Origin of the sequence: Sphingomonas hengshuiensis (assembly GCF_000935025.1) — a bacterium.
GTDB classification, from domain to species: Bacteria; Pseudomonadota; Alphaproteobacteria; order Sphingomonadales; family Sphingomonadaceae; genus Sphingomonas; species Sphingomonas hengshuiensis.
Genome location: NZ_CP010836.1, coordinates 2,050,702 through 2,107,364 on the forward strand (window position 1 = coordinate 2,050,702; position 56,663 = coordinate 2,107,364).

The following is a 56,663-nucleotide window of genomic DNA, read 5'->3' on the forward strand; positions in this document are numbered from 1 at the left end:
AAGATCGGGTTGCCCGAGGTCAAGCTGGGCCTGTTGCCGGGCGCGGGCGGCACCCAGCGGTTGCCGCGCGTCGCGGGTGTCGAGCTTGCGCTGGAAATGGCGGCCAAGGGCGATCCGATCCCGGCGAGCAAGGCGAAGGCCGCAGGGCTGGTCGATCGGCTGGCGAGCGAGGACAGCCTGCTCGCCGACGCGGTGGCCTTTGCCGGCGAGATTGCCGATGCCCGCCCCCTGCCCATCGCCAGCGAGAAGCCGGTCACCGTCGATCCCGCCGTGTTCGACGCCTTCCGCAAGGCCAATGCGAAGCGCTTCCGCGGCTTCGAGGCGCCGGCGGCGATCATCGACCTGATCGAGAAGACCGCAGGCACCCCCTATGCCGAGGGCGTCCAGGCCGAGCGGATGGGCTTTATGAAGCTTATCATGAGCGTCCAGTCGGCGGCACAACGCCACATCTTCTTCGCCGAGCGCAAGGCGTCGAAGATCGACGGCATCGCGGACGACATCGCGCTGCGCGACATCAAGCGCGTCGGCGTGATCGGCGCGGGCACGATGGGCGGCGGGATCAGCATGAACTTCCTGTCGGCGGGCGTTCCCGTGACGATCGTCGAGATGCAGCAGGAAGCGCTGGATCGCGGCACCGCGACGATCCGCAAGAATTACGAAGCGACTGCGGCAAAGGGCCGGATGACCCCCGAGCAGGTCGAACAGGCAATGGGCCTGCTCAGCCCCACGCTCGATTTCGACGCGCTGGGCGAATGCGACCTCATCATCGAGGCGGTGTATGAGAGCATGGACGTCAAGAAGGACGTGTTCGGCCGGCTCGACAAGATCGCCAAGGCCGGCGCGATCCTTGCCTCCAACACCAGCTATCTCAACATCGACGAGATCGCGGCGAGCACTTCGCGCCCGCAGGATGTGGTGGGGCTGCACTTCTTCTCGCCCGCCAACGTCATGAAGCTGCTGGAAATCGTGCGCGGCGCGAAGACCGCCGACGATGTGCTGGCGACCGCGATGGCGGTGTCGAAGAAGATCAAGAAGGTCGCGGTGGTCGCGGGCGTCTGCTACGGCTTTATCGGCAACCGGATGCTGATGCCGCGCCAGATGGAGGCGATGAAGCTGCTGCTCGAGGGCGCGACGCCCGAGCAGATCGACCGCGTCCATGTCGAGTTCGGGATGCCGATGGGGCCGTTCCAGATGTCCGACCTGGCGGGCGTCGACATTGGCTGGCACCGCGACCCGACCCGGATCGAGAACATCCGCGACGCGCTCGCCGCCGAGGGCCGCTGGGGCCAGAAGAAGAGCGCCGGCTTCTATGACTATGACGAGAAGCGGAACCCCTCCCCCAGCCCGCGCGTCGCCGAGATCATCGAAGAGTTCCGCCAGAAGACCGGCACCCCGCAGCACGCGATCACCGACGAGGAGATCGTCGAGCGCACGCTGTACACGATGGTCAACGAAGGCGCGCTGATCCTGGCCGAGGGGATGGCGCAGCGGGCGTCGGACATCGATGTGGTGTGGATCTATGGCTATGGCTGGCCGGTCTATCGCGGCGGGCCGATGTTCTGGGCCGACACCGAGGGCGCGAAGAAGATCGTCGCCGGGCTGGAGAAGCACGGCTTCGACGTCGCCCCACTGCTCCGCGAAAAGGCCGAGAAGGGCGAGCGGTTTAACAAATAACCACTCTCCCTCTCCCCTCAGGGGAGAGGGTCGGGGAGAGGGGAAGTGCGAAACGCCCTCCTCTTGCCCCTCTCCCAACCCTCTCCCCTGAAGGGGAGAGGGCTTTAAGGACAAGAAATGGCAGAGGATCCTGAAACCTTCCGCACCGAAACCCGTAGTTGGCTGGAGGCGAACTGCCCGCCGGCCATGCGCGAGCCGATGCGTAGCGACAAGGACGCCACCTGGGGCGGGCGCAACCCGAGCTTCGCGCATCCGGACCAGAAGGTCTGGATGGACCGAATGGGCGCGCGCGGCTGGACGGTGCCCGACTGGCCGAGGGAGTATGGCGGCGGCGGGCTGAGCGCGGCGGAGACCAAGATCCTGCGCGAGGAAATGGCGCGGCTGCGCTGCCGCAATCCGCTCAACAGCTTCGGCATCTCGATGCTCGGGCCGGCGCTGCTCAAATACGGGACCGAGGCGCAGAAGCTCGAGCACCTCCCCAAAATCGCACGCGGCGAAATCCGCTGGTGCCAGGGCTATTCCGAACCCAATGCCGGATCGGATCTTGCCGGGCTCCAGACCAGCGCCGAAGATATGGGCGACCATTTCCTCGTCAACGGGCAGAAGGTGTGGACCAGCTATGCCGACGAGGCCGACTGGATCTTCTGCCTCGTCCGCACCGACCGGACGACCAAGCAGGGCGGGATCAGCTTCCTGCTGTTCGACATGGCCAGCGAAGGCGTATCGACCAAGCCGATCCTGCTGATCAGCGGCTATTCGCCCTTTTGCGAGACGTTCTTCGACAATGTGAAGGTGCCCAAGGCGAATTTGCTCGGCGACCTCAACAAGGGCTGGGACGTCGCCAAATATCTGCTCGGGCATGAGCGCGAGATGATCTCGGGCATGGGCCTTGGCGGCAGCGGCGGCAATGCGCTGGTCGAGGGAGCGTTGCGGACGATCGGCGCGGACGAGGGCGGGCGGCTGGCAGACCCGCTGCTGCGCGCGCAGATCGCGCTGTTCGAGGTGCGCGCCAGGGCGTTCGCGGCGATGTCCGAACGCTTCATCGACGAGCTGAAGGCCGGTCGCGCCCACCCCGCGCAGCCGAGCATGATGAAATATTATGGCACCGAACTGAACAAGACGCGGCACGAACTGGTGATGGCGGCGGGCGGCAGCGACGCGCTGGAGTGGGAGAGCGAAGCCTCGAACCACGGCGCGACGCCGCGCGCCTGGCTGCGCACCAAGGCCAATTCGATCGAGGGCGGGACGAGCGAGATCCAGCTCAACATCATCGCCAAGCGGATATTGGAATTGCCGTCGTAAAGCCCCGCTCCCTCTCCCGTTGGGAGAGGGAGGGAGCCGCCGCAGGCGGCGGAAGGGTGAGGGCGAGCGCCACGCGCGCCGCTGGCCACCCTCACCCCAACCCTCTCCCAAAGGGAGAGGGAGCTTAGGAAGAGAATGATGCCCCTGTACCTTACCGACGAACAGGCGATGCTGCGCGATACGGCGCGCGATTTCGTCGCCGAGCATGCCCCGGTCAGCCATATGCGGGCGCTGCGCGACGCGGGCGACTCGACCGGGTTCAGCCGCGGCCTGTGGCGGCAGTTCGCCGAGCTGGGGCTGACTGGCATCCTGATCCCCGAGGCACAGGGCGGGCTCGGGCTCGGCCATGTCGAGGCGGGGGTGGTGCTGGAGGAGATCGGGCGCAACCTGTCGCCCTCCCCGTTCCTCGCCACCGCCGTCGGCGCGGTCGAGGCGCTGAAAGGGAGTGCGCACGCCGATCGCTGGTTTCCCGGCATCGTCGCGGGCGAGACCGTCGCGGCGCTGGCGATCGACGAGGGCGCCAAGCACAATGGCCGGATCGCGATGCGCGCCGAGCGTTCGGGCAACGGCTTCCGGTTGAGCGGCACCAAGCAGTTCGTGGCGCATGGCCATGTCGCCGACCTGCTGATCGTCGCGGCGCGGACCGAGGGGGGCACGACGCTGTTCGCGCTGCCCCGCGACACTGCGGGGCTGACGGTGACGCCGGAGCGGCTGGCGGATGCGGGGATCGCGGCGCGGCTGACCTTCGACGGTGTCGAGGTCGATGCCGACGCCGTGATCGGCGAGGTCGACCGGGGCGACGCACCGCTCGCCCGGATGCTCGCCGGGGGGCGCGTCGGCGCTTCGGCGGAGCTGCTGGGCGTCGGTGGCGGGGCGATGGACAGGACGGTCTCCTACCTCAAGGAACGCAAGCAGTTCGGCCAGCCGATCGGCAGCTTCCAGGCACTCCAGCACCGCGCCGCCCACCTTTACAGCGAGATGGAGGTCGCGCGTGCCGCCGTGCTCAAGGCGCAGCAACTGCTCGACGCCGGCGATCCGGGTGCCACCGACGCCGTCTCCGTCGCCAAGGCGATGACCAGCCTCGCCACCACGCTGGCGGTGCAGGAGGGCATCCAGATGCATGGCGGCATCGGGATGACCGACGAATATGACATCGGCTTCTACATGAAGCGCGCCCGGGTCCTGGCCGAGCTGTTCGGCGACGCCAATTTTCATGCCGATGCCCTCGCACGGGCGGCGGGATATTGATGGCCGAGCCGACCCCCGACCAGCTCGTCGCCCAGCTTACCGCGCTGCTCGACATCGAGGAACTCGACACCGACCTGTATCGCGGCCCGCGCCAGCCCGGCGGGGTGGGCCGGGTGTTCGGCGGACAGGTGATCGCCCAGGCGCTCCAGGCGGCGCAGCGATCGACCGATGGGGAGCGGACTGCACATTCGCTCCACGCCTATTTCATGCGGCCGGGCGACGAGAACCACCCGATCCTGTACCGTGTCGTCCGCGATTTCGACGGGCGCAGCTTCGCCAATCGCCGCGTCATCGCGATGCAGAAGGGCCAGCCGATCCTCAACATGACCGCAAGCTTCCAGCGCGCGGCGGAGGGGCTGCACCACCAGGCCGCGATGCCCGACGTGCCGATGCCCGAAGACCTCCGCTCCGAACGCGACCTGCGCGCCGAGATCGAAGACCGGGTGCCCGAGAAATTCCGCCGCTTCTTCCTGCGCGCCCGCCCCATCGAAATCCGCCCCGTATCCCCGCGCAACTGGTTCAACCCCGCGCCGCAGGAGCCCGCCCAGCATAGCTGGTTCCGCGTCGCCGGACCCCTGCCCGACGAACCGGCGCTGCACCGCGCGATGCTGGCCTATGCCAGCGACATGACGCTGCTCAGCACCTGCACGTTGCCGCACGGCGTAAGCTGGCTGACCGGCGGCGTGCAAACCGCCAGCCTGGACCATGCGATCTGGCTGCACGAGCCATTCCGCTTCGACGAATGGCTGCTCTACACCACCGACAGCCCCTGGGCCGGGCATTCGCGCGGCTTCAACCGGGGCCGCATCTATTCCCGCGACGGCCGGCTGGTGGCCAGCGTGGCGCAGGAGGGGCTGATCCGGGAGAAGACCTAATTCTTCGGGCGCACGACCATGTTGTAGGGCACGTACAGGAACACGTCGGTCAGCCCGGCCCGCGACCATTCGACCGGGCGATCCAGCCCCTTGAGTTCGACGCCATAGTCCGGCCCCATCCGCGCGGCGACCGCTTTTGCGTCGGCGGCCAGGATATCGAGTATCTCGCCCCGGAACTTGTCCGGCCCGACGACCGACAGCGTGAGATCGCCGCTCGACCCGCGAATTTCGGCGCGACCCACAGCCGGGACCGCCTTGATAAACCGCGCAATCCGATCGCGCGCCGCAGCCCCGTCCACGCCGGCGCCGAGCTTCACCTTGGCGAGGAACGTCGTGCGATTGGTGTCGGGGCGGCTGTCACTCGTGAAGCCCAGATCGCGATAATTGGCGAGCGTCAGCGCTTCGACCACTTCATCGCCGGTCGCCAGTTGCACCGTGAATTTAGGCGCGATTTCAATGGCGCTCTTCACCATCGCCAATATCTCGCTCCGACGCTTTTCGGCATCGCGCGTGTCGCCTGCGATCGTGACGTACAGGATCGCAAAATCCGCGGCACGCCGCAGCCCGACCACGGGGCGGCTTGCATCGAAACCATCGGTTTCGCGCCGCGCCCCGCTAACGATGATCTCAGCCTCGCTGAAATCCTGTGCCTGCGCGACGACAGGCGCGCCAAGCGTTGCGACGATCAGCGCGACCGGAACCCACCAGGACAATTTTCGCATCGCATCCCCCCATTTTCGTGCAACGTGCAGCAGCACCGCAACCGAGTCCATCAGAACGCCGTCTTCCCGAACATCTGCCGCGTCACCGGGTGGCTCGACGACAGCCCGCCATCGACGGCCCATGCCTGGCCGTTGACATAGCTCGCCTCGTCGCTGGCGAGGAACAGCGCGACGCTGGCGATTTCCTCCGGCACGCCCGCACGGCGCAGCGGGTTGAGCTGGCCGAGCTTGTCCTGCTTGCCGACTTCGCGGGCATAGTCGAACGCGCGCTGGGTCATGCCGGTTTCGATCAGGCCGGGGCAGATCGCGTTGACGCGGACGTTCGACGTGGCGAGTTGCTGGGCGGCGGTCTGCACGAGGTTGATCACTCCCGCCTTGCTCGCCGAATAGGCCGGGCCGCCCGCGCCGGAGCGGAGCCCGGCGACGCTGGCGGTACACAGGATCGCGCCGCCGCCGCGCTCGACGATGCGCGGGGCGGCGTGCTTGATCGCGAGGAACGGGCCGATCAGGTTCACGCGCAGCACTTCGGTCCACAATTCGACCGAGGAATCGAAGATGCCGTCGGCGCCGCCCGAGATTCCGGCATTGGCGTGGAACACGTCGAGCCCGCCGAAATGGTCGCACGCCGCCGCGACCAGCCGCTGGATATCGCCCTCGTCGCCCGCGTCGATGCGCAGCGCAATCGCGTTGTCGAGCCCGGCGACGGTTTCTTCCACGGCGTCGCTCAGATCGGCGGCGACGACCTGCCCGCCCTCCGCCGCAAAGGCGCGCGCGGTGGCGCGGCCGATTCCCGAGCCCGCGCCGGTGACGATGATCGTTTTGCCTGCGAACCGCACCTGCATTCTCCCTTGCTGTCGGACACCCCTTTCGCACCCGCCGCGCGCCGGCGAAGTTTACGAAGTTTAGGGTTCCGCAGGCGTTCGGACCGCCGCGCCGGACCACCCGAAGTTTACGAAGTCTAGGCTTCTCACGCGCGCGCGGCGGCGCTGCCGCACGCTGACGATAAGCGTGTCACGAGTCGAGGTGCAGCGATCTGGCATCAATAGAACAAAAGCAGACCAAATCCTATTTTGCAAGCCCATGCTCAGGCCCCCGCAGCCCGCGCGAAATGCCAGGCCGATGCCACCAACCCCGGCAACCGCTCGACCGTCTGCGCCGCCTGCGTGCTCGACGCATTGCCGTCGATCAGGCGCTTCTTGATACCCTGGACGATGCCCGCCAGGCGGAAGAGGTTGTACGCGAAATACCAGTCGAGATCGGGCACCCCGTCGCGCCCGGTCGCGGCACAATAGCGGGCGACGACCTGCTCCAGCGTCGGGATGCCGGTGTCGGGGCCGGTCAGCCCTTTCACGCCCGACCGACCCTCGGGATCGGTCACCCAGCTCATCAGGAAATAGCTGAAATCGGCCAGCGGATCGCCGAGCGTCGACAGTTCCCAGTCGAGCACTGCGAGGATGCGGGGCGCGGCGGGCGCGAAGATCATGTTGTCGATGCGGAAATCGCCATGGACGATCGCGGTGCGGGTCTGTTCGGGGACGGTGCGCGGGAGCCACTCGATCAGCGCCTCCATTTCGGGCAGGTCGTCGGTCTGGCTCGCGCGATATTGCTTGGTCCAGCGGGCGACCTGGCGCTCGAAATAATTGCCGGGCTTGCCGTAATCGCCCAGCCCCGCCGCCGCATAATCGACGGTGTGGAGCGCGGCGAGCGTGTCGACGATCGCCTCATAATGCGCGGTGCGATCGGCGGGGGGCATGCCGGGGAGCGATCCGTCCCAGAGCGTGCGGCCCTCGACCATCTCCATGACGTAGAAGGGCGCGCCGATCACCGCGCTGTCCTCGCACAGCCCATAGGGCCGCGCGACGGGGAAGCCGGTGGGATGGAGCGCGGCGATCAGGCGATGTTCGCGCTCGACGGCGTGCGCGGAGGGCAGGATCGGGCCGAAGGGCTTGCGGCGCAGGACATAGGATAAGGACGTCGTATCAACACGATAGGTCGGATTGCTCTGACCGCCGGGGAACTTCTCCACGGTGAAGGGCGGCGCGAACCCCGCGACATGGGCGGCGAGCCAGTCGCCGAGGCGGGCGTGGTCGAGGTCGCTCATGCGAAGACGATCACCGAACGGACGCTGTGCCCGTCGCGGAGCTTTTGCAGCGCATCATTGACGTCCTCGAGCGCGATACGCTCGGCGACCATCGTGTCGAGATCGAGCAGCCCGTCGAGATACATTCGCACCAGCCGGGGCATGTCGATCGGGAAGCGCGTGCTGCCGAGCAGCGAGCCCTGGATCTTCTTGCCCGTCAGGAAGGTCGGCCCCGGCAAAGTGACATTGTTGCCGGGGGCGATCATGCCGAGGATCGTCGCAGTGCCGCCGCGGCGCAGGATGTTCCAGGCGAGTTCGGCGGTGTCGGAGCGCCCGACTGCCTCGATCGCATAATGGACACCGCCGCCGGTGCGCTTGAGCACGTCCTTGACGATTGTCGGTGCGGACGGATCGAGCGCGTGGGTGGCGCCCAGCTTCGTCGCGAGGTCGCGCTTTTCGGGCATCGGGTCGATTGCGAGGATCTGCCCGGCGCCGGCGATCTTCGCGGCGTTGATCGCGGACAGGCCGATCCCGCCCGCGCCAATCACCGCGACGCTTTCGCCCGGGCGCACGCGGCTGTCGTTGAACACCGCCCCCGCCCCGGTGATGACCGCGCAGCCGAGCAAGGCGGCGCGATCGAGCGGCATCGCCTTGTCGATCGCGACACAGGCGTTTTCGTGGACCAGCATCTTCTCGGCAAGGGCCGAGAGATTGAGGAAGGGCGCGAGCGGGGCGCCGTCGAGGCTGAGGCGCGGCGGCGCGTCGGGCGGGCGGCGGGTGGACGGATCGATGCACAGCGACGGGCGCCCGCTGACGCACATCTCGCACGATCCGCAGAAGACGGTGAAGAAGGTGATGACATGATCGCCGGGCTTTAGATGCGCGACGTCGCTGCCGACCGCCTCGACGATGCCGGCGGCTTCGTGGCCGGGGACGGTGGGCACCGGGTGCGGGAAGGCGCCGTCGACGAAATGGAGGTCGGAGCGGCAGACCCCGACCGCGGCGGTGCGGATCAGCACTTCGCGCGGGCCGGGGGCGGCGACATCGACATCGCGGATTTCGAGCGGGGTGCCGGGGGCGAAGAGGATTGCGGCTTTCATGCGGGGGTTCCGGGGCGGTTGGTTCGCGACTGCCTTGTTGCCCTTCCGCTTGCGGGAGGGGTTAGGGGAGGGACTGAAACGCTTGCCCGATGCCCAGTGCAAGGCCCTCCCCCGACCCCTCCCGCAAGCGGAAGGGGAGCGCTGACCGCAAGCGCGTTCCGGGGAGGATTGGGTGTCCCACCCCTCACCGGCTCACCCCCAGCTCGCCTGAACTCGGCCGGTCCGCCTTTGCCGCCGCATATTTGCCGAACTCCGCCCGCGCGATGGCGCGGTTGTGGACTTCGTCGGGGCCGTCGGCGAGGCGGAGCGTGCGGATGCCCGCCCAGTCGTGCGCGAGGTGGAAATCGGCGGAGACCCCCGCGCCGCCATGCGCCTGGATCGCGTCGTCGATGATCTGGAGCGCCATCATCGGCGCCTGGACCTTGATCATCGCGATTTCGAGCTGGGCGGCCTTGTTGCCCGCCTTGTCCATCATGTCCGCCGCCTTGAGGCACAGCAGCCGCGTCATCTCGATGTCGATGCGCGCGCGGGCGATGCGCTGTTCCCACACCGAATGAGCGGAGAGGCGCTTGCCGAACGCGACGCGGCTGACGAGCCGCCGGGCCATCGCGGCGATCGCCTCCTCGGCCACGCCGATCGTGCGCATGCAGTGATGGATGCGCCCCGGCCCCAGCCGCCCCTGCGCAATCTCGAACCCCCGCCCCTCGCCGAGCAGGATGTTCGATGCGGGGACGCGGACATTCTCCAGCACCACCTCGCCATGGCCGTGCGGGGCATGGTCATACCCGAATACCGAAAGCATCCGCTCGATACGGACGCCGGGGGCGTCGAGGGGGACGAGGATCATGCTCTGCTGGGCGTGTTTGGCGGCGCCGAAATCGGTCTTGCCCATCAGGATCGCGATTTTGCAGCGCGGATCGCCGGTGCCGGAGGACCACCATTTGCGGCCGTTGATCACATAGTCATCGCCGTCGCGATCGATCCGCGTCTCGATATTGGTCGCGTCGGACGACGCGACCGCGGGCTCGGTCATCAGGAACGCCGAGCGGATTTCGCCGCGCATCAAGGGCGCGAGCCAGGCGTCCTTCTGGTCACGGGTGCCATAGCGATGGAATACTTCCATGTTGCCGGTGTCGGGCGCGCTGCAATTGAAGCATTCGGAGGCCCAGCCGATCCGCCCCATTTCCTCGGCACAGAGCGAATATTCGAGATTACTGAGCTGCGTGCCCTGAAATTCGAAGCTGTCGTCGACATGCGGGCGCCCCGATTGCGGCGGCATGAAGAAATTCCACAGCCCGGCGCCGCGCGCCTTCGCCTTGACCTCTTCGATCACAGGCAGCACTTTCCAGCGATCACCCTCAGCCTCTTGCGCGTGATACTCGGCATCGCGCGGGCGGATTTCGCTGTCGATGAACGCCTTCACCCGATCGCGGAAATGGGTCTCGCGGTCGTTCAGCGTGAAGTCCATGTCGCGTCTCTCCGTTGCTCTACAAAACCGACTTAAAGCGTACCGGATATTCGGTAAAGGGCCTTGGACCGCGATCAAGGCACGAAATCCGCAGCGTATGCCCACCATGCCCGATTCCCGAAAAACTGTTTTGGCTTCGCCACATTTTGGCTAAGCTGGCGCGATGAGTGGCAAGACCGACCCGAGCGACGACGAGATTTCCGGCACCGAGGCTCCCGCGGATCGCAGCACCAAGCGTTTCCAGGCGAAGCGCGACGCGATCCTGGCCGCCGCCGCCGATGCGATCAACGAGCAGAGCGCGAAGGGCATGACCTTTGCCGATGTCGCGCGGCGCGTGGGGCTGAACACCACGTCGGTCACCTATTATTTCAAGCGCAAGGAAGACCTGGCCGCCGCCGCGTTCGAACACACGCTGGGCCGGCTCGACGCGATGCTCGACGCCGCGCTGGAGGAGGCCACGCCCGAGGCGCGGGTGGCGCGCTACCTCAACCTCAACATGGCGCGGCTCGCGCGGATCGGGCGCGGCGAGGAGCGCGACTTCGCGATCCTGTCCGACCTGCGCGCGATGGAGGAGCCAATGAAGAGCCAGCTCATGAGCGGCTGGCGCAACATCTTCCGCAAGACGCGCAGCCTGTGGGGCAAGGACGGCACCCGCGCGCAGACCGACCTGCGCGGGGCGCGCGCGCACGTGCTGCTGGAGAACAGCTTCTGGCTGACGGCGTGGCTGCCGCGCTACGAAGTCGACGAATATCCGCGCGTCGAGGCGCGGCTGATGGACGTGTTCCGCCATGGCATCGCCGCGCCGGGCCAGGGCTGGGCGCCCGACATCTTCGCGCTCGAGCATGACGAGCCCGAGCCGGGGCGCGAGGCGTTCCTGCTGGCGGCGACGCGGCTGATCAACGAGCTGGGCTATCGCGGCGCATCGGTGCAGCGGATCGCGTCCGAGCTGAACGTCACCAAGGGCAGCTTCTACCACCATCTCGACGCCAAGGACGATCTCGTCGCGGCATGCTACCGGCGCAGCTTCGACATTTTGGCGGACGCACAGCGGCTGGCGGAGAGCCATGAAGGCACGCATTGGGACCGGCTGGCGAGCACGATCGCGACGTTGCTCGACGTGCAGTTTTCGGAGCGCGGGCCGTTGCTGCGCACCACCGCGCTGTCGGGGCTGCCGATCCAGGTGCGCACGACGATGATCGACCGGTCGAACCGCATCGCGCGGCGCTTTGCGGGGATGCTGTCGGACGGGATCGCGGAAGGATCGATCCGCCCGATCGACCCGCTGGTCGCCAGCCAGGCGCTGATGTCGATCCAGAACGCCGCGTTCGACATGCGCAAATGGGCCAGCACGATGCCGCGCGAGCGGGCGGTGGCCTTCTATGCCTCGACCCTCGCATTCGGGCTGTTCGACGATCGCCCGCTGGCGGGGTGAGCTTGCGGACCTTAACATAGATCGCTAAACGCAGCCCCAGTTGGGGAGTAGCTTCCGGCGGATGCCGGGGTAGCGTCAACATACTCGCGCTTCGGCGCGTGGCGCACCGGCGGTTCGTCCGCTTTGCAAGACCAGCGCATTCGGGGCCGTGCCGGCCGACCCGAACGCGCTGATTCTTGCCCGGTGGAGTTCGCCCATGACCCCGCTCTCGATCGCCGTCATCGCCTTCAGCATGTCCGCCGACGCCTGTGCCGCCGCGATCGCGCGCGGCGCAGTGCGGCGGCCGACGCTGTCGCAGGCAGTGCGCGCGGGGCTGGTGTTCGGCGCGGTCGAGACGGTGACGCCGCTGATTGGATGGGCGCTGGGGCTGACCGCGGCGTCGTTCGTGACGGCGATCGACCATTGGATTGCGTTCGTCCTGCTCGGCGTGGTCGGCGGCAAGATGCTCTTTGAAGCCGCACGGCGCGATCCCGACGCGGTGGTCGAGGAACCCGCCGGGCGCGGGCTGATGACGCTGATCGCGACTGCGGTGGGAACCAGCATCGACGCGGCGGCGGTGGGCGTCACCCTCGCCTTTCTCGACGCCAATATCGTCGTGATCGCGCTGGCGATCGGGATGGCGACGTTCACGATGGCGACGATCGGGATGCTGATCGGGCGCGCGGTGGGGGTGCGCTTCGGATCGGCAGTCGAATTCGTCGGCGGGCTGGGGCTGATCGCGATCGGGACCAGCATCCTGGCCGAGCATACCGGGTTTCTGGGATAAGTGGACGGCGGGCGGCGGGGCAGATAGCCTGGCGCGATGCTGACCTGCCTCGCCGTTTCCGGCTATCGATCGCTGCGCGACGTCAAGATCGCGCTGGGACCGCTCAACGTGATCGTGGGCGCGAACGGAAGCGGCAAATCGAGCCTGTATCGCGCGCTGCGGCTGCTTTCCGACGTCGCGCAGGACCGCGTCGTCGCATCGCTGGCGGCGGAGGGGGGACTTACGTCTACGCTCTGGGCGGGCCCCGAGACGCTGAGCCGCGAGATGCGCAGCGGCGCGCAGCCGGTGCAGGGCACGGTGCGGTCGGGGCCCGTCAGCCTCAAGCTGGGCTTCGCATCCGGGGATTATGGCTATGCCATCGACCTCGGCCTGCCCATCCCGTCGCGGACTCGGTTTACCCATGACCCCGAGATCAAGGTCGAGGCGGTATGGACCGGCCCGGTGCTGGGCCGCGCCAACCTGTTAGCCGAGCGCCGCGGCGGGCTTGTCCGGCTGCGCGACGAACAGACCGGGGAATGGGCCGACACAGTGCGCGATTTGCCCCCGGTCGACAGCATGATGTCGCGGTGCGCGGATTTGCACGACGGGTTCGAGCTGTTGCGCCTGCGCGAGCGGATGCGCGACTGGCGTTTCTACGACGACCTGCGCACCGACCGCGATGCCCCCGCGCGGCGGGCGCAGGTGGGGACCTTCACGCCCATATTGGCCGGCGACGGATCGGACATAGGCGCGGCGATCCAGACGATCTTCGAGATCGGCGATGCCGGCACGCTGCGCGACACGATCGCCGATGCCTTTGACGGCGCGACGCTATCGGTCGGCGATCGCTTCGAAATCGAGATGCAGCAATATGGGCTGCTCCGCCCCCTCGCGGCGTCCGAATTGTCGGACGGCACGCTGCGTTATGTGCTGCTCGCCGCCGCGCTGCTGTCGCCGCGCCCGCCCGAACTGATGATCCTCAACGAGCCCGAGGCGAGCCTCCACCCCGATTTGCTCGAGCCGCTTGCGCGCCTGCTGATCAAGGCGTCCGAACAGTGCCAGATCATCGTCGTGTCGCACGCGACCCGGCTGGTCGAGGCGCTGGACGAACAGGGGGGCAGCACGCTGATCACGCTGCGCAAGGAACTGGGCGAAACGCATGTCGCCAATCCCGGCGCAAGCCGCTTTGACGGGGTGGACTGGAAATGGCCTTCGCGCTGAAGCCTTCACAAAAAAAGGCTCGCGGGGGTGTTCCCCTCGCGAGCCTCGGTGCGTCCTCTCCTGCGACGACGACGTCAGAAGCGTGACCGGAGCGTCACGCCATAAGTGCGGGGTTCGGCCAGATAGGAGGAGAAGATCTGGCGACCGCCGGGATATTGCGCGTCGGTGAAGGGCGCGCCGGTGGCCCCCTCCTGGAACGGCGAGTTGAACGCGACCTGCTGGTAATCCTGGTTGAGCAAATTCTGTGCCCAGACTTCGATCGCCCATTTCTGCTCGGGCCCGCGAATGCCGATGCGGCCGTTGACGAGCGCAAAGCTCTCCTGCCCCTTTTGCGCGAACAGGTCGGAGCCGGTGTTGAATTTGTCGGTCAGGCGGGTGTCGAAATAGACGAGCCCGCTCAGCCCCGAACTGCCAAGGTCCGGGGTCCACGACGCCGAGGCAGTCGCGACGAATTGCGGGGCGTTCGACAGTTCGTCGCCCGGCAGCTTGCGCAGCGCCTGGTCGAGCGGCGCGCCACTGGCATTGCCGACCAGATTTTCGCGATATTTGGTGTCCGAATAGGTCAGCCCCAGCCCGACGCGGAAATCGCGCGCCGGAACCAGCGATGCCTCGATCTCGACACCCTGCGCCAGCACGCCATAGGTCACGTCGCCCGATGCGCAGCGACCGGTGGTCGACGCCGCGGCGTTATAGTTGGACGCCGTGGTGAACTTGCTCTGGTCACGGTCGCCGCCCGACAGGCCGGTGCTGCACCCGTTGATGTTCTGAACCAGGAAAACGGTGCCGTTGAAGGTGTTGAGCTGGAAATTCTTGAACTGCTGGCGGAACGCCGCGACGTTGAGGCTGAACCGGCCTGTCGAATATTTGGCGCCGATTTCGAAGGCGTCGACTTCCTCGGGGTCGAACTGGAGCCCGCTTGCCAGCGCCTGCGCGCCGCCGACCGAGGCGAAGGTGGCGATCGGCGCCTTGAGCGCCGAGCGATCGAGGTTGAACCCGCCCGCCTTATAGCCGCGCGAATAGCTGCCATAGAGGAGCAGATCGTCGACCGGCTTCCACGACAGGACGCCGGTGCCGGTGAATTTATGCTCGCTGCGGCGGTCGTTGATCGAGACGCCGTTCAGCTCGGCGGTCGAGTTGCCCTGGCACGACAGCCCGACGATCGCATCGACGATTCCGGTGAGCGCCGCAGTCGAGCGGAGCGGCAGCAGCGATGCCTGGTTGGCGGTGCAGCCGGTATTGTCGTTGCCGAAGGTCGCGTTGAACTTCTTGCGCTCGTTGGTGTAGCGCACGCCGAGCGTCAGATCGACGCGGTTGGTGACGTGGAAGATGTTGTGCGTGAACAGCGCCCAGTTGCGGCTGTTCTGGAAATAGCGGTCGCGCGTCGTGCCCTTGTCGTTGATCGCATCGAGCCGGTCGAACGCCGCATAGATCAGCGGCGAGGCCGCCCCGAACGCCGCCGGGCGCGCCGCGAGGCACCCCGCCGAAGTCGGCGAATAGAGCGCCGCCAGCGCACTGCCCGAGATGATGCGGCAGGTGGCGAAGCGGCCATATTGGCTGCCGAAGCGCAGATTGTCGGTGACGGTCAGGTCTTCATCGGCGAAATAGCCGCCGACCAGCCAGTCGAGCTTATCGCCGAACGCCGTGCCCTGGAGCCGCAATTCCTGGCTGAAGGTCTTGAACTCGCGGGCATTGTTGCCGTCCGCCGCGCGATAGAGGATGTCGACATAGCTATAGTCGGTGTCGGAGCCCTGATCGCTGCGATAGTTGCGATAGCCGGTGATCGAGGTCAGCTTCGCGCCGCCCAGATCCCAGTCGACCTGCATCGACCCGCCCCAATCCTCGGTCTTGCCGCCATAGCTGCGGCCCGGCGAGACATAGATGTCGCGGTTATAGCCGTTGGTGAACGCAGCGGCCGGCTGGCCCAGCGCCTGGAGCACGCGGACGATATTGTTCTGCGCCGGATCGTTGAGCGCGCCGATCGTCGGGTTCATCTCGCGGCTGACATAGGTCGCCGCGCAGCATTCCTCGTCGCGTTTGGTATAGTCGCCGATGATGCGCACCGACAGGTCGCTCGACGGCTCGTAGAGAAGCTGGCCGCGGACGAAGCCGCGCTTGCGGTTATTGATGTCGCGGCCGCTGGTCAGGTCGGTGTAGAAGCCGTCGCGCTGGTTGTAGACGCCGTCGATGCGCGCCGCGAGCGTGTCACCGAGCGGCGCGTTGACGAAGCCGGAGAGGCGGACGTTGTTGTAATTGCCATAGGTCGCCTCGGCGCCCGCGCTGAACACGGGGGCCGGGGCCTTGCTGACGATGTTGATCAGGCCCGCCGAGGCATTGCGCCCGAACAACGTGCCCTGCGGCCCGCGCAGCACTTCGATCCGCTCGATCTCGCCCAGTTCGTTGAGCCCGATGCCCGAGCGCGAGCGATAGACGCCGTCGATGAACACCGCGACCGAGCTTTCGAGCCCGGGATTGTCGCCGACCGTGCCGATGCCGCGGATGCGCGCCGAGCCATTGGCCTCGCTGCCGGTCGACGAGACGAGCAGCGACGGCGCGATCTGGTTGAGCTGGCGGATGTCGTTGGTGCCGCTCTGCTGCAACGCCTCCGCGCTGATCGCCGACACCGCCAGCGGCACGTCCGCGAGCACCTGTGCGCGGCCCTGCGCCGTCACGACGATGTCGTTGGTGTCATAGGCATCGGGGGTCTGGTTATCCTGCGGGGCCGCAGCCCCGGTCGATGCGTCCTGCGCGTACGCAGGTGCCGCGAGCGCCATGATCAATGCCGGAACCGCAGTCGCCGACAAAAGGCGTAGCCGCATATCATTCTCCTCTCACCACGGGCTGGAACACTCGATGGGTTCCATACCCTACCCTCGAATTACACGCGGTTCTCTGAGAGGCGTCAAGCATAACAAAGGTTGCAAAGCGGGACTGGAGTGCGAGTGTTGCAGAAATGACACGCCCGTCTCCGGGAAATTACGAGGGTCGGCGCCCGGACAATGCCATCAATAGCCGGCAAGCCGCGCAAAACGTTCGCGATGCCACGCGGCATTGCCCCACATCGCCTCCAGCACGCGCGCCCGCTTGAGGTAAAATCCGGCGTCATGTTCGTCGGTCATCCCGATCCCGCCATGGAGCTGGACCATTTCGCGGCTGACGAGGTTGAGCGTTTCGCCCGCGAGCGCCTTGGCGAGGCTGACTTCCTGGCGGACGTCGGGCTTGCCGCTGTCGACTGCCTCCAGCGCCGCCTCGACCACCGATCGCATCAGTTCGAGTTCGGTGAACATCTTCGCCATGCGGTGCTGGAGCGCCTGGAACGAGGCGAGGACCTGGCCGAACTGGACGCGGGTCTTGAGGAAGGCGTTGGTCTGTTCGAACGCGCTTTCGGCCATGCCGAGCATTTCGGCGCACAAGGCGGCGGCGGCGCGATCGGTGACGCGGGTGAGGAGATCGGGGCCACCGCCCGCGAGGCGCTCGGCGGGCGCGCCGACGAAGCGGATTTCGGCATGGCTGCGCGAATCGACGAGGCTGCGGGGGGCACGCGCCACGCCCGCGCCGTCGGCGACGAGATAGAGGCCATCGACGGCGGCGACGACGAAGAGCTGGGCGCTGTCGCCCTCGGCAACGAACGCCTTGGTGCCGGTGAGCGCGCCGTCCTCGACCGTCGTCGCGATGCGATCGGGGGCGAAGCGCGGCCCCTCGTCCACCGCCAGCGTCGCGATGACGTCGCCCGCGGCGATGCGCGGCAGCCATGCCGCCTGCTGCGCCTCCGAGCCGCCGAGGAGCAGCGCGCTGGTGGCGGCCGCGGTGGCGGCGAGAGGGGTGGCGGCGAGATTGCGCCCGAGCTGTTCGAGCACCAGCCCGAGCGAGCCATAGCCCATGCCTGCGCCTCCCTGTGCCTCTGGCACGATGATCCCTGCCCAGCCCATCTCGGCCTGGGCACGCCACGCATCGGCATCGAAGCGCGCGGGCGGCGCGGCGGCACGCATCCGGCGGAATGCGGTGACGGGCGATTCATTGTCGGCCCAGTCGCGCGCCATATCGCGCAGCATCGTCTGTTCTTCGGTCAGCACGGCCATCGGGGGGTTCCTTCTGTTCCCTGCTCGCTGCGGAGGAGGGTGTCGGCTATTTCTTAGTTCCCCTTCCGCTTGCGGGGGGATGCATATGAAACGGGCAATGCTTTTTTGCTTCTCGTCACCCTGAACTCGTTTCAGGGTCCAAGGCGCCACGGGCGAAACCAGTGCTTGGGGCGCGTTGGACCCTGAAACGAGTTCAGGGTGACGAAGGAAAAATAAGGCGAGCGCTCAGCCTCCAAGGCCGGGAAGGCACTCACTGGTGATCCAGCATCCCGAGGATGCGCTTGGCGATCACGTTGTTCTGGATCTCGCTCGATCCGCCATAGATCGACACCGCCTTGCCGAAGAGCCAGGCGCGGACGTCGCGCAGTTCCTCCTCGCCAAAGCCCTCGCCTTCCCAGCCGAGCCCGGCCAGCCCGCGAATTTCGATCAGCAGCTCGGAGCGTTCCTGCATGATCCGCGCGCCGACATTCTTCATGATCGAGGTCGCGGCGGACGGCCCCTGGCTGGCCTTTGCCTCGGCGGCGGCGCGGCGGAGCGTGAGGAGAAAGGCGCGCATGTCCATGTCGTGCCGGATGATCCGCCCGCGCAGATCGGCATCGGCGATGCGGCCCTCGGCATCGACGCCGACCGCCTGCTTCGCAAGGTGCGACAACGGCGTGCCCGCGAACATCCGCCCCGCCGATCCGCCGCCGCCCGACAGGCTGCTGCGTTCGTGCTGGAGCAGACGCTTGCCGATCGTCCAGCCCTGCCCCTCTTCGCCGACGCGATTGGCCTTGGGCACCTTCACGTCGGTGAAGAAGGTCTCGCAGAACGGCGACGCGCCCGAGATCAGCCGGATCGGGCGCACCTCGATCCCCGGCGTGTCCATGTCGACGAGCAGGAAGGTAATGCCTTCATGCTTCTTCGTCTTGTCGGTGCGGACGAGCATGAAGCATTTGTCCGCCCATTGGCCGCCGCTGGTCCAGGTTTTCTGGCCGTTGACGACGTAATGGTCGCCATGATCCTCGGCAAAGGTCTGGAGCGAGGCGAGGTCGGAGCCGGCGCCGGGTTCGGAATAGCCCTGGCACCAGCGCACCGTGCCGCGCGCGATGGCGGGGATATGCTCGCGCTTCTGCGCCTCGCTGCCATATTCGAGCAGCGTCGGGCCGAACATCATCACGCCCATCCCGCCGATCGGGTTCCACGCCCCGATCCGCGCCATTTCCTCCTGAAGCACGCGCGCCTCGGCCCGGTCGAGCCCGCCGCCGCCATAGTCGCGCGGCCAGGTGGGGACGCCCCAGCCCTTCTCGCCCATCGCCGCCTGCCACGCCGCCTCGTCTGGCGAGGGCTCGTGCGGGCCCTCCAGCGCGGAGATCAGATTGTCCTTGCCCTTGAGCGACGGCGGGAAATGCGCCACCAGCCATTCGCGCGCCTCCGCGCGAAAGGCTGCGATAGAATCGGCGGGCGCGTCGCTTTCCAATAGTGTAGCCATTGCGTGTCTCCGGAACCCGGTTCGTCGTGGTTTCGAAATTGCGGTATGCCGGGCTCGGCGTCAAGCCGTGTAACCGCTCGTCCCGTCTGGCCCGACCGGCTTTGAAACTCGCGTATGGCACTGGGCGGCGATTTGGCATAGCGAGGCGCGATGACGCCGATTGCCGATCTTCTCGCCGCCGCACTGCGCACCGACCATGGTTTCACCGCGACGATCCCCCCCGACTGGATGCAGGGCCGCACGGCGTTTGGCGGGCTGTCGGCGGCGCTCGCGCTGGATGCCGCGCTGGCGCTGGAGCCCGACCTGCCGCCGCTGCGTTCGGCGCAGATCGCGTTCATCGGGCCGCTCGCGGGCGAGGTCGCCGTCACCGCCACCCGGCTGCGGCGCGGGCGCAACGCGGCGTATCTCCAGAGCGACGTGGCCTCCGATGCCGGGCTGGGGATGCGCGCGACCTTCGTGTTCATGGCGGCATTGCCCTCGGCGGTGCGGCATGACGAGAGCGTGCGGTCGCCGCATGCGCCGCCTGCAAAGGATGCGAGCCTGTATGTCGGGCCGGAGACTTTCTTCACCGGCAATTTCGAGTTCCTCGATGCGGACACAGCCACCGGCCCCGCCGACTGGCTGCGCTGGGCACGGCTGCGCGTGCGCGCGGGGCTGCACCCGATGGTCGAGCTGATGGCGATCGGCGATGCGTTGCCCCCCGCGGCGCTCAAGCTGGCGCCCAGCATGCTGACGCCGGTCAGTTCGCTCAACTGGCAGATCAATTTCGTCGATCCCGCACCCGTCACCAGCGACGGCTGGTGGCTGCTCGGCGCGCATGCCGATACCGCGTGGGATGGCTTTAGCAGCCAGCGGATGACGATCTGGAACGCCGACGGCGCGGTGGTCGCGGAGGCGATGCAGGGAGTGGCGCTGTTCGGGTGACGCTGTCGCCGCCGGTGAGACAAATTGCGACACTTTGCCGGGCGCGTGACAAACTGGCGCGACATGCCGGCTCCAGAAGGGCCATCCACCGCGAAGCGTATCGCGGGGAGCAGAGGAGTTTCGCTCGATGAACAAGATGATTGCCGCCCTGCTGCTGGGCACGACCTTGCTGGCGGGTAGCGCCAGCGCGGCGCAGCAGACCCCCGCCGCATCCGGCCCGAAGCAGGACCGGCCTGCGCCGCCCGATCCGATGCTGCTCGCCGACGCCAACAAGGACGGCGTGGTCACGCGCGACGAAGTGGCCGCGCGGCTGACCGCCGCCTTTGCCCGCGTCGATGCGAACAAGGACGGCAAGATCAGCCCCGAGGAGCGCGAGGCGGTGCTCGAAGTCGTGGGCGGGCCCGGTGGCCCTGGCCGTCCCGGCGGCCCGGGTGGTCCTGGTGGCCCCGGCGGTCCTGGTGGTCCCGAAGCCAAGGGGCCGCGCGGCGACCGGATGATGGCGCGGATGGACAAGGACGGCGACGGCATGGCCTCGCTCGAGGAGCAGAAGGCGCGCGCGCTGGCCCGTTTCGACCGAGTCGACACCAACAAGGACGGCAAGATCGACCAGAAAGAGCGCGATGCGATGCACGAGCGGATGATGGCGATGCGCGGTCGCGGCGGCCCGCGCGGCGGTGGCGACATGCCGCCCCCGCCCCCACCCCCTCCGGCCGACGCTCAGGATAGCTGAGCCGGCCGGGACTGCCGGGCGGATTCGCCTCCTCGGTCCGCCCGGCACTTCCTTCTTGCCCGTGAGTTGGTAACGTCAGCGTATGTCAGACATCCCGCACATCCTGCTCGTCGACGACGAGCGCTCGATCCGCGAGCCGCTTGCGCAATATTTGACCAAGCAGGGCTTTCGCGTGACGCAGGCCGGCGATGCCGAGGGTGCGCGGGCGCGGATGACTGCCTATGCCATCGACCTGGTGATCCTCGACATCATGATGCCGGGCGAAGACGGGTTGAGCCTGTGCCGCCATATCCGCGCGACCAGCGAGACCCCGGTGATCCTGCTGACCGCGCGCAGCGAAGAGACCGACCGGATCGTCGGGCTGGAAATGGGCGCCGACGATTATGTCGTGAAGCCCTTTTCCCCGCGCGAGCTGGCCGCGCGGATCAAGGTGGTGCTCCGCCGCATCCAGGCGGGGGGCGCCAAGCAGCATGCGCCGGAGAGCGGCAGCTTCGCCTTTTCGGGATGGGTGCTCAAGACCGGCGAACGCGCGCTGGTCGATCGCGAAGGCGTATCGGTGCCGCTGTCGACCGGCGAATATAATCTCCTCCACGCACTGGTCACCCGCCCGCGCCAGGTGCTGACGCGCGACCAGCTGCTCGACCTGACCCAGGGGCGCGAGGCCGCCGCGTTCGATCGCGCGATCGACAACCAGGTCAGCCGGCTGCGCAAGAAGCTGGAGCCCGACGCCCGGAACCCATCGATCATCAAGACGGTGTGGGGCGGCGGATACACGCTGGCCGCCGAGGTCACCCGGTTGTGAGCGCGGGCTGGCGCACGCGCCTTGCCCGCGGGAACCGCGCGATCCGTCGCTTCCTTCCGACCAGCCTGGCGGGGCAGATCGCACTGCTCGTCGCGATCGCGCTGTTCGTCGCGCAGGCGATCAATTTCGGGATGCTGCTGCGCGAACGGCACGGGATGCGCTTTGCCCAGTTCATCGTGCCCACGGTCACGCGGCTTGCCGACGCGTCCGAGCGGATGACTTCGGTCGACGAAGCGGGCAGGCCGCCGCTGCGCGCGGCGCGCGACGGCGGGCGCAGCTTCCGATCCGATCCGCGCACCCGCATCGAGATTCACGAGGCCAACCCGATCGCCGCCGATGCGCGGTCGCGCCCGGACATCGAAGAGGATGTACGCCGCGGGCTGAAGGAATCGGGGATCGATTTCGGGCGTGTCATCGCATCGGTCCAGCCGATCGAGCCCGACGCCCCGCAATTGCGCCGGATGAGCCCGATGCGCGCCGAACGGCTGCGCCGGCTGGGGGCGGAGTTGCAGATCGCGGTCGAGATTCCGGGCAAGGGCTGGCTCGCGACCAACTCGCCCTGGCCGCGCGTCGAGGGATCGCTGATGTGGCAGCTGCTGGCGCAGACGCTGATCCTCTATGTCTGCGTGCTGATTCCGGTGCTGCTCGCCGGGCGCCGCATCGCGGCCCCGCTGCGTGCGCTGGCAACGGCGGCGCGCGGCTTTCGCCCCGGCGACGGCGCGCCCCCGCTGGAGGAGCGCGGCCCCGGCGACGTGCGCGCGGTGATCGGCGCGTACAACGCGCTGGGCCTGCGCGTGAATGCGATGATCGACGAGAAGGACCGGATGCTCGGCGCGATCGGGCACGACCTGCGCACCCCGCTGGCGGCGCTGCGCGTCCGCATCGAATCGGTCGAGGACGATGACGATCGCAACCGCATGGCCGACACGATCGACGAGATGAACCGGACGCTCGACGACATCTTGTCGCTGGCCCGGCTGGGCCGCCCGAGCGAGCCCGCGACCGATGTCGACATGGCCGCGCTGATCGACGCCGTGGTCGAGGATTTCCGCGACATCGGCAACGACGTCAGCTTCGAGGAATCGCCCCGGCTGAAGATGCGGATGCGCCCGTCGCTGATGCGGCGCGCGGTGCGCAACTTGATCGAGAATGCGGTGAAATATGCGGGCGCCGCCGAGGTGCGGCTGTTGCCGGGCGAAACGACGGTCGCGATCGAAGTCGCCGATCGCGGGCCGGGCATCCCGGCGGACAAGCTGACTGCAGTGTTCGACCCGTTCACGCGGCTGGAGACGTCGCGCAACCGCGATACCGGCGGGATCGGGCTGGGGCTGGCGCTGGCGCGTGCGATCGTTTCGGATGCCGGGGGGCAGATTACATTGGCGAACCGCGCGGGGGGCGGGTTGCTGGCTACGATTACGTTGCCGCGGGGGTGATGGGGGGAAGTGGGTTTGTGCGCTTCGGAGGCTGTTTCGGGGCCTATGGAGGACTGGTTTTGGTGGAGAGCGGACATTGCCCGCTCACCTGCTAGTCCTCGTCCTCGATTAAGCCGAGCGCCTCAAGGCTTCGAAACTTAAACAAACCCAAGGCGTCGAACTCATCACCATCGCTGGTTTGCACACCGAGATCTCGTAGGGCGCTGTTGATCGGGCTGCTTGCGCTTATCGGCGCGCGATCGACAGGTGTCGACCGTTCGTAGACGGTCTGACCGTCTCTTAAAAGTGCGGCACCTTGTGAACCCGTACCGCCGAAATAGTCGGTCTCGATGTAAGCGAGGCTCGCATCACCGATGAGGGATAATATGCCGTTCTTCAGTCCGTCAGATAGATGAACAAAGCCGTCTACGTGCCGTCCCGGCTCAAGTTTGGTAAGTGCATCTATCTGATCGTGACCCAGCGGAGCGATTGCAAACCCTTGCGGCAAGGCCGTCGCGTTGGGACATCCCGCTCCACGCACAATGGCCTGCACTGCTTCGGGAAACCCGATCACGGCTCTGATATCGTGTCCCATTCACCACTCTCCCCCCGGCCGCTGAAGAGCATGCGTCAGACCTCGAATGTCCGCAACTAGGCGGTATTTGTCGTTACGTCATCCTCCCCCGCCAGGGCAGGGCTATTGCACATGAGTGATTAGGCGCAGGAGTTCTTGATCGTTCCATCGGGCCATGAGTCGTTTGTGGTTGAGGGGGATTTTTTGTGGTTCGGCGCGCAGCACATTGAGGGCGAGGCGGCGAAGAATGGCAAGAATGGCAGGGCCGTTTTGCTTTCGGTTTCGGGCCATATCCTCTGCGAGGAGGACGTCGAGTTGCCAATGGAGGTGGTTTTCGATGGACCAATGGCGGCGGACTGTTTTGAGCAGTTCTTCGGCGGGCATTTTGCGCGACAGCGCATAGCAACGGACCTGATGGGTGGTCTTGTCGCCGATGGTGCGCCATCGCTCGACGCGAGCGACCGCGACCAGATCGACGAGCGCGTTCTTGCTCGGCGTCTGGAAGAAGGGGATGACAAAGGCACGACGCACCTCGTGTCTGCCATGGGCTTGGTCTTCGGTTTGATGGAAGCGGGTCGACCTGTGCGCCGCTGCAGCATCAAGGGCGGCGTTGGCCTCGGCCACGAGCTTGGATTGATTGCCCTTGATGGAGATCACATAATCGCCGCCGCCGTCACGGACGGCCTTGGTCATGCGGCGATGACAGTGCAGCGCATCGGCGGTCACGGTACATCCCTTGAGCGAGAGCAGCTCGAGCGCCGCGATCGCGGCATCGGCTTCGTTGCCCTTGTCCGCCATCGTCTGGGCCAGGCTCATAAAGGTATCGCACGCAAAGACGCTGACCATCATCGGCGGAATATGGGCGCAGCCCTTTTCGTAAGCGCGCTTCAAGCTCTTGCCGTCGACCGCCACCTGGCCGCAGGGCTGATCGAGCCGTGCCTGCTCGCCGAACGCCGCCATGAAGCGCATGAAGGCGGCATTGAATGCATGCGGGTCGAGTGTCCGCAGGACCCGGCTGAAGGTGTCGTGGCTGGGGACGCCGCGCTCCAGCGGAATGAACTGCCGCAGCAGATCGACCCGCGCCTTGGCAAACAACACCATTTCCGTACAGTTGCCCGCGCCGCACAGCACCGCAGCGAGCGCGATGAACAAAATCTCGGTCAACGGATACTGCGACGTGAAGTCCCGCGGATCCGGAATCTCCGCAAATACCTCCACAAAATCCATCCTGGCCTCCCGCAAAAGGGGAGACCTTCAGAATCATTTTTGCGCAACCACGCAAGAGCCCCGCTTCACTCATGTGCGATTCCCCTGCCCGCCAGGGGGAGGTGGCAGGCGCAGCCTGACGGTGGGGGAGGACGCACATCGCTCGGTGCGTGCGTCCTCCCCCACCGTCGCCTTCGGCGCCACCTCCCCCTGGCGGGGGAGAATTTGAAAGCCGCGTTTGGGTCGCAATGCCGACAAGCAGAATTGCGACCAACCGCAAATCTTCGCACTGGCCCCGCAGCCCAACCCACCAGGCGCAAAAAAGGGCCAGCACTCACGCACTGGCCCCGTTTCCCGTTCAGGCGTCAGCCCGAATCAGCCGACGATTTCTTCCGGCTTGAAGAAGAACGCGATTTCGATCGCGGCGTTTTCTTCGCTGTCCGAACCATGGACCGAGTTCGCCTCGATCGATTCGGCCAGTTCCTTGCGGATCGTGCCGGGCTCGGCGTTTGCCGGGTTGGTTGCGCCCATGATGTCGCGGTTCGCCTGGACGGCGTTCTCGCCTTCGAGGACCTGCACCACGACCGGGCCGGAGATCATGAAGGTCACCAGGTCGTTGAAGAAGGGGCGTTCGCGATGCACGCCATAAAAGCCCTCGGCCTGTTCGCGGGTCATCTGGATGCGCTTGGACGCGACGACGCGGAGGCCGGCTTCCTCGAGCATCTTGGTGACCGCACCGGTGAGGTTGCGGCGGGTGGCGTCGGGCTTGATGATCGAAAAGGTCCGGGTCGCGGCCATGGCCGTGCGGCTCCTGTATCTTGAGGGTGTGGAAAGTCGCGGCTCCCTAATCCGCAAGGCCGTCCGATGCAAGCCGAAGCACTCCGCCAGGTTCAGGCGACCTGTTCCCAGCGGCCCGCTTCGTTCTGCTTCCAATAGCGGCGTTCGACGCCGTCATGCGCGGCCAGCGCCCGCCAGGCGGCGCGCGCCTCGACGATGCGGTCCTCGTCGAAGAAGTGGAACGCGCGGTCGAACTCCAGTGCTTCGTCGCGCCACAGCCCGTCCGCCAGCGCGACGTTGCGGGCGCCATTGGCCGCCACGGCATCCTCCGCGATGAGTACCGGCTGGTCCGCGTCCTGGTCGCCGCCCGCCTGGGCGTGCGGCAGGAAGCTGTCGGGGGCATAGGTCCATAGCCGCTGGTCGATCGCCGCGCGCGCCTCCGCCGCCGCTGCGACGACGAGCAGCCGCCCGCCATCGGCGAGCACGCGTTCGGCGATCCGCGGCAGGACCCGGTCCAGCGGGTGGAGCGTCAGATGGTAGAAATCGACCTTCATCGGCATGCGTCTAGCGCGTCCCGCCGTTCGGGCCAACGCACGTGGCGTTGCGGCGGAGCAAACGCTGCGATAGGGCGGGAGCCGCCGCGTGCCCGGGAGTAGATAAAAAGGTGGGAATGGTCGTTTCGCGCAAGACGCTGATGGTGTCGGCCGCGCTGGGAATGTGCCTATCGGCGCAGGCCCGGGCGCAGGTGACGGGCGACCTGCGCGAATCGCCCGCGGCACAGGATGCCGCGCCGCAAGCCGAACCGGTCCCCGCCGCCAATCTCCAGGACCGCAATGTCGAGCCGCCGCCGCCCTCGCCCACCGCGCTGCCCGACAATCCCGACGAGATCCAGTTCAACGCCGACGCGATCGAATATGGCTTCGACGCCGATATCGTGACCGCCAGCGGCGACGTGCGGCTGTACCGGCGCAGCGACCGGCTGCGCGCCGATCGCGTGGTGTGGGACCGCAAGACCGGCAAGGTCGTCGCCGAGGGCAATATCGTCATCCTCAACCCGGAGGGCGACGCCGCCTATGGCGACCGGATCGAGCTGACCGACACGCTGAAGGACGGCGTGGTCGAGAACATGCTGCTCGTGCTCGACGCGGGCGGGCGCGTCGCCGCCGAGCGCGGGCATCGCGACAACGGCATCGTGACGGTCGAGAACGCCGCCTATACGCCGTGCGAAGTCACGAGCACCGCCGGCTGCCCCAAGGAGCCGTCGTGGAAGATCACCGCGCACCGCGTGGTCTATAATCCGGACAAGGGCCGTATCCGCTATACCGGCGCGCGCATCTCGATCTTCAATTTCGCGACGATCCCCCTGCCCGCCTTTTCGCATCCGGTGGGCGGCAGGAGCGCCGACGGCTTCCTGACTCCCGATGCGCGGTACAGCCGCACCAACGGCTTCCAGATCGCGCTGCCCTATTTCTTCAGCCTGGCGCCCAATCGCGACCTGACCGTGACGCCGCGCGTGTTCACCGGCGCGCTGCCGATGCTCCAGGCCGACTATCGCGCGCTGACCGGATCGGGGGCGTATCGCGTCAACGCCTATGGCACGTACAGCCGCCGCGCCGACGACCTGAGCGTGCCGATCACCGATGAGACGTCGCGCAACGATTTCCGCGGCTATCTCGACGCCGTCAGCCGTTTCCAGCTCGACGAGAACTGGAGCGCGAGCGCGTCGTTTCGGCTGACCACCGACCGCACCTTCCTGCGCCGCTACGACATTTCGCGCGACGACCGGCTGCGCAACAATGTCCGAGTCGAGCGGATCGACCAGGACAGCTATTTCTCGATCAACGCCTGGGCGGTGCAGACGCTGCGCGTCGGCGACCGGCAGGGGCTCCAGCCGGTGGCGCTGCCCGAGATCGACTATCGCCGCCGCCTCGATGACGGGCTGGTCGGCGGTCGCGTCGAGCTTCAGCTCAACACGCTCGCGATCACGCGCAGCGCAGGGCAGGATTCGCAGCGCGCCTTTGCCAGCGCGCGCTGGGATCTGCGCCGGCTGACGCCATGGGGACAGGAAGTCACGCTGACCGCTTATGGTCGCGGCGACGTGTATAATAGCGACGATACGCTGAGCACCGACGTCGCCAGCTATCGCGGGCTGGAGGGGTTCCAGTTCCGCGGCAGCGCCGCGGTGGCGATGGACGTCAAATGGCCGCTGATCGGCGAATTCCTGGGCGGGACGCAGCGGCTGACGCCGCGGGTACAGTTCGTCGCTTCGCCCAAGACCAATAATTTCGACGTGCCGAACGAGGATGCGCGCGCCGTCGACCTTGAGGATTCGAACCTTTTCTCGCTCAATCGCTTCCCCGGATATGACCGAGTCGAGGATTCGACGCGGGTCACCTGGGGCGTCGATTATGGGCTGAACCTGCCGGGGTTCAGCATCGAGGCGAATATCGGGCAGAGCTATCGCCTGTCATCGCAGGAAACGGCATTCCCCGACGGCACCGGGCTGTCGGGCAAGATCTCCGATTTCGTCGGGCGCACGGTGGTGCGCTTCCACGACTTCATTGCGGTCACGCATCGCTATCGCATCGACAAGGACGGGCTGGCGGTGCGCCGCAACGAGATCGACACAACGATCGGATCGCGCGACACCTATTTCCAGGTCGGTTATCTGCGGCTCAACCGCAATATCACCGACGAACTGGAGGATTTGCAGGACCGCGAGGAAGCGCGCGTCGGGGCGCGGGTCCAGCTTGCCCGATTCTGGTCGGTGTCGGGGTCGATCCTGGTCGACCTGACCGATCGGCAGGAGGATATCCTGTCGCTTTCGGACGGGTTCGAGCCGGTGCGGCACCGGCTGGGCGTCAATTACGAGGACGACTGTCTGCGGCTCGGGGTGACCTGGAAGCGGGACTATGCGACGACCGGCGATGCGCAGCGCGGCAACAGCTTCCTTTTGTCGCTGGCGTTCAAGAACCTGGGCCGCTAGTTTCGCGGACGCAAGCGGACCGCTGCTCAGCCTTGGTTCAGGCACAATTGGCCAGTAAGCGGCTCGGTCTCCGGATGGATGAGGGTACGGGCTCACGTGAACATTGGTGTTGCAAAGGCGGCCCGCTTCGGCCGCAAAGCCGTTCTGGCACTTGGAATCGCGGCAATCGCGTCGATCGGCACTGCGCAGACGGTACAGGATCAGCAGCAGACCCCCAATGGCGGGCTCGACCTTCCGGCGAACCTCCAGATTTTCGGCAAGGCCGATCCGAACATCCGCAAGCCCACCGCGATCGTCAACAACATGGTGCTGACCGGCACCGATGTCGACCAGCGCGTGGCGTTGATCGTCGGGCTCAACAAGCTCAACGTGAAGCCCGAGGAGCGTGACCAGCTGCGGCTGACCGTGCTGCGCCAGCTCATCGACGAGACGCTCCAGATCCAGGAGGCCAAGGCCAACGAGATCACGGTCGATCCCAAGGAGATCGATTCGAGCTTCACCCGCGTCGCGAAGAATTTCAACTTCACCCCCGACCAGTTCCGCGCGGAATTGAAGAAGCTGGGCTCGTCCGAACGCTCGGTGCGGCGCCAGATCGAAGGCGATCTCGCCTGGAACCGCCTGCTCCGCCGCCGCGTGAACATCAATGTCAGCGAGCTCGAAGTGAAGGCGATGCTCGATCGCATGCTCGCGCAGAAGGGCAGCGAAGAGTTCCACGTCTACGAAATCTACATGAACGCCACCCCCGATCGCGAACAGGAAGTCGCGACGGGGATGCAGAAGCTGATCCAGCAGATGCGCGACGGCGCGCCGTTCGACTATCTGGCGCGGACCTATTCCGAAGCGACGACGCGCTCGGTCGGCGGCGATCTGGGCTGGGTGCGGCCCGGGATGCTGCCCGACGCGCTGGCCGCCGCCGCGCAGGAGATGCAGGCGGGCCAGGTCGCGGGGCCGATCAAGCTGCCCACCGGCTTTTCGATCCTGTATCTTGCCGAAAAGCGCAAGGTGCTGATGCCCGACGCGCGCGACGCCAAGCTGAGCCTTCGCCAGCTCACCGTGACCTTCCCCAAGGGGACGACCGAGGCGCAGGCGAGCATCCGTGCCGGCAAGTTCGCCGAGGCGACCAAGGCGATCAGGGGCTGTGGCGACGTCGGCAAGGTTGCAGCCGCCGAGGGCGCCGAAGTCGTCGACCGCGACGGCGTGGTGATCCGCGACCTGCCGCCCGCGCTCCAGCAGCTGATGATGCCGCTACAGGTCGGCCAGTCGACCCAGCCCTTCGGATCGGTCGAGGACGGCGTGCGCGTGCTCGTGATCTGCGGCCGCGACGATCCGAAGGACGTCAACCTGCCGTCGGTCGAGGCGATTCAGTCGCAGATCGAGGACGAGCGCGTCAATCTGCGCGCCCAGCGCATGCTGCGCGACCTGCGCCGCGACGCGCTGGTCGAATATCGCTGAGGCCGTGCGCGAGCGGGGCAGAATTCGACCGCTCGCGATCGCGATGGGCGATTCCGCCGGGATCGGCCCGGAGATAACCGCCAAGGCGTGGAAGGCGCGCGACCTCCATTCGCTCGCCTGTTTCTTCGCGGTCGGCGATCCGCGCGCGGTGCGGCAGGTATGGGACGGGCCGGTGGTGCCGATCCGATCCCCCGACGAAGCCGAAGCGGCGTTCGACGAAGGACTTCCCGTACTCTCGGTCGGCGCCGGCGGTGCGGTGACGCCCGGCACCCCCGATGTCGAGGGTGCCCGCGCGGCGCTCGAATCGCTCGAACTGGCGACCGGGCTGACGCGGTCGGGCGCGGCGAGCGGGCTGGTGACCGGGCCGGTGTCCAAGGCGCAGCTCTATGCGATCGGCTTCACCCATCCCGGCCAGACCGAATTCGTCGCCGAACGCTGCGGCGTATCGGGCGACAATGCCGTGATGATGCTCGCCGGGCCGACGCTGCGCGTGGTGCCGATCACGATCCACGTCCCGCTGGCCGAGGTGCCGGGCCTCCTCTCGCAGGAACTGATCCTCGCCAAGGCGCGCGTCACGGCGCGCGGGCTGCTGCGCAATTTCGGGATCGAGCGACCGCGGCTGGCCTTTGCCGGGCTCAACCCGCATGCCGGCGAAGGCGGCGCGCTGGGCCGCGAGGAGATCGAGATACTGGCGCCCGCCATCGCCCAGCTTCGCGCCGAGGGGATCGACGCGGTGGGGCCGTTCGCCGCCGACACGATGTTCCACGCCCGCGCCCGCGCCGGCTATGACGTGGCGCTGTGCCCCTATCACGATCAGGCGCTGGTGCCGATCAAGACACTCCATTTCGACGACGGCGTGAACACCACTTTGGGCTTGCCGATCGTCCGCACCTCGCCCGACCATGGCACCGCGTTCGGCATTGCCGGGCGTGACGAGGCCAATCCGGGGGCGATGATCGCCGCGATCCGCATGGCCGCGCAACAGGCCGCGCGCCGCGCCGACAACGCTGCCGCAGGAGCCGCGTGACCGAGCTTCCCCCGCTGCGCGATGTGATCCGCCGCTATGGTCTCAGCGCGAGCAAGGCGCTGGGGCAGAATTTCCTGTTCGACCACCAGTTGCTCGCCCGCATTGCCAAGGTGCCGGGATCGCTGGACGGCGCCGAAGTGTTCGAAGTCGGCCCCGGCCCCGGCGGGCTGACCCGCGCGCTGCTGGAGGCGGGCGCCAGCGTCGTCGCCGTCGAGCGCGACCGGCGCTGCATCCCCGCGCTGGAGGAACTGGGCGGCTTTTTCCCCGGCAAGCTGCGCGTGATCGAAGGCGACGCGCTGGAAGTCGACGCGCCGAGCCTGTTCACGGGCAAGCCGCATGTCGTCGCCAATTTGCCCTACAATGTCGGCACCGCGCTGCTCGTCGGATGGCTGTCCGCCGGATGGGCGCCCTGGTGGGCCAGCCTGACGCTGATGTTCCAGAAGGAAGTCGCCGAACGCATCGTCGCCGAGGCCGGAAGCGACGCCTATGGCCGGCTGGCGGTGCTCGCCCAGTGGCGCTCGACTCCGCGGATCGCGATGACCGTCCACCGCTCCGCCTTCACCCCGCCGCCCAAGGTGATGTCGGCAGTGGTCCATATCGCCCCCGCCGACGCGCCCGAGGGCGTGCGCCTGCCGGTGCTGGAGGGGCTGACCGGCGCCGCATTCGGCCAGCGCCGGAAAATGCTGCGCCAGAGCCTGAAGGGCGTGTCCGGCGCGCTGGCGGCGATGGAGACGCTGGGGATGGACACCAGCCGCAGGGCGGAGACGGTGTCGGTGGCGGAGTTTGTCGCGCTGGCGCGGGTGTTGGGTTAGAGGGTGGGGTTGTGGGAGGCGCCTGCTAAACCGCCCCATTTTGGCCGTTCCTTAACACCTTGACGTTCCAAAGCTGGTCGCCCGCACTGTGCCTTCTCCGACGGCATCACCAATTATGGTCTTTTGGTGAGATTTTGGCCGCGTCGAAGGCGGACATTGATCGGCACGATGCGATGTTGCTAATTTTCTCCCTCCGTCAAACCTATAATTCTGCGCAAGACCGCATTTATTTTTCTTGTAGAATATTGTAGCGGTACGGATGACTAGGAGGGCCGCAAGATGCGCGCTGCACTTACTTTTTGGCGCATAGCCACCTTAGGGGTGTCTTTCCTCGTACTTTCAGCCTTAGTCTATATGTTTGTCGGAGATTTTGGTGGCAAGAAAGCAGATGCCCGGCTTGAGGCACTAAAAGCGGTGCTTCAATTCGGTCTGGTCACCTCGGGTGGCGGCCTTTTGCTAGCATACTTAAACAAGCGCCGAGACAACGAGCTAAGACTGGCGGCGGAACGCCAGCGGCAGGTCGAGCAGGATACGGCAAACCGGCTCGCCGACCAGCAGCGTGATAATGCGCGGCGCGCTGATCTTCGGGAACTGATAATCGAATTGGGCGACGCACACCGGCGACTAAAAATTGTGAAGCGGCAGATGCGTGCGCAGCTTTTACGCACAGATTCAACAAGCGAGCGCGACTTGGCCCCTCCATTCAATGTCAGAGTTGACGCATTCGAACGGGCTATGGAGGCCCTGCTAAACGCCCAAATCGCTGCGGAGGAGGTGCGGGACCGGATCAGCGTGCGAGACGATCTTATCAAGCCTGAGCAGATACATCGGGTTCGGCGAGCTCTCAGGTACGGCGCAAGATATTTTCACGATGTATATCAGGATTATGAGCGCTGCTTGGTTATACGACGCGACGACACATACTCAATCGGCCCCTCATGCGGCAACTTGATCAACTTTCTCACCGCGAAAGGAACGCCGACAGATTTGGAAGATACTGTCGCGCTTGAACTCGAGCAGCAGTTCTTTGTTTTGAAGAACGACGATCGGGATTTGGTGCAGCGACACAATGCACTTGCAAGAATCGAGGAACTAAGAGGCAAGGATCCAGAGCGACGACGCTATAGAGTGGTGGCGACTGAATGCTTTGCCCTCGCCGCGGACGAGTTGAGATCTGCGACGAGGCAAGCTCTCGTAGCTAACTCTTAGCGTGCGTTAGCTAGCCATGCTCCTGCCTTTCCAGGAGAGCATTTAGCGCACTCAGTTCGGCTTCTGCGTCGCCGGCGCGCCTGCTGTCGGCGCGGGCTCGGCCTGTGCCGCCGTTACCGGTGGCCCCTTCGCGATGCTCGCGGCCAGCGCCGTCGCTTCCGCGCACCCCGTCTTGCACAGCGTCTGGAGGCGGGTGAGGTTTTCCTTGGCCTTCACGATCGCGCCCTTGGCGACCATCGCCTCGCCCTGCCCGCGCAGCGCGGACAGGTCGTTGGGGTCGAGCGCCAGCGCCTCATGGTAGAGCCGGATCGCCTTGCCCGGCAGGCCGCGGCCGCGCGAAATCTCTGCGAGCACGACGAACGCCGCGCGGTTGCGTGGATCGACTGCGAGCGCTGACTCCAGCGCATCCTCGGCGCCGTCAATATTGCCCGCCGCCTGCGCGGCGCGGCCCTGTGCCAACAGCGCGAGCGACTTGGGGTCGATCTGGTCGTCGGGGCGCTGCGCCATCAGCGAGGTAGACATTGAAAGCGCCAGCAGCGCGATGGCCGCCGAAACCGCAGTGAAGCGCATCATCTTCTCCGAAACCGAGGCCGACCGGGCTATCATGGCCGGACCATCTTCGCGACAAAAAAGCCGTCGGTCGAGTCCTGCCGCGGGGTCAGCCGCACGCCGACGCCGCGCGGGCTGCCAGCACCAGGGGGCACCGCCGCGACGGTCCAGCCGGGGTGGCGATCGAGGAACGCCTGCGCCTGCCCCGCCCCTTCCTCGTCGAGCAGCGAGCAAACGATATGGACGAGCGTGCCGCCGGGCCGCACCAGCTCCGCCGCCACGTCGAGCAAAGCCGCCTGCACGCCCGCGACGCGCGCCAGCCGATCGGGGCTCAGCCGCCAGCGCGCCTCCGGGTTGCGGCGCCAGGTGCCGGTGCCCGAACAGGGGGCATCGACCAGCACCAGATCGGCGCGGCCCGCGTGCGGCGCCAGCATCTCCGCCTCGCGCCCCGGATTGAGCAGCAGCGTCTCGGCGATCGTCACCCCGGCGCGCTCGGCGCGGGGCATCAGCCGCTGGAGCCGGCCCCGATCGATGTCGCACGCCAGGATGCTCCCCCGGTTCGCCATCGCCGCCGCGAGCGCCAGCGTCTTGCCGCCGCCGCCTGCGCACAGGTCCACGACCTGCATCCCCGGCGCGACGCCGGCGGCGAGCGCGACCCATTGGCTGCCCGCGTCCTGCACTTCGATCCGCCCTTCGGAAAAGGCGGGAAGGCGTTCGGCGGGGGTGTCGGCGGCGAGGCGGAGGCCGTCGGGGAGGAAGGCGATCGGCTCGGCGCCGGGCAGGTCGGCGGCGAGCGCGTCGCGATCGGCCTTCAGCCGGTTGACGCGGATGTCGAGCGGGGCGCGGTCGAGCAACGCGGCCTGTTCTGCGGCGTCGAGGCCCGAGCGGGCGAAGGCCTTGGCCAGCCAGCCGGGGAGCGGCCCGGCGGTGGCCACGGGCTCGGCGGAGTCGATCGCGGCGGGGCCATAGGGCGAACCGTCGAACGCCGCCGCCAGATCGGGCCGGGCGCGAACCAGCGCGAGCATCGCGGCGCGGCCCGTGGCGGGGCGCTCGCCGCACAGCCGGATCGCATCATAGACCAGTTCGCGGATCGCGCGGCGGTCCTTCGATCCGGCATAGCGGCGTTCGGCAAAGCCGCGCGCGATCAGCGTGTCCGCCGCTGCGCCCTGATCGCGGGCGGCGGCGATGATGCGATCGAGCAGTTCGATCGCGGTCTGCATCCGGGCGCCGGGGGTCATGCGGCGGTCCTTGCGGCGCGGGGGGCGATCGCGGAGGGGTGCGCGCGCGTTCCTTTTGCGCCGTCATGCTGAACTTGTTTCAGCATCCAACGTGCCACCGGCGAGGGCTTCGCGTGTTGCACGTTGGACCCTGAAACAAGTTCAGGGTGACGGTTTGGGTGAGGCGTAGAGCGCATCGCTACAACTACCGCCCGCCAGCCCCTACGTGGCTGCATCCCAAGCGCGAAAACCGGTTCATCGTGTGGGATAATTGGGTGCCTCGCGGGTGATCGTCACGTCGTGGACATGGCTTTCTTGCAGCCCCGCATTGGTGATGCGGACGAAGCGCGCCTTTTTCTGGAATTCGGGGATGGTGCCCGCGCCGACATAGCCCATTGCGGCCTTCACGCCGCCGACCATCTGGTGGATGACGTCGCGTGCAGGCCCCTTGAACGGCACCTGCCCCTCGATCCCCTCGGGGACGAGCTTCAACTGGTCCTTGATGTCCTGCTGGAAATAGCGGTCCGCCGATCCCTTGGCCATCGCGCCGACCGATCCCATGCCGCGATACGACTTGTACGCGCGGCCCTGATACAGGAACGTCTCGCCCGGCGCTTCCTCGGTGCCCGCGAGCAGCGATCCGACCATCACTGCCGATGCGCCCGCCGCAATCGCCTTGGCGATGTCGCCCGAGGTGCGGATGCCGCCATCGGCGATCACCGGCACGCCCGCCTTCGCCGCTTCGCTCGCGGCATCGAGCACCGCAGTAAGCTGGGGCACGCCGACGCCCGCGACGACGCGGGTGGTGCAGATCGATCCGGGGCCGATGCCGACCTTCACGCCATCCGACCCCGCGCCGATCAGCGCCTTGGCCGCCTCGGCAGTGGCGATGTTGCCCGCGAGGACCTGGACCTGGTTGGAGAGCCGCTTCACCCGCTCGACCGCGCGGCTGACTTCCTTGTTATGGCCGTGCGCGGTGTCGATCACGATCAGGTCGACTCCAGCGGCGACCAGCGCCTCGGTCCGGGCAAAGCCCTTGTCGCCCACGGTCGACGCGGCGGCGACGCACAGGCGCCCGGCGGCGTCCTTGGTCGCGTTGGGCGAGGTCACGGCCTTTTCGATGTCCTTGACGGTGATCAGCCCGACGCAGCGATACTCGGCATCGACCACGAGCAGCTTCTCGATCCGCCGCTGGTGGAGCAGCCGCCGCGCATCCTCCTTGCCGACATCGACCGAGACCGTCGCGAGGTTTTCATGCGTCATCAGCTCGGACACCGGCTGGTTCGGGTTCTCGGCGAAGCGCACGTCGCGGTTGGTGAGGATGCCGACCAGCTTGCCGCCCGCCGCGATGATCGGAATGCCGCTGATCCGGTGCTGCGCCATCAGCGCCTGCGCCTCGGCCAGCGTGCCGTCGGGGCTCATCGTGATCGGGTTGACGACCATGCCGCTTTCGAAGCGCTTGACCTGTCGGATCGCCTCGACCTGCTGATCGATCTCCAGATTGCGGTGGATCACCCCGATCCCGCCGAGCTGGGCCATGACGATCGCCATATGCGCCTCGGTCACGGTATCCATCGCCGAGGAGAGCATCGGGATGTTGAGCGCGAGGCCGCGCGTCACCTGGGTCCGGGTATCGGCCATGCTCGGCACGATTTCCGACTCGCCCGGATAAAGAAGGACGTCGTCGAAGGTGAGGCCGAGGGGAATTTCCATGGGAGCGCCAGCATGTCCTGAGTCGGAGGTTGGCGGCCCATGTAACCGCAGGGGGCGGAATGCGCTAGGGGGGCGTAGTCGTCCGGGCACGCGCGTCCCAGCAGCGGCCTTTGCCGATATGGCGTTCGAGTTTCGTTTTTCACACAAAGCCACGAAGCCACGAAGAGAAGCTATTTTGCAGCAACTGCTCGACCAATTGCCCACAGGCTGCTCTTTTCGTGCCTTTGTGGCTTTGTGTGCCGAGCATTCTTCTGGGGCGTGCGCCGGCTCATAGAAGAAGGTAGAGGTTCGCGCAGAGGCGCAGAGAAGGTTTTCTGCACGCGAAGGCGCGAAGGCGCGAAGCGCGATAAGGGCGGCTTCGCCGCCAAATTATAACGATGGCCGGTGGGTCTAAATCTTAGCGCCTTCGCGCCTTCGCGTGAAATCCCCTCCTTCTTCTCTGCTCTGCGCCTCTGCGCGAACCCCTACCCTCTTCTGTCCAAAGCCTCGCTCACAGCCGAGCCAGCAGCGCCCGTGCCTGGTCGACATGCATCGTCTCGATCATGCGATCCCGATAGCGTTCCGCACCACCGGTAGCCGCCGCGATCAGCGCTTCGGCGTCGGCGATTTCCTGCGGCGTGGGGCCGAACGCCGCCGCCGCCACGGCGATCTGGTTCGGGTGGATCAGCGTCTTGCCGTCGAAGCCCAGCGCGCGGCCCTCGCGGCATTCGGCGGCGAGGCCTTGCGCGTCGTCGAGCGCATTGAACACCCCGTCGAGCGCCCAGACCTCGGCGGCGCGCGCGGCCAGCACGATCGTCTGGAGCGCCAGCGCCATCGCCCCGCGCCCGCTCGACGGCGGCAGGCGCAGCGTTGCCGCGAGATCGTTGGTGCCGGTGAGCAGCCCGCCCACTCCCGGCGCGGCGGCGATGGCGGCGGCGGCGAGCACGCCCAGCGGCGTCTCGATCATCGCCAGCAACGGTCGCCCGCACGCCTCGGCCACCGCCGCCGCCTCGACCGCGCTCTCGACCTTGGGCAGCACTACGAAATCGGCGACCGAACCCGCGACGGCGTCGAGGTCCGCGCCATGCTCCGCCGATCCGATGCCGTTGATCCGGATCGCGGCAAGGCGCGGGCCGAACCCTTCGGCCACGGCAGCCACGGCGGCGGCGCGCGCCTCCGCCTTGGCATCGTCGCGCACCGAATCCTCCAGGTCGAGGATCACCATGTCGGCATCGAGCCCGCGCGCCTTGGCAATCGCGCGGGGATTGGACGCGGGCAGGAAAAGCGCAGTGCGCGGCGCAAGGCGGGCTGTGGTCATGGCGCTTCTCTATGCTAGCAAGGACGGCAATTCGAGAGGGAGTCGAGCGCCGTGGACATGCTGAACATCTTTCTGGCCATATTGGTCGCGGTGGTGCTGCTCTACCTCTTCTCCAGTGTGAAGATCGTCACCCAGGGCTATCAATACACGATCGAATATTTCGGGCGCTTCACCGCGGTCGCCGCGCCGGGGCTCAATTTCTACCCCGCCTTCTTCTACCGTGTCGGCCGCAAGGTGAACATGATGGAGCAGGTGATCGACATTCCGGGTCAGGAAATCATCACCAAGGACAATGCAATGATCTCCACCGACGGGGTGGTGTTCTTCCAGGTGCTCGACGCGGCCAAGGCGGCGTATGAAGTGTCGGACCTCTATCTCGCGCTACTCCAGCTCACCACGACCAATTTGCGCACCGTGATGGGGTCGATGGACCTCGACGAGACGCTGTCGAAGCGCGACGAGATCAATGCGCGGCTGCTCAACGTCGTCGATCACGCGACCACGCCCTGGGGCGTCAAGATCACCCGCGTCGAGATCAAGGATATCCGCCCGCCCGCCGACATCGTCAACGCGATGGGCCGCCAGATGAAGGCCGAGCGTGAGAAGCGCGCCAACATCCTCGAGGCAGAGGGCACCCGCGCCTCCGAAATCCTGCGCGCCGAGGGGCAGAAACAGTCGAAGATCCTCGAGGCGGAGGGCCGCCGCGAGGCCGCGTTCCGTGACGCCGAGGCGCGCGAGCGTTCGGCGGAGGCCGAGGCGACCGCGACGCGGATGGTGTCCGACGCGATCCAGGGCGGGAATACCCAGGCGATCAATTACTTCATCGCGCAGAAATATGTCGAGGCGATCGGCAAGTTCGCGACTTCGCCCAATGCGAAGACGATCCTGTTCCCGGTCGAGGCGACGCAGTTGATGGGCACGCTGGGCGGGATCGGCGAGCTGGCGCGCGACGCGATCGGCGGCGGCTGGCCCGGGGCTCCAAGCCCCCCGCCCCGCCGGCGCCGTCGCGCCCGCGCCCCAGCCCCTTCGGCCCGCAGGACGATTGAACCATGCAGAGCATCCTCGCCATGCCGGGGCTCGCCTGGCTGATCCTCGCCGCCGGGCTGGCGCTGACCGAGCTGATGGTGCCGGGGGTGTTCCTCGTGTTCATCGCGGCGGGCGCGGCGGTGACCGGGGTGGTGACGCTGATCATCCCCGGCTTCGCGCTGGCGTTTCAGGTCGCGGTGTTCATCCTCGCATCGTCGGCGGCGGTCGCGCTGGGGCGGCGCTGGTATGCACAGAACCCGGTGGCGAGCAGCGACCCGTTGCTCAACGATCGCGTCGCGCGGCTGATCGGCGAAGTCGTGACCGTAGTCGTCCCGATCGAAGCGGGCAGCGGTCGGGTGCGCGTCGGCGACGGCGAATGGCCGGCATCGGGGCCGGATACCCCGGCGGGCGCACATGTCCGCATCGTCGGCGCGCATGGCACGTCGCTGACGGTCGAGCCGATGCCGCATTGAGAATTTGGGAATGACGATGGAAACGACACGCCGCCAGCTGTTGCTGGGTACCGCTGCCACGCTCGCCGCGGGGGCGCTGCCATCGCGCGCCTGGGCCGCGACGGCATCCGATGCCGCTGCCGAGGCGCTGCTGACGCGCACTGCGGAGGGGCTGCTGGCGATCTATCCCGAGGGCGCGACGACGCTGGGGATCGACAAGGATGCGCGGGCGCGGCTCAAGCACCGGCTGGCGGATCGCTCGGTCGAGGGCCAGCGCAAGGTCGCGGCGATGCTGCGCAGGACGCTGGCCGAGATTGCCGCGCTCGACCTGAACGGCCTCAGCCCGGCGATGCGGACGCATATCGATGTGGTGCAGGCGTCGTTCGCCAATGCGCTGGACGGCTTCGGCTTCGGCTATGGCGACGTCGCGGTCGGCGGGTGGCGCAATTCGCCCTATGTCGTGGCGCAGAATGTCGGCGCATTCCTCGACGTGCCGCGGATGCTCGACAGCGATCACCGGATCGCGGGGCCGGAGGATGGCGAGGCGTATCTCGACCGGCTCGAATCCTATGGCGACCAGCTGAACGGCGAGACCGAGCGGCTCAAGATCGCGGGCGCCAAGGGCGTGATCGCGCCCGATTTCCTGCTCGACAAGGCGCTGAAGCAGATGCGGCTCGCGCGCAGCGGCAACACTGCGGGATGGGACCTCGTCACCTCGGTCGCGAACCGCACTGCGGGCATGGACGGCGATTTCGGCGAGCGCGCCTGGATGCTGTGCAACGACCGGATCGCCCCCGCGCTGGACCGCCAGATCGCCGAGCTCGAGCGCCACCGCAGGCGCGCGACGTCGGACGCGGGCGTGTGGAAATTCCCCGATGGCGACGCCTATTATGCCTGGGCGCTGCGCGCGGGCACGACGACGACGATGACCCCCGACGAGGTCCACGCCATGGGGCTGGACCAGCTCGCGCAGCTTCAGGCCGAGATGGACGTGATCCTGAAGGCGCAGGGCTATAGCCAGGGCAGCGTCGGCGCGCGGATGACGGCGCTGGGCAAGGACCCGCGCTTCGCCTTTCCCGAAACCGATGCGGGCCGGGCGGAGATCGTCGCGATCCTCCAGAACCGCATCGACGACATCCGCGCGCGGATGCCGCAGGCGTTCAACACGCTGGTAAAGGGCAATGTCGAGGTCAAGCGCCTGCCGCTGGCCGAGGAGCCGGGCGCGCCGGGTGCCTATGGCGGGCCGGGGACGATCGACGGCAGCGTGCCCGGGCGGCTATGGATCAACCTGCGCAGCACGGGCATCTGGACACGCTACAGCCTGCCCGACCTCGCCTATCACGAATCGATCCCCGGCCATGCGTGGCAGGGCGAATATACCTTCACGATGCCGCTGATCCGCTCGCTGCTCCAGTTCAACGCCTATTCCGAAGGCTGGGCGCTCTACGCCGAGCAGATCGCCGACGAGCTGGGCGTCTATGCGGCCAACCCGGTCGAGCGGCTGGGCTATCTCCAGTCGCTGGCGTTTCGTGCGTGCCGGCTGGTGGTGGATACCGGCCTCCACGCCAAGCGCTGGACGCGCGCGCAGGCGATCCAGTGGTTCGTCGAGGCGAACGGATCGAGCGAGGACGAAGTCCAGGGCGAAGTCGACCGCTATTGCTCGTGGCCGGGCCAGGCGTGCGGCTACAAGGTCGGGCATAGCGAGATTGTCCGGCTGCGCACGCGGGCGAAGGCGGCGCTGGGCGAGCGCTATGATTTCAAGGCGTTCAACGATGCGGTGGTGCTGGGCGGCAATGTGCCGATGACGGTGCTCGGGCACATCGTCGACCGGCATGTCGCGGGGCGCAGGGCGTAGCGGGGCGCGCGATCAGGGGACGGTTTCGCCCGGCTCCAGCCCCCAGATGTGCGACTGCTCGACATAGCCGCCGCGCCCGCGGACATCGAGCCAGCACCACCCTGCCGCGCAATGGCTGATCCGGCCGACCACGCCGGGTGCCGCGCGCCAGTTGATCCCGGCGTTGAAGCGCGGCGCGGCGCGCATCTCCAGCACGGTGCCGGTGACGATCGCGGTGCGCGTGTCGGAGAGGAGACCGCGGACCATCCATCCCTGGGTACCGTCGGGGTCCTCGACCTTGCGCCATTCGCGATACTCGCCGATCACGCGAACGGGCAGGTCGCGGCGGCGATACATCCAGCTTGCCGGATAGTTACGCCCCGGCCCGGTCCGCATCCGCGCCGCATCGGCGTTGATCGACGCGAAATAGGGCGGCTTGCGCTGCGCCCATGCGGGCACGCCCAGCCCGAGCGCCACTGCGCCCAGCAAGAGCCAACCCGAAACGCGCATGATACCCCCTTGTGAATGCCTTGTCACAATAGCCCGAGGGGGGTGGTCTCTTCAACCCGTTGACTGGCGGCGCGGCTGGGGCCAATCCGGCCCGGATGGCACAAGCGACCCGCCCCTCCCGTCCCCGCGTGTTCGTGACGCGGGCGCTCCCCGATCCGGTCGAGGCGCGGATGGCCGAATTGTTCGACGTCGTGACCAACGCCGACGACAGCGCGATGGACCGCGATGCGCTGGCGGCGGCGATGGCCGATTGCGACGTGCTGGTGCCGACCGTGACCGACCGGATCGACGGCGACCTGATCCGCGGCGCGCCCGAGCGGCTGCGGCTGATCGCCAATTACGGCGCCGGGTTCGGCCATATCGACCTGAAGGCCGCACGCGCACGCCGCATCGTCGTCACCAACACCCCCGGCGTGCTGACCGAGGACACCGCCGACATGGCGATGGCGCTGATCCTCGCGGTGCCGCGCCGGCTGGTCGAGGGCGACAAGCTGGTACGGTCGGGCAACTGGACCGGATGGTGCCCGACGAGCATGCGCGGCCACCGCATCGGCGGGCGCAAGCTGGGGATATTGGGGATGGGCCGGATCGGGCAGGCAGTGGCGATGCGCGCCCGCGCCTTCGGCCTGCAGATCCACTATCACAGCCGCCACCGCGTCCCCGAAGTGCTCGAGGCGCAGCTGGGTGCGACCTATCACGCCGATCTCGACGCGATGCTGGCGGCGGTGGACATCCTCACCATCCACACCCCGCATACCGAGGCGACGGCGGGGCTGATCGACGCGCGGCGGCTCGCGCTGCTCGGGCCGGGAAGCTGGCTGATCAACACCGCGCGCGGCGAGATCGTCGAGCCCGAGGCGCTGGTCGTGGCGCTGGAGCATGGGCGGCTCGCGGGTGCGGGGCTCGACGTCTATGTCGACGAGCCTGCGGTCGATCCCCGGCTGATCGGGCTGTCCAACGTCGTCCTGCTCCCCCACCTCGCCTCGGCGACCTTCGAGGCGCGCGAGGCTACGGGGATGAAGGTCATCGCCAACATCCGCACCTGGTCCGATGGGCACCGCCCGCTCGATCAGGTGCTGGAGGGATGGATTTAGCGGGCTTTTCGTTCCGTCAAGGATTTGGTTCCCCTGCGAAAGCAGGGGCCCAGAGCCCGGAGTGCGACGCCCGTAATCCTGGGCTCCTGCTTTCGCAGGAAAACGGGATTGGAGCGCGTCCAAAACACCGTCGCTTCCCTTAATCCTCCCCCGCCAGGGCAGGGCAATCGCATTTGGCAAAAACCGAGTCATCCTGACGAAAGTCAGGATCCATTCGGTGCTCGGTGGCGGCTTTTGGGTCGAGCGGAGTGGCTGAATGGATCCCCCGGACTCACGGAACAAGTGCACCACCTGCTAAGGTGATTGCGCGATGGGACGACATTACAGGCAACTCAGCCTCGACGAGCGGATCGAGATATACCGCCTTCATGAAGGCGGTATATCTTGCCGACAGATTGCCACCGCGATCGGGCGTGATCACACGACGGTCGGTCGGGAACTCAGGCGCAATAGCAAGCCGACCAAGGTCTGGCCCGGCGGCTATGCGCCCGGGCGTGCCCATAGGCTCGCGATCAGACGACGACGATGGGACTGCCGTTTCAAGCTGGCGCGCCAGCCGGACCTGCGAGATATCGTGAAGAACGGCCTTGCGATGGGATGCTCTCCCGAACAGATCGCCGGCCGACTGGCGCTTGAGCACGGTCGCACCATGGTCAGCCACGAGTCAATCTATCGATACGTCTATCATCGCTCGGCCCAGAAGGACTACTGGCACCGCCTTCTGCCCCGCTGCAAGGCAAGGCGCGGCCGCTATGGCCGCCAGGGCGGAAGCCCGGCCAGCTTCATCAAACAGCGCAGGCCGATCGGCGAACGCCCCCTCGAAGCCCGGGATCGCGCACAGCCGGGCCATTGGGAAGCCGACTATATGCTGTTCGCCCGATATGGGCACAATGTCCTCGTCCTGCACGAGCGCCACACACGCTACACCATCCTCGACAAGCCACCCCACCGCAGAGCCGAGCTGACCGCACGCCGGATCACCCGCAGACTGCGCCATATCCCCCAGGATCTGCGCAGGACCATCAGCTTCGACAACGGCACCGAGTTCGCCGAACATCACCGCCTTCACGACAGCCTCGGCATCCAGACCTTCTTCTGCGATGTCCGAGCCCCATGGCAAAAGGGCGGTGTCGAAAACACCATCGGCCGACTGCGCCGAAGCCTGCCTCGCAAAACCGACCTCGACACCGTCAGCCACAGACAACTCCGTGCCTGTGCCGACCGGCTCAACAACATCCCCAGAAAATGCCTTGGCTTCCTCACACCCGCCGAGGCATTCTCCAAAATCTCAACCGGTGCACTTCAACCGTGAGTCCACATCCCAGCCTTCGCTGGGATGACGGCGTTTATGCTTGCCCGACGCCATATGCGATAGCCCTGCCCTGGCGGGGGGAGGATTGAAGGCGGTACGCCGCCGCCCCCGCTCAATCGCCGGTCAAAATCCGGTCCACCAGCTGCTTCACCGTCGGCACGAAGCCGTTGGAATAAAACGGGTCGCGCTTGAAATTATACGCGCCGTGGCCCGCGAACATCAAATTCTGGTCCACCGGGCCGCCATGGGCGATGTCCTGCAACGTCTTCTGGATGCAGAAGCTGCGCGGGTCGGCCAGCCGCCCGGTCGAGTTGGTCTCGGTATCCGCCCAGGACGAGAATTGGCACTGGCTGAGGCAGCCCATGCAGTCAGCCTGGTCCTTGCGGATCACCTGCTGGTCCTCGGGCGTGACGAACACCAACGTATTGTCCGGGGTCTTCAGCGCCGAGGTGAAGCCCAGCCCGTGCCATTCGCGCGCGCGGAGCAGGTCGTTGCGCGTGACCCAGAAATTCTTGCCCTTCACCCCGACGTCGAGCTGGAACGTGTGGTCCCCCGCTTCCTCGGTCGAATAGGGGATCTGGCGTTCGCTGCGCGCCTCCAGATGGCGGAGGAACGGATTGCGCACCGCCGACGAGTAGAAGCCGGTCGGCGAGAAGCGGTGGAGCAGGATGTCGCCCTCCTCCAGCTTCATCAGCTCGTTCTTCCAGCCCTCGGGGATCGGGCTTTCCCTGGTCAGCAGCGGGCGCGTGCCGAACTGGAACGCGATCTTGCCCAGTTCGGGATTATCGATCCAGTCGTTCCAGTCGCGCAGATGCCACACGCCGCCCGCCATCACGATCGGCACATCGTCCGAAATCCCGCCCTCGCGCATCGTCGCGCGCAGGTCGCGGACGCGGGGGTACGGGTCCTGCGGGACCAAGGGGTCCTCGGCATTGGACAGGCCGTTATGCCCGCCCGCGAGCCAGGGGTCCTCATAGACCACCGCCGACAGCCATTCCGAAGCCTTGGAATAAGCGCGCTTCCACAGCGCGCGGAAGGCCCGGCCCGAGCTGACGATGGGCAGGTAGCTGACTTCGTAGGACGCTGCGATCTCGCTCAGCTTGTACGGCATGCCCGCGCCGCAGGTGACCCCCGCCACCATGCCGCGCGTGCGCTCCAGCACGCCGTGGAGCACGCGCTGCGCACCGCCCATTTCCCACAGCACGTTGATGTTGATCGCGCCCTTGCCGCCGGCAATCTCGAACGCCTTCTTCACTTGCTGGACGGCGCCTTCGATCGCGTATTCGACCAGTTCCTCATGCCGCTCGCGGCGCGTGAGCGCGCGATAGATCTGGGGGATGATCTTGCCCTCGGCATCATAGCTGTCGGCATTGACCGCAGACACCGTACCGATGCCGCCCGCCGCCGCCCAGGCGCCCGCGCTGGCGTGATTGGTCGCCGCCACGCCCTTGCCACCCTCGACCAGCGGCCAAACCTCGCGACCGTTATAGTTGATGGGCGAAAGACCCTTGAACAACATAGCCTCCAGACAAAAAATCCGCGCCGACCTAGCCCGATCCGGCGCAACAAGCGAGTAGCAATCGTTATTGCAGCGCGTCAGGACGCCCCATGGCGGCACCATAAAGCCGGGCATAGGCCGCAACCATCGCCGCCTCGTCGAACAACGCAGCAGCGCGGATCCGGTTCTGCGCGCCGAGATAATGGCGCGAGTCCGGGTGGCGGGCGAGCGCGTCGATCCGGTCGCGCAGGTCGACTTCGTTGTGGCGCGGAGCCAGGAACGGCACGTTTTCGGGGCATACCATCGCCGCAATGTCGCCGACCCGCGTCGACACCACGGGGAGCCCCGCCGCCATTGCCTCGATCACCGAAATCGGCGCCTGCTCACTCTTCGACGACAGCGCGAAAATGTCGAACAGCCCCATATAGCGATGCGGCTCGGGCAGGAATCCGGGGAGGATCAGCTGGTCCTCGATCGCCATCGCCTCGGCGGCGTCGAGGATGTTCTGGCGCTCGGGCCCCTCGCCCAGAATGACCAGCTTGAACCGCGCATTGACCCCCGCGCACGCGCGCACCAGCATCGGCAGGTCCTTGACCGGGCGCAGCCCCGCGACGCAGCCGATGAACACTTCGCCCTCGCGCCGCTTCGCGAGTTGCGGGATCAGCCGCGCGTCGGGCTTTTGCGCATAAAGCGCCGTCGGCACGCCGTTGGCGATGCGGTGGACGCGCTCCGCCGGCTGGCGCCAATGCTTGAGCGCGATCCGCTCGAGCACGCTGCTGGGCACCACCAGCGCATTGGCGGCGGGCAGCGCGATGCGGCGATACATGTTGCGCACGGGGTTCAGCCGCTCGGCCTCGTCGGCGTTGAACCCGTCCTCGTGATGGACGATCGGCGGCAGCCCCTTGCCGAACACCCGCGCCGCCATCACCCCGTCGATCGCGCCCCAATTATAGGTCAGCACGAGGTCGAAGCGGCGCATGAACCGCGCGATTTCCTCATAGCGCCTGGCGGAGGGCCTGCCGGAGAGCGGCGGTGGGTTCTGCGCGATCTCGTACTTGATGCCCTTGGCGATCGAATCGCGGGCGGAAAGCTGGTCGGGCATCGCCGAGACGATCGTGTGCCGCGCCCGATCGCCGAACGCATTCATCAACCGGACGGCACGCGCCTCCTTGCCGCCCAGGTTGAAGGTCGAATGGAGGTGGAGGATGTGGACGGGCATGGGTCGCGGTGTTTAGCGGGGGTTGGGCGTGCCGTCACCCCCGGGCGCGGGGCGCGTCCGGGGGAAGGAAGAAGGGTTTTCTCACACGAAGGCGCAAAGGCACGAAGGAGAAGCACGCAGAAGCGGGTTCCGTGCACTGGCACAAACACCTGCCTTCTTCGTGTCTTCGTGGCTTTGTGTGAGAAAACACCCCCAAGCCCAACGGCCTGCGGGTCAAACCCCAGCCAGCAACCGATCGATCCCCGCCACCGCCTCAGGCTCGTCGAGCGTAGGCGCGTGCCCCACGCCCGCCACCGTCACCTGCTCCGCCCCGCCGTGCCGCGCCACCATCCGATCGGCTACTTCGGCACGCAATATGTCCGATCGCTCGCCGCGCACCACCAGCAGCGGTCGCCCGCGAAGCGCGTCGATCGTCGGCCACATGTCCGGCCCCGCCTCATTTCCCGGCACGCGGAACGGTTCGGCGATCTTCATGTCGTAATCGAGCACGATCCGGCCCGAGCTGTTCACCCGGTACAGCCGCTTCGCCATGCGCAGCCAGTCCTCGATGCGATAGTCGGGATAGACGTCGCCATTGGCCTCCGCGATCGCGCGCGCGGCGTGCATCCAGGTGGGGTGGTACACCGCCTTGCCGACATAGGTGCGGATGCGCGCCAGCCCGACCGGGTCCAGCTCGGGCCCGACATCGTTGAGCACCGCCCCCGCCAGCCGCTCCGGCCCCGTCGCGGCGAGCAGCATCGTCACGATACCGCCCAGCGAGGTGCCCACCGCGACGAACCGCCCGATCCCCTGGTCGGCGAGCAGCGCGTCGACATCCTGGAGATAGGTGAGCGGGACATAGCTCATCGGGTCCTTGGCATAGGCGCTTTCGCCGCGCCCGCGAAACTCGACGCACAGCACGCGGCGCGGGCCGGCCAGGCGAGTCGCCAGCGTTTCGTAATCGCGGGCGTTGCGCGTCAGCCCCGGCAGGCAGAGCAAAGGCGGCTGGTCCGCGGCGCCCGGATAGTCGCGAAAATGGAGCCGCAGCCCGTCATTGGACCACCAATATCCATCGGTGTAGTTGCGCCGCTCAGCCATCGCCCCCCATATCGCCGCATGGCCTTCACTCCGCAACAGGCGATCCTCGAACTCGGCGACGGGTTCAGCGATCCGGTCCACCCCGCCCGCTTCCCGCAAACGATCTTGCGTTTCCGCAACGATCTCGCCGCGGCGCAGGTCGGGCTCGACGGCCTGAGCGACGCCGAGTGGATCGCGCATTTCGGGCGGTTCGAGCCGCTGCCGGGCAGCCTGCCCCAGCCGCTCGCGCTGCGCTATCACGGCCACCAGTTCCGCGTGTACAATCCCGAGATCGGCGACGGGCGCGGCTTTTTGTTCGCGCAGATGACCGACGATCGCGGGCGGCTGATGGACCTCGGCACCAAGGGATCGGGCCAGACGCCGTATAGCCGTTTCGGCGACGGGCGGCTGACGCTGAAAGGGGGCGTGCGCGAGATATTGGCGACCGAGATGCTCGAGGCGCTGGGGGTCGAGACGTCGCGGACCTTCTCGCTGATCGAGACCGGCGAGGAACTGCATCGCGGCGACGAGCCCTCGCCCACCCGATCGGCGGTGATGGTGCGGCTCAACCACGGCCATATCCGCATCGGCACGTTCCAGCGGCTGGCGCATTTCCAGGACACCGAACGGCTGGCGGTGCTGACCGACTATGTCCTGCGGCACTATTATGGCGAGACGCCCGGCGAGGATGCGCCCGCGCGACTGCTCTCGCTGGTCGCCGGGCGCACCGCGCGGCTGGCCGGGCAATTCATGGCGGCGGGGTTCGTCCATGGCGTGCTCAACAGCGACAATATCAACGTCAGCGGCGAGAGCTTCGATTACGGCCCCTGGCGGTTCGCCCCGACCTGGGACCCGCGCTTCACCGCCGCCTATTTCGACCAGAGCGGGCTCTATGCCTTCGGGCGCCAGCCCGAGGCGATTTACTGGGACGTGATGCAGTTCGCCAGCTCGCTGCGGCTGATCGCCGAGGAGGAGCCGCTGGTCGCGGCGCTTGGCGGATTTGCCGACGCCTTTCGTGCCGAGATGGCGTCGGCGATGCTGTGGCGGCTGGGGCTGGTGCCGTTTGGCGACGCGCGCGACGCCGCGCTGGTGCAGGCGGTGGAGCAGGTGCTGGCGACGACGGGGGCGCCGCTCGACCGTTTCTATTTCGATGCGTTCGGCGGCGCGCTGCCCGCGCGCTATGGCGAGCCCTTTGCCGCGCTGCGCGACCAGCTCGCCAGCTTCGCCCCGCGCAAGCCCCGCGACCATCCCTATTGGTCCGACGCCGAGCCGTGCGCGATGCTGATCGACGAAGTCGAGGCGATCTGGGCGCCGATCGCCGCCGAGGACGATTGGAGCCTGCTGGAGCGCAAGGTCGCCGCGATCCGCCGCATGGGCGCCGCGCTCGCCTGAGGGGTTGGCAAGCCTTCCCCATATCGTGCAAGAGCACACCAGTCTTCCGAGGACCCGAACACCCTAATGCCCGGACAGGAAATCATCTCCACCGAGCCCGCGACCGGCGCCATCCTGTGGCGCCAGATGTCGGGCGATGCCGATACCGAAGTCGCGATCGCCCGCGCGAGCTGGGCCGAATGGGCCGCGCGCCCGCTGTCCGAGCGGATCGAGGCGCTGCGCCGCTTCGCCAATGTCGTGCGGCAAAAGGCCGATGCCTTTACCGACCTGCTCGCGCGCGAGACCGGCAAGCCGCTTTGGGAAGCGCGGACCGAAGTCGAGACGGTGATCGGCAAGGTCGACATCTCGGTCAGCAGCTATTCGGAGCGCACCGGCCAGCGCCGGATCGACGCGCCGATGAACACCCGGCTGGCGCTGCGGCACAAGCCGCATGGCGTGCTGGCGGTGCTGGGGCCGTATAATTTCCCGGTCCATCTGCCCAACGGCCATATCGTCCCCGCGCTGCTCGCGGGCAATGCCGTGGTGTTCAAGCCGTCGGAAAAGACCCCCGCATCGGGCGCGTTCCTCGTCGATTGCTATCGCGCGGCGGGGATTCCCGAGGGGTGCATCCGGCTGCTGATCGGCGGCGCCGACGAGGGCAAGGCGCTGGCCGCGCATCCCGATATCGACGGGCTGTTGTTCACCGGATCGGCGAACACCGGCATCGCGCTCAACCGCCAGTTCGCGACCCGGCCCGAGAAGATCCTCGCGCTGGAAATGGGCGGCAACAACCCGATCGTCGTGTGGTCGAGCCCCGACCTCTATTCGGCGGCAGTGCTCGTGGTGCAGTCGGCCTTCACCACCGCGGGGCAGCGTTGCACCGCGGCGCGGCGGCTGATCGTCGACAACAAGCTGTTCGAGCCGCTGATGGTCGAGATCAACAAGCTCGTCGCGCGCCTCATCATCGGCGAGCCGCACGCCGACCCCGCCCCGTTCATGGGTCCGGTGATCGACAATGACGCCGCCGACATGCTGACCGAGAGCTTCCTCACGCTGATGACGCTCGGCGGGCGCCCGCTGCGCCATATGGAGCGCCTGATCGAGGGCCGCCCGTTCCTGAGCCCCGGCATCCTCGACATGACCGACGCGACCGAGCGCCCCGATGTCGAGCTGTTCGGCCCGATCCTCCAGGTGATCCGCTGCGACACGTTCGAACAGGCGATCGCCCACGCGAACGACACGCGGTACGGCCTCTCCGCCAGCCTGGTGAGCCAGGACCCGCGGCTGTACGACCAGTTCTGGGCCAATATCCGCGCGGGCATCGTCAACTGGAACAAGCCGACCAACGGCGCCTCCTCCTCCGCCCCCTTCGGCGGCGTCGGCTGGTCGGGCAACCATCGCCCCAGCGCCTTTTACGCGGCGGATTACTGCGCCTATCCGGTGGTCAGTTCCGAGGCGGAACAGGCGCGCGCGTCGATCGGGCTGGGGCTGCGCGACGCCTGAGCCGGCGATATTTCACCCCCCACATCCCCTCCCCTTGAACCCCGAACCACCCCGCGCTAAATAAGCACTGCGGGACCGGGCCCCTCTGGCGGCGCTTCTCAAAGCGCCGTGATGTCGGACCGCATCGAGCTAGCTCGGTGCAGGTACGGCGGCTATCCGCCAAAACTCCCACCGAAACAGCTCGATCGATGCAATATCGATTTGGAGCGCCGCATGAACCCCATCGTCCACCGGCTGATCGCCGCCCATCGCACCCTCAACCGCGAGATCCGCAGCGAGCTTTCGCGCCGCGCGCCGGACTTCTACCTGCTGAAGCGGCTGAAGAAGGAGCGGCTGGCGATCAAGGACCGGCTGTTCCGCCACATCCCCGACGCCGCAGAGATGCGCCGCGTCGCCCGCAGCGTGCTCCGCCACGCGCGCACCGTTTAACAGGAGACCCATTTCCATGGATTCGCTTTCGCAGTTCAACCGCGTCGCCGGCGCAGGCGTCCAGGCCCGTTTCGACGAGGGGCTGCGCCGCCACATGCTCGGCATCTATCGCAACATGGGGATCGGGCTGGCGCTGACCGGGCTGGTCGCGCTGGCGGTCGCCAACACCCCGGCGCTGGCCGCGCTGATCTTTGGCACGCCGCTCAAATGGGTGGCGATGCTGGCGCCGCTGGCGTTCGTGATGTTCTTCACCTTCCGCATCGAGCGGATGACGACGGCGGGCGCACGCACGGCGTTCTTCGCCTTTGCCGCCGTAATGGGCGTATCGATGGCCAGCATCTTCCTGGTCTTCACCGGCACCAGCATCGCAATGGCGTTCTTCACCGCCGCAGCGATGTTCGCGGGGCTCAGCCTGTGGGGCTATACGACGCGCAAGGACCTGACCGGCCTCGGCAGCTTCATGATGATCGGCCTGATCGCAGTGATCGTCGCGAGCCTGGTCAATCTGTTCCTCGGCTCCAGCCTGCTCCAGATGGGGCTGTCGGTGATCGGCGTGATCGTGTTCGCGGGGCTGACCGCATGGGATACGCAGCGGCTGAAGAGCGAATATATCGCCTATGCCGGCACCCAGGCCGCCGAAAAGCTGGCGATCATGGGCGCGCTGTCGCTGTACCTGAACCTGATCAACATGTTCCAGCTCCTGCTGGGGCTGATGGGCGAGCGGGAGTAAGCGGATGACCCAAGGGACCTTCACTTGCCCGGTCGACGGCGCCAAGCTGGCGCCGATGGAGCGGCAGGGGATCGAGATCGACTATTGCCCGAGCTGCCGCGGCGTGTGGCTGGACCGGGGAGAGTTGGACAAGATCATCGAGCGCAGCGCGGCACCCGTTGCCGTCGCGGCGCCCGCCCCGGCGCCTCCGTCCGGCCTCGACCCCTATCGCCAGGCGCCGCCGCAGCGCTATGACGACCCCTATCGCCCGCACGGCCACAAGAGCCACCCGCACAAGCGGCGCAAATCCTTTCTCGAGGAACTGTTCGACTAGCCCCCTCCCTCGCCATCGAACGGCACCTTGAGCGCCCGCCGCCGGTCTTGCCACTGGCGGCGGGCTCCCGTTTTTCCGGGGGCTGCTGCATTGGGTTGTTGGAAGTCGCCGGTTAAGTTCTCCCCTCCCTGCAAGGGAGGGGATCAAGGGGTGGGTTTGGCTCCGGTCGGGGCTCGATGCCCCGACCGGAGCCTTCAACTGCGCGGACAGAATCTCGGGCTGCGCCCTCGCACCCACCCCCAGCCCCTCCCTGCAAGCAGGGAGGGGAGCGCTAAATCCACATCCGACTCCCCTCCCCTTCCCCCAACCAAGGCGTCCGCTATGCTCGCGGCAACGATGCCGGGGGAGGACAAGATGGTTACGCGCAGGACGATGCTCGCAGGGACGCTCGCGACATCCGCGACGCTCGCGCTCCCCGACACGGCCAATGCCGCCCCCGCCGACCCCTTCGTTCGGCGCAAGGGCACGCAACTGACGCTGGCGGGCCGCCCCTATCGCTTTGCCGGCGCGAACCTCTGGTACGGTGCCTATCTCGGCGCAGCGAACGCGATCGGCAATCGCGATCGCCTGCACCGCGAACTCGACGCGCTCGCGCAAACCGGCGTCACCAATCTGCGCCTCCTCGCTTCCTCCGAAGCCTCCCCGCTCAAGAACGCCGTCAGCCCCAGCTTTCGCGGGCCGGGGTCGGACTGGAACCCGGCGCTGCTCACCGGGCTCGACCATTGCCTCATGGAGATGGGCAAGCGCGGGATGAAGGCCGTGCTCTACCTCACCAATTTCTGGGAATGGTCGGGAGGGATGATGACCTATCTCTCCTATGTGAACGGCGGTCGCTATATCGACATGGGCGATCCCGCGCATCCCTGGCCCGAATTTCCCGACGCGACCTCGGCCTTTTACGAGACCCCGGCGGCGGTGGCGCTGTACCGCGACTGGGTGCGCGCGCTGGTCGGGCGGACCAACGCGGCGACGGGGGTGCGCTATGCCGAGGATCCGACGATCATGGCGTGGCAACTCGCCAATGAGCCGCGCCCCGGCGGCAGCGATGCCGTCGCGGTGCCGCGCCTGCCGGCTTATTATGCGTGGATCCGTGACACGGCAAAGCTGATCAAGACGATCGATCGCAACCATCTGGTCTCGACCGGAAACGAGGGGCTGAAGGGGTCGATCATGCGCGAGGACGTGTATCGCGACGCGCATGCGGCGCCCGAGATCGATTACCTCACCGCGCATATCTGGCCGCTCAACTGGAGCTGGCTCGACGCCGCCGACATTCCCGGCACGCACGATAGCGCAATGGCGCAGGCGGGCGAATATATCGACCTCCACACCGGCTATGCCGAGGGCTATGGCAAGCCGCTGGTGATCGAGGAGTTCGGCTATCCGCGCGACGGCGGCGGCTATGACCCGGAGGCGAGCACGCACTTCCGCGATGCCTATTACGGGCTGATCCACGACGCCGTCGAAAAGAGCGCGCGCTTCGGCGGGCCGATCGTCGGATCGAATTTCTGGGCATGGAATGGCGAGGGTCGCGCGGCGCATGGCGACCATCGTTTCCGCAGCGGCGACACCGCATGGCTGGGCGATCCGCCGCACGAGCCACAGGGATGGTACGGCGTGTATGACAGCGACGCGAGCACGCGCGCGATCGTCCGCGATCACGCCGCCGCGCTGGCCGCGATCGGCGTGCAATAGTTTCGCTAAGCCTTGGCAAAGCAAGCGTCGGTTGAAGCCGCGGCGCTGCGGGCGCATCTCGGGGATCATGGCAAGCCTTCTCGATCCCAACGCGCGTGGCCGCGTGATCCTTGTCGGTGCCGGCCCGGGCGATCCGGGGCTGCTCACCGTTCGCGCCGTCGAGGCGCTGAAACAGGCCGATGTCCTCGTCCATGACGGGCTGGTCGATCCGCGCGTGCTCGACATGGCGCCCCAGGCGCACCGCATCTCGGTCGCGAAGCAACGCTCGAAGCACACGCTGCCGCAAGAGGCGATCAACGCGCTGATCATCGCGCATGTGAAGACTGGCGCGATCGTCGTGCGGCTGAAGGGCGGCGATCCGTTCATCTTCGGGCGCGGCGGCGAAGAGGTGGAGGCAGTACGCGCCGCCGGGCTGCCGGTCGAAGTCATCCCCGGCATCTCCGCCGCGCTGGGCGCCGCTGCCGAGGCGATGCTGCCGCTGACGCATCGCGACTGGTCGAGCGCGGTCAGCTTCGTCGCGGGCCAGTGCAAGGGGCTGAGCGAACAGGACTGGTCGGGCCTCGCGGGCAAGGGTCGGACGCTGGTCATCTATATGGGGGTCGCGACCTGCCCCCAGATTTCGGAAAAGCTGATGGCCGACGGCGTCGCGCCCGACATGCCCGTTGCGGTGCTCGAGCGCGGCACGCTGGACGGCCACCGCGCGCTGCGCACGCTGCTCGCCGACCTCGGCCCGATGGTCGAGCGCGAGCGCGTGCAGAGCCCGGCGGTGATCGTGGTCGGCGAGGTCGTGCAACTCGCCGATGCCGAGGATAAGCTTGCCCGCTGGGCACAGGCTGCGGAGACGCTTTCGTGAAATTGCTGACGGGTAACGACCTCGCCTCGGGCGATGTGACATGGTGGACGGGCGCGGGCTGGTCGCGTCATGTCGAGGATGCCGTCGATGTCGGCGAGCATGGCGAAGCGACCGCGCGCGAGGAAGAAGCCGCGCGCCGCGTCAACGGCCCCTATGTGATCGACGCGACCGACACGCCCGAAGGCCCCCGCCCCGCGCACATCAAGGACCGCATCCGCGCGCTGGGGCCGACAGTGCGCCCCGACCTGACGCTGAAGCCGGCGGATCCGAATGCCGGGAGTTGGGTGATATGATTTTTCCCACGCGAAGGCGCGAAGGCGCGAAGAAGGTTTTTGCGCGCAGAGGCGCAGAGGCCACAGAGAAGAAGAGTCGCGCGACAGCGCGCCTGCTCTTGTCATCGCCCTCGGCTGAAGGGCCGCTGTCGCGGCGGGGGAAAACCCCTCTGCGGCCTCTGCGCCTCTGCGCGAACCCATTCTTCTTCTTCGCGCCCTCGCGCCTTCGCGTGAACCAACTTCAGGCGGCCTGCTGATGTACAAATACGACCAATATGACCAGTCGATCGTCGACGCCCGCGTCGAGGAGTTCCGCGACCAGGTCCAGCGCCGCCTCGCGGGCCAGATCACCGAGGACCAGTTCAAGCCGCTGCGGCTGATGAACGGGCTCTATCTCCAGCTTCACGCCTATATGCTGCGCGTCGCGGTGCCCTATGGCACGCTCGACAGCCGCCAGATGCGGATGCTGGGGCATATCGCGCGCAAATATGATCGCGGTTACGGCCATTTCACCACGCGGCAGAACCTCCAGTATAACTGGATCAAGCTCGCCGACGCGCCCGACATCCTCGCCGATCTGGCGACGGTCGAGATGCACGCGATCCAGACCAGCGGCAATTGCATCCGCAACATCAGCTCGGACCAGTTCGCCGGCGCCGCCGCCGACGAAGTCACCGATCCGCGGGTGTGGGCCGAGCTGTTGCGCCAGTGGAGCACCTTCCACCCTGAATTCAGTTACTTGCCGCGCAAGTTCAAGATCGCGGTGATCGCATCGGACGAGGATCGCGCGGCGATGCGGCTGCACGACATCGGTATCCAGCTTGTGGAGCGCGACGGCGTGCTGGGCGGGCGCATCTTCGTCGGCGGCGGCATGGGCCGCACGCCGATGATTGCGCCTGAAATCAAGGACTTCGTAACCGCCGACGACCTGCTGAGCTATATCGAGGCGTGCCTGCGCGTCTATAATCGCTACGGTCGCCGCGACAATATCTACAAGGCGCGGATCAAGATCCTCATCCACGAAATCGGTACCGACGACTATCGCCGCCAGGTCGAGGAGGAGTTCGTAAAGGTCAAGGCGCTCGGCATCGATCCGCCCCAGGCCGAATTCGACCGCATCGCCGCCTATTTCGCGCCGCCGCCGTTCGACACCTCGGCGACCAGCGCGATCGACCGCAGCGACCCCGATTTCGCGGTCTGGCTCGACCAGAATGTCTCGGCGCACAAGCAGGATGGTTACGCGATCGTAACGATCAGCCTGAAGCCGCAGGGGGGCATCCCCGGCGACGCCAGCGCCGACCAAATCGACCTCATGGCCGACCTGGCGGAACGCTATAGCTTCGACGAACTGCGCGTGACCCACGCCCAGAACATCGTTCTCCCGCATGTCCGTGT

50 protein-coding genes (2 of these 50 only partly in view) are annotated in these 56,663 nt (G+C 67.1%); 30 read left to right on the plus strand and 20 right to left on the minus strand.

Features of this window, described 5'->3' with window-relative positions; translation table 11 throughout:
• From TS85_RS09015 to TS85_RS09030, 4 genes are all read left to right on the plus strand, one after another.
• A protein-coding gene (locus TS85_RS09015; RefSeq protein WP_044331727.1) for a 3-hydroxyacyl-CoA dehydrogenase NAD-binding domain-containing protein crosses the window boundary here: on the plus strand, positions 1–1,674 show its 3' portion. It extends 354 nt beyond the left edge of the window; the window shows 1,674 of its 2,028 coding nt (coding positions 355–2,028); the start codon falls outside the window, past its left edge; it ends in the stop codon at positions 1,672–1,674.
• Positions 1,675–1,791: 117 nt separating this feature from the next.
• Complete coding sequence (locus tag TS85_RS09020; RefSeq protein ID WP_044331728.1) at positions 1,792–2,976, plus strand: acyl-CoA dehydrogenase family protein; 1,185 nt, start codon at positions 1,792–1,794, stop codon at positions 2,974–2,976.
• A 138-nt stretch (positions 2,977–3,114) separates the two neighbouring features.
• Complete coding sequence (locus TS85_RS09025) at positions 3,115–4,224, plus strand: acyl-CoA dehydrogenase family protein (protein WP_044336089.1); 1,110 nt, start codon at positions 3,115–3,117, stop codon at positions 4,222–4,224.
• Positions 4,224–5,099 carry an acyl-CoA thioesterase gene (locus TS85_RS09030; RefSeq protein WP_044331730.1) on the plus strand — a complete coding sequence of 292 codons (876 nt, stop codon included), beginning with the start codon at positions 4,224–4,226 and terminating at the stop codon, positions 5,097–5,099. Before TS85_RS09025 ends, TS85_RS09030 begins: the two co-directional genes overlap by 1 nt.
• On the opposite strand, the gene TS85_RS09035 is transcribed toward TS85_RS09030, so the two are convergent.
• From TS85_RS09035 to TS85_RS09055, 5 genes are all read right to left on the minus strand, one after another.
• Complete coding sequence (locus tag TS85_RS09035; RefSeq protein ID WP_044336090.1) at positions 5,096–5,821, minus strand: hypothetical protein; 726 nt, start codon at positions 5,819–5,821, stop codon at positions 5,096–5,098. The genes TS85_RS09030 and TS85_RS09035 overlap by 4 nt on opposite strands.
• Before the next feature lie 50 nt (positions 5,822–5,871).
• Positions 5,872–6,663: an SDR family NAD(P)-dependent oxidoreductase gene (locus TS85_RS09040; protein WP_044331732.1), complete on the minus strand. Its 792-nt coding sequence runs from the start codon at positions 6,661–6,663 to the stop codon at positions 5,872–5,874.
• 242 nt (positions 6,664–6,905) lie between these two features.
• On the minus strand, positions 6,906–7,922 hold the full coding sequence (locus tag TS85_RS09045) for a phosphotransferase family protein (protein ID WP_044331734.1): 1,017 nt from the start codon (positions 7,920–7,922) through the stop codon (positions 6,906–6,908).
• Positions 7,919–9,001: a Zn-dependent alcohol dehydrogenase gene (locus tag TS85_RS09050; protein ID WP_044331735.1), complete on the minus strand. Its 1,083-nt coding sequence runs from the start codon at positions 8,999–9,001 to the stop codon at positions 7,919–7,921. The genes TS85_RS09045 and TS85_RS09050 overlap by 4 nt, the downstream gene beginning before the upstream one ends.
• 184 nt (positions 9,002–9,185) lie before the next feature.
• Positions 9,186–10,469 carry an acyl-CoA dehydrogenase family protein gene (locus TS85_RS09055; protein ID WP_044331737.1) on the minus strand — a complete coding sequence of 428 codons (1,284 nt, stop codon included), beginning with the start codon at positions 10,467–10,469 and terminating at the stop codon, positions 9,186–9,188.
• Between the two features lie 163 nt (positions 10,470–10,632).
• On the opposite strand from TS85_RS09055, the gene TS85_RS09060 reads away from it, so the two are divergent.
• The 3 genes from TS85_RS09060 (at position 10,633) to TS85_RS09070 (ending at position 13,867) form a co-directional block, all read left to right on the plus strand.
• Entirely contained in the window at positions 10,633–11,901 is a 1,269-nt protein-coding gene (locus tag TS85_RS09060) for a TetR/AcrR family transcriptional regulator (RefSeq protein ID WP_077228534.1), read from the plus strand.
• A 196-nt stretch (positions 11,902–12,097) separates the two neighbouring features.
• Positions 12,098–12,667: a manganese efflux pump MntP gene (locus TS85_RS09065; RefSeq protein WP_044331739.1), complete on the plus strand. Its 570-nt coding sequence runs from the start codon at positions 12,098–12,100 to the stop codon at positions 12,665–12,667.
• Between the two features lie 36 nt (positions 12,668–12,703).
• Positions 12,704–13,867, plus strand: coding sequence for an AAA family ATPase (locus TS85_RS09070; RefSeq protein ID WP_044331740.1), 1,164 nt, complete (start codon positions 12,704–12,706; stop codon positions 13,865–13,867).
• Positions 13,868–13,941: 74 nt separating this feature from the next.
• On the opposite strand, the gene TS85_RS09075 is transcribed toward TS85_RS09070, so the two are convergent.
• From TS85_RS09075 to TS85_RS09085, 3 genes are all read right to left on the minus strand, one after another.
• Entirely contained in the window at positions 13,942–16,683 is a 2,742-nt protein-coding gene (locus tag TS85_RS09075) for a TonB-dependent receptor (RefSeq protein ID WP_044331742.1), read from the minus strand.
• Positions 16,684–16,869: 186 nt separating this feature from the next.
• Positions 16,870–17,943, minus strand: coding sequence for an acyl-CoA dehydrogenase family protein (locus tag TS85_RS09080; RefSeq protein ID WP_044331744.1), 1,074 nt, complete (start codon positions 17,941–17,943; stop codon positions 16,870–16,872).
• A gap of 250 nt (positions 17,944–18,193) precedes the next feature.
• Positions 18,194–19,414: an acyl-CoA dehydrogenase family protein gene (locus TS85_RS09085; protein WP_044331746.1), complete on the minus strand. Its 1,221-nt coding sequence runs from the start codon at positions 19,412–19,414 to the stop codon at positions 18,194–18,196.
• 150 nt (positions 19,415–19,564) lie between these two features.
• On the opposite strand from TS85_RS09085, the gene TS85_RS09090 reads away from it, so the two are divergent.
• The 4 genes from TS85_RS09090 to TS85_RS09105 all read left to right on the plus strand — a co-directional run bounded on the left by TS85_RS09090 (position 19,565) and on the right by TS85_RS09105 (position 23,303).
• Positions 19,565–20,338: a thioesterase family protein gene (locus TS85_RS09090; RefSeq protein ID WP_044331748.1), complete on the plus strand. Its 774-nt coding sequence runs from the start codon at positions 19,565–19,567 to the stop codon at positions 20,336–20,338.
• A 127-nt stretch (positions 20,339–20,465) separates the two neighbouring features.
• Entirely contained in the window at positions 20,466–21,068 is a 603-nt protein-coding gene (locus tag TS85_RS09095) for an EF-hand domain-containing protein (protein WP_044331750.1), read from the plus strand.
• 82 nt (positions 21,069–21,150) lie between these two features.
• Positions 21,151–21,870, plus strand: coding sequence for a response regulator (locus TS85_RS09100; protein ID WP_044331751.1), 720 nt, complete (start codon positions 21,151–21,153; stop codon positions 21,868–21,870).
• 41 nt (positions 21,871–21,911) lie between these two features.
• Positions 21,912–23,303 (plus strand): sensor histidine kinase, encoded by a 1,392-nt coding sequence (locus TS85_RS09105; protein WP_077228819.1) that lies wholly within the window; start codon positions 21,912–21,914, stop codon positions 23,301–23,303.
• Between the two features lie 91 nt (positions 23,304–23,394).
• Here the strand turns inward: TS85_RS09105 and TS85_RS25320 are convergent, their stop codons facing one another.
• The 4 genes from TS85_RS25320 to TS85_RS09120 form a co-directional block, all read right to left on the minus strand.
• Positions 23,395–23,877, minus strand: coding sequence for a hypothetical protein (locus TS85_RS25320; RefSeq protein ID WP_155006351.1), 483 nt, complete (start codon positions 23,875–23,877; stop codon positions 23,395–23,397).
• A 102-nt stretch (positions 23,878–23,979) separates the two neighbouring features.
• On the minus strand, positions 23,980–25,083 hold the full coding sequence (locus TS85_RS09110) for an ISAs1 family transposase (protein ID WP_044331753.1): 1,104 nt from the start codon (positions 25,081–25,083) through the stop codon (positions 23,980–23,982).
• Between the two features lie 354 nt (positions 25,084–25,437).
• A complete protein-coding gene (gene ndk / locus TS85_RS09115) occupies positions 25,438–25,860 on the minus strand; it encodes a nucleoside-diphosphate kinase (protein ID WP_044331754.1) in 423 nt (140 codons plus the stop codon).
• Between the two features lie 92 nt (positions 25,861–25,952).
• Positions 25,953–26,393, minus strand: coding sequence for a DNA polymerase III subunit chi (locus TS85_RS09120; protein WP_044336092.1), 441 nt, complete (start codon positions 26,391–26,393; stop codon positions 25,953–25,955).
• Between the two features lie 116 nt (positions 26,394–26,509).
• Between TS85_RS09120 and TS85_RS09125 the strand changes: the two genes are divergently transcribed.
• From TS85_RS09125 to TS85_RS25325, 5 genes are all read left to right on the plus strand, one after another.
• Entirely contained in the window at positions 26,510–28,825 is a 2,316-nt protein-coding gene (locus TS85_RS09125; protein WP_227698732.1) for an LPS-assembly protein LptD, read from the plus strand.
• 78 nt (positions 28,826–28,903) lie between these two features.
• Complete coding sequence (locus TS85_RS09130) at positions 28,904–30,277, plus strand: peptidylprolyl isomerase (RefSeq protein ID WP_044331755.1); 1,374 nt, start codon at positions 28,904–28,906, stop codon at positions 30,275–30,277.
• A 4-nt stretch (positions 30,278–30,281) separates the two neighbouring features.
• Complete coding sequence (gene pdxA / locus TS85_RS09135) at positions 30,282–31,304, plus strand: 4-hydroxythreonine-4-phosphate dehydrogenase PdxA (protein WP_227698734.1); 1,023 nt, start codon at positions 30,282–30,284, stop codon at positions 31,302–31,304.
• Positions 31,301–32,116: a 16S rRNA (adenine(1518)-N(6)/adenine(1519)-N(6))-dimethyltransferase RsmA gene (gene rsmA / locus TS85_RS09140; protein WP_044331757.1), complete on the plus strand. Its 816-nt coding sequence runs from the start codon at positions 31,301–31,303 to the stop codon at positions 32,114–32,116. The genes pdxA and rsmA overlap by 4 nt, the downstream gene beginning before the upstream one ends.
• Before the next feature lie 279 nt (positions 32,117–32,395).
• Complete coding sequence (locus TS85_RS25325; protein ID WP_155006352.1) at positions 32,396–33,325, plus strand: hypothetical protein; 930 nt, start codon at positions 32,396–32,398, stop codon at positions 33,323–33,325.
• A 51-nt stretch (positions 33,326–33,376) separates the two neighbouring features.
• On the opposite strand, the gene TS85_RS09150 is transcribed toward TS85_RS25325, so the two are convergent.
• From TS85_RS09150 to TS85_RS09165, 4 genes are all read right to left on the minus strand, one after another.
• Positions 33,377–33,931: a tetratricopeptide repeat protein gene (locus TS85_RS09150; RefSeq protein WP_044331760.1), complete on the minus strand. Its 555-nt coding sequence runs from the start codon at positions 33,929–33,931 to the stop codon at positions 33,377–33,379.
• A complete protein-coding gene (locus TS85_RS09155; RefSeq protein WP_044331762.1) occupies positions 33,928–35,112 on the minus strand; it encodes an RsmB/NOP family class I SAM-dependent RNA methyltransferase in 1,185 nt (394 codons plus the stop codon). The genes TS85_RS09150 and TS85_RS09155 overlap by 4 nt, the downstream gene beginning before the upstream one ends.
• Positions 35,113–35,346: 234 nt before the next feature.
• Positions 35,347–36,804: an IMP dehydrogenase gene (gene guaB, locus TS85_RS09160; protein ID WP_044331764.1), complete on the minus strand. Its 1,458-nt coding sequence runs from the start codon at positions 36,802–36,804 to the stop codon at positions 35,347–35,349.
• Positions 36,805–37,294: 490 nt separating this feature from the next.
• On the minus strand, positions 37,295–38,101 hold the full coding sequence (locus tag TS85_RS09165) for an HpcH/HpaI aldolase/citrate lyase family protein (RefSeq protein ID WP_044331766.1): 807 nt from the start codon (positions 38,099–38,101) through the stop codon (positions 37,295–37,297).
• 57 nt (positions 38,102–38,158) lie between these two features.
• On the opposite strand from TS85_RS09165, the gene TS85_RS09170 reads away from it, so the two are divergent.
• The 3 genes from TS85_RS09170 to TS85_RS09180 are packed head-to-tail and all read left to right on the plus strand — an operon-like array spanning position 38,159 to position 41,434.
• The gene (locus TS85_RS09170; RefSeq protein WP_077228535.1) at positions 38,159–39,190 is read left to right on the plus strand and encodes an SPFH domain-containing protein; all 1,032 of its coding nucleotides are present in this window, start codon (positions 38,159–38,161) and stop codon (positions 39,188–39,190) included.
• Positions 39,151–39,600: an NfeD family protein gene (locus TS85_RS09175; protein WP_044331767.1), complete on the plus strand. Its 450-nt coding sequence runs from the start codon at positions 39,151–39,153 to the stop codon at positions 39,598–39,600. Before TS85_RS09170 ends, TS85_RS09175 begins: the two co-directional genes overlap by 40 nt.
• Before the next feature lie 16 nt (positions 39,601–39,616).
• Complete coding sequence (locus TS85_RS09180; RefSeq protein WP_044336095.1) at positions 39,617–41,434, plus strand: DUF885 domain-containing protein; 1,818 nt, start codon at positions 39,617–39,619, stop codon at positions 41,432–41,434.
• A 12-nt stretch (positions 41,435–41,446) separates the two neighbouring features.
• Here TS85_RS09180 and TS85_RS09185 read toward each other — a convergent pair whose 3' ends face one another.
• The gene (locus TS85_RS09185; RefSeq protein ID WP_044331768.1) at positions 41,447–41,923 is read right to left on the minus strand and encodes an SH3 domain-containing protein; all 477 of its coding nucleotides are present in this window, start codon (positions 41,921–41,923) and stop codon (positions 41,447–41,449) included.
• Between the two features lie 95 nt (positions 41,924–42,018).
• Between TS85_RS09185 and TS85_RS09190 the strand changes: the two genes are divergently transcribed.
• Both TS85_RS09190 and TS85_RS24575 read left to right on the plus strand, forming a co-directional pair.
• Entirely contained in the window at positions 42,019–43,017 is a 999-nt protein-coding gene (locus tag TS85_RS09190) for a 2-hydroxyacid dehydrogenase (protein WP_044331769.1), read from the plus strand.
• Between the two features lie 310 nt (positions 43,018–43,327).
• Positions 43,328–44,329: an IS30 family transposase gene (locus TS85_RS24575; protein WP_077228505.1), complete on the plus strand. Its 1,002-nt coding sequence runs from the start codon at positions 43,328–43,330 to the stop codon at positions 44,327–44,329.
• 112 nt (positions 44,330–44,441) lie between these two features.
• On the opposite strand, the gene TS85_RS09200 is transcribed toward TS85_RS24575, so the two are convergent.
• The 3 genes from TS85_RS09200 to TS85_RS09210 all read right to left on the minus strand — a co-directional run bounded on the left by TS85_RS09200 (position 44,442) and on the right by TS85_RS09210 (position 48,123).
• Positions 44,442–45,845 (minus strand): NAD(P)H-dependent flavin oxidoreductase, encoded by a 1,404-nt coding sequence (locus tag TS85_RS09200; RefSeq protein ID WP_044336096.1) that lies wholly within the window; start codon positions 45,843–45,845, stop codon positions 44,442–44,444.
• A 67-nt stretch (positions 45,846–45,912) separates the two neighbouring features.
• Positions 45,913–47,046, minus strand: coding sequence for a glycosyltransferase (locus tag TS85_RS09205; RefSeq protein ID WP_044331770.1), 1,134 nt, complete (start codon positions 47,044–47,046; stop codon positions 45,913–45,915).
• Positions 47,047–47,259: 213 nt separating this feature from the next.
• Positions 47,260–48,123 carry an alpha/beta fold hydrolase gene (locus tag TS85_RS09210; RefSeq protein ID WP_044331771.1) on the minus strand — a complete coding sequence of 288 codons (864 nt, stop codon included), beginning with the start codon at positions 48,121–48,123 and terminating at the stop codon, positions 47,260–47,262.
• Between the two features lie 18 nt (positions 48,124–48,141).
• Here TS85_RS09210 and TS85_RS09215 point away from each other — a divergent pair, with 18 nt between their 5' ends.
• The 9 genes from TS85_RS09215 to TS85_RS09255 form a co-directional block, all read left to right on the plus strand.
• Positions 48,142–49,494, plus strand: coding sequence for a protein adenylyltransferase SelO family protein (locus TS85_RS09215; RefSeq protein ID WP_044331772.1), 1,353 nt, complete (start codon positions 48,142–48,144; stop codon positions 49,492–49,494).
• Between the two features lie 66 nt (positions 49,495–49,560).
• A complete protein-coding gene (gene astD / locus TS85_RS09220; RefSeq protein WP_044331773.1) occupies positions 49,561–50,976 on the plus strand; it encodes a succinylglutamate-semialdehyde dehydrogenase in 1,416 nt (471 codons plus the stop codon).
• 213 nt (positions 50,977–51,189) lie between these two features.
• Positions 51,190–51,405 carry a YdcH family protein gene (locus TS85_RS09225; RefSeq protein ID WP_044331774.1) on the plus strand — a complete coding sequence of 72 codons (216 nt, stop codon included), beginning with the start codon at positions 51,190–51,192 and terminating at the stop codon, positions 51,403–51,405.
• 16 nt (positions 51,406–51,421) lie between these two features.
• On the plus strand, positions 51,422–52,135 hold the full coding sequence (locus tag TS85_RS09230; RefSeq protein ID WP_044331775.1) for a Bax inhibitor-1/YccA family protein: 714 nt from the start codon (positions 51,422–51,424) through the stop codon (positions 52,133–52,135).
• Positions 52,136–52,139: 4 nt separating this feature from the next.
• Entirely contained in the window at positions 52,140–52,448 is a 309-nt protein-coding gene (locus tag TS85_RS09235; RefSeq protein WP_044331776.1) for a TFIIB-type zinc ribbon-containing protein, read from the plus strand.
• A 321-nt stretch (positions 52,449–52,769) separates the two neighbouring features.
• A complete protein-coding gene (locus TS85_RS09240) occupies positions 52,770–54,143 on the plus strand; it encodes a glycoside hydrolase 5 family protein (RefSeq protein WP_155006353.1) in 1,374 nt (457 codons plus the stop codon).
• A gap of 67 nt (positions 54,144–54,210) precedes the next feature.
• Complete coding sequence (gene cobA / locus TS85_RS09245) at positions 54,211–54,996, plus strand: uroporphyrinogen-III C-methyltransferase (RefSeq protein ID WP_044336098.1); 786 nt, start codon at positions 54,211–54,213, stop codon at positions 54,994–54,996.
• Entirely contained in the window at positions 54,993–55,289 is a 297-nt protein-coding gene (locus tag TS85_RS09250) for a DUF2849 domain-containing protein (RefSeq protein WP_044331777.1), read from the plus strand. The genes cobA and TS85_RS09250 overlap by 4 nt, the downstream gene beginning before the upstream one ends.
• 235 nt (positions 55,290–55,524) lie before the next feature.
• Positions 55,525–56,663 carry the 5' portion of a nitrite/sulfite reductase gene (locus tag TS85_RS09255; RefSeq protein WP_044331778.1) on the plus strand. Its footprint extends 493 nt past the window's final position, so the window shows 1,139 of its 1,632 coding nt (coding positions 1–1,139); its start codon is at positions 55,525–55,527; its stop codon lies off the right edge, out of view.

Coding starts and splice junctions, on each gene's coding strand:
- TS85_RS09020 (WP_044331728.1), top strand. CDS start 1,792: ATGGCAGAGGATCCTGAAACCTTCCGCACCGAAACCCGTAGTTGGCTG.
- TS85_RS09025 (WP_044336089.1), top strand. CDS start 3,115: ATGCCCCTGTACCTTACCGACGAACAGGCGATGCTGCGCGATACGGCG.
- TS85_RS09030 (WP_044331730.1), top strand. CDS start 4,224: ATGGCCGAGCCGACCCCCGACCAGCTCGTCGCCCAGCTTACCGCGCTG.
- TS85_RS09035 (WP_044336090.1), bottom strand. CDS start 5,821: ATGCGAAAATTGTCCTGGTGGGTTCCGGTCGCGCTGATCGTCGCAACG.
- TS85_RS09040 (WP_044331732.1), bottom strand. CDS start 6,663: ATGCAGGTGCGGTTCGCAGGCAAAACGATCATCGTCACCGGCGCGGGC.
- TS85_RS09045 (WP_044331734.1), bottom strand. CDS start 7,922: ATGAGCGACCTCGACCACGCCCGCCTCGGCGACTGGCTCGCCGCCCAT.
- TS85_RS09050 (WP_044331735.1), bottom strand. CDS start 9,001: ATGAAAGCCGCAATCCTCTTCGCCCCCGGCACCCCGCTCGAAATCCGC.
- TS85_RS09055 (WP_044331737.1), bottom strand. CDS start 10,469: ATGGACTTCACGCTGAACGACCGCGAGACCCATTTCCGCGATCGGGTG.
- TS85_RS09060 (WP_077228534.1), top strand. CDS start 10,633: ATGAGTGGCAAGACCGACCCGAGCGACGACGAGATTTCCGGCACCGAG.
- TS85_RS09065 (WP_044331739.1), top strand. CDS start 12,098: ATGACCCCGCTCTCGATCGCCGTCATCGCCTTCAGCATGTCCGCCGAC.
- TS85_RS09070 (WP_044331740.1), top strand. CDS start 12,704: ATGCTGACCTGCCTCGCCGTTTCCGGCTATCGATCGCTGCGCGACGTC.
- TS85_RS09075 (WP_044331742.1), bottom strand. CDS start 16,683: ATGCGGCTACGCCTTTTGTCGGCGACTGCGGTTCCGGCATTGATCATG.
- TS85_RS09080 (WP_044331744.1), bottom strand. CDS start 17,943: ATGGCCGTGCTGACCGAAGAACAGACGATGCTGCGCGATATGGCGCGC.
- TS85_RS09085 (WP_044331746.1), bottom strand. CDS start 19,414: ATGGCTACACTATTGGAAAGCGACGCGCCCGCCGATTCTATCGCAGCC.
- TS85_RS09090 (WP_044331748.1), top strand. CDS start 19,565: ATGACGCCGATTGCCGATCTTCTCGCCGCCGCACTGCGCACCGACCAT.
- TS85_RS09095 (WP_044331750.1), top strand. CDS start 20,466: ATGAACAAGATGATTGCCGCCCTGCTGCTGGGCACGACCTTGCTGGCG.
- TS85_RS09100 (WP_044331751.1), top strand. CDS start 21,151: ATGTCAGACATCCCGCACATCCTGCTCGTCGACGACGAGCGCTCGATC.
- TS85_RS25320 (WP_155006351.1), bottom strand. CDS start 23,877: ATGGGACACGATATCAGAGCCGTGATCGGGTTTCCCGAAGCAGTGCAG.
- TS85_RS09110 (WP_044331753.1), bottom strand. CDS start 25,083: ATGGATTTTGTGGAGGTATTTGCGGAGATTCCGGATCCGCGGGACTTC.
- ndk (WP_044331754.1), bottom strand. CDS start 25,860: ATGGCCGCGACCCGGACCTTTTCGATCATCAAGCCCGACGCCACCCGC.
- TS85_RS09120 (WP_044336092.1), bottom strand. CDS start 26,393: ATGAAGGTCGATTTCTACCATCTGACGCTCCACCCGCTGGACCGGGTC.
- TS85_RS09125 (WP_227698732.1), top strand. CDS start 26,510: ATGGTCGTTTCGCGCAAGACGCTGATGGTGTCGGCCGCGCTGGGAATG.
- TS85_RS09130 (WP_044331755.1), top strand. CDS start 28,904: ATGAGGGTACGGGCTCACGTGAACATTGGTGTTGCAAAGGCGGCCCGC.
- TS85_RS25325 (WP_155006352.1), top strand. CDS start 32,396: ATGCGCGCTGCACTTACTTTTTGGCGCATAGCCACCTTAGGGGTGTCT.
- TS85_RS09150 (WP_044331760.1), bottom strand. CDS start 33,931: ATGATAGCCCGGTCGGCCTCGGTTTCGGAGAAGATGATGCGCTTCACT.
- TS85_RS09155 (WP_044331762.1), bottom strand. CDS start 35,112: ATGACCCCCGGCGCCCGGATGCAGACCGCGATCGAACTGCTCGATCGC.
- guaB (WP_044331764.1), bottom strand. CDS start 36,804: ATGGAAATTCCCCTCGGCCTCACCTTCGACGACGTCCTTCTTTATCCG.
- TS85_RS09165 (WP_044331766.1), bottom strand. CDS start 38,101: ATGACCACAGCCCGCCTTGCGCCGCGCACTGCGCTTTTCCTGCCCGCG.
- TS85_RS09170 (WP_077228535.1), top strand. CDS start 38,159: ATGCTGAACATCTTTCTGGCCATATTGGTCGCGGTGGTGCTGCTCTAC.
- TS85_RS09175 (WP_044331767.1), top strand. CDS start 39,151: ATGCAGAGCATCCTCGCCATGCCGGGGCTCGCCTGGCTGATCCTCGCC.
- TS85_RS09180 (WP_044336095.1), top strand. CDS start 39,617: ATGGAAACGACACGCCGCCAGCTGTTGCTGGGTACCGCTGCCACGCTC.
- TS85_RS09185 (WP_044331768.1), bottom strand. CDS start 41,923: ATGCGCGTTTCGGGTTGGCTCTTGCTGGGCGCAGTGGCGCTCGGGCTG.
- TS85_RS09190 (WP_044331769.1), top strand. CDS start 42,019: ATGGCACAAGCGACCCGCCCCTCCCGTCCCCGCGTGTTCGTGACGCGG.
- TS85_RS24575 (WP_077228505.1), top strand. CDS start 43,328: ATGGGACGACATTACAGGCAACTCAGCCTCGACGAGCGGATCGAGATA.
- TS85_RS09205 (WP_044331770.1), bottom strand. CDS start 47,046: ATGCCCGTCCACATCCTCCACCTCCATTCGACCTTCAACCTGGGCGGC.
- TS85_RS09210 (WP_044331771.1), bottom strand. CDS start 48,123: ATGGCTGAGCGGCGCAACTACACCGATGGATATTGGTGGTCCAATGAC.
- TS85_RS09215 (WP_044331772.1), top strand. CDS start 48,142: ATGGCCTTCACTCCGCAACAGGCGATCCTCGAACTCGGCGACGGGTTC.
- astD (WP_044331773.1), top strand. CDS start 49,561: ATGCCCGGACAGGAAATCATCTCCACCGAGCCCGCGACCGGCGCCATC.
- TS85_RS09225 (WP_044331774.1), top strand. CDS start 51,190: ATGAACCCCATCGTCCACCGGCTGATCGCCGCCCATCGCACCCTCAAC.
- TS85_RS09230 (WP_044331775.1), top strand. CDS start 51,422: ATGGATTCGCTTTCGCAGTTCAACCGCGTCGCCGGCGCAGGCGTCCAG.
- TS85_RS09235 (WP_044331776.1), top strand. CDS start 52,140: ATGACCCAAGGGACCTTCACTTGCCCGGTCGACGGCGCCAAGCTGGCG.
- TS85_RS09240 (WP_155006353.1), top strand. CDS start 52,770: ATGCTCGCGGCAACGATGCCGGGGGAGGACAAGATGGTTACGCGCAGG.
- cobA (WP_044336098.1), top strand. CDS start 54,211: ATGGCAAGCCTTCTCGATCCCAACGCGCGTGGCCGCGTGATCCTTGTC.